Source organism: Mesorhizobium sp. M0761, assembly GCF_040320205.1.
GTDB lineage: Bacteria > Pseudomonadota > Alphaproteobacteria > Rhizobiales > Rhizobiaceae > Mesorhizobium.
Genome location: NZ_JAMYPF010000015.1, coordinates 1 through 57,671, shown reverse-complemented (window position 1 = coordinate 57,671; position 57,671 = coordinate 1). Strand labels below are relative to the sequence as shown.

The window sequence follows — 57,671 nt, the reverse complement described above, 5'->3', positions numbered from 1 at the left end:
GGCAGCCATCCATGGCGTCGGTAAATTTTATTTCATGTAAATTGGCTGGGGCTCCTGGAGCTTTTCGAAATTTCATCCAGCCGAATAGCGCCCGCTCATCAAGTTGCAGGTTAAGTCTGCTAGTCTGGCGCAATCTGGCAGTTCGGGCCGACCCATTTGTTCATCGAGGTGTCGAGTTCATTTCCCATGTCGGCGGCGCTACATACCGGATAACGATCGTCACCCTGGCGGCGCATGCTAAGGGACTTGTATTGGCGCAACAGCGCATCGTGGTCGGGCGGCTGTTGGTCTTTCTGCTTCAGGGAAAGCTGCATCATGCAGTTGGCAAAGGCATCGGTGCCTTCCTGAAAACCAAACCCGGCACATTGGCGCTTGTTTTCTGACCGTTGACCGGCATTCCCCTGGTCTGTTGTGCAGCCCACCAAGGAAGCCACTACGGCCATGAACGGCACAACCGCAACAGCGCGCATTCGTCTTTTCCTCTTAACTTTGATGCTTTTAAAGTTTCCCCAAATGTCGGCCAACCGCAACCATACACGGCGCGGGTAGGACGATTCCCACAGGCCGGATGCCATGTCGATTATCCGCTTGGGTGTAACACTTAGAATTCGTAATTTCTAAGTGCTTGAACACCGACGAACAGGGATGGCTGGGGCGCCAGGATTCGAACCTGGGAATGTCGGTACCAAAAACCGATGCCTTACCACTTGGCGACGCCCCAGCAAACGAGCTTTGCCCGCTGCGCGCGGCCTTATAGGACGAGCGGCACGAAAGCTCAATGCCGAGTTGGCCACTGTGCAAAACTGATCCACCGCTTGGCGGGGGGACGCGCTATTCGCCCCAGACCGCCAACTCGTTGCCAGCGGGATCGGTGAAATGGAACCGCCTGCCGCCCGGGAACGAGAATATCGGCTTGACGATCGTGCCGCCGGCGCTTTCGACAACGTCGAGGGTTGCTTCCAGATCCTGCGAATAGAGCACCGGCAATGGTTTCGCCAGAGCCTCGCCTGCATCGGCCTGGAAGCCGCCATCGAGCCCTTCGCCGAAGGCTGAATAGGTCGGCCCGTAATCGGTGAACGACCACGAGAAGGCGGCGCTGTAGAAAGCCTTGACGCTGTCCAGCGTCGCGCCGGTCGCGGGCAGTTCGAGATAGTCGAGTTTTCCGTTGAGTTTCATCACGCTGCTCCCAACTTGTTCCCTATATGTTCTATATCCTGGGCAGCGATACGGCAAGTCTTTTTGATGCGGCTTTCCTTAATCGATTGTAGTTGGCGCGCCTGGCCGGCCACGCCTTGCCTTTCGCACTGCAGCATAATAACGCTCGGGTCGGAGCGCGGGGGAACCGGGTCTTGGGCCCCGGGGTTCTAATCTTCCGAGAACTTGGAGGGCGAGCATGACCAAATGGGTCTACACCTTCGGCGATGGCGCCGCGGAAGGACGTGCGTACGACCGCAACCTTCTCGGTGGCAAAGGCGCCAATCTGGCCGAGATGTGCAGTCTTGGCCTGCCGGTGCCGCCGGGCTTTACGCTCACCACCGAAGTCTGCAACGCCTATTACGCCAACGGCAACAGCTATCCGGCCGCGTTGCAGGCCGATGTCGTCAAGGCGCTGGACCATATCGGGCAACTGACCGGGCGCCGTTTCGGCGATCCGTCGAAGCTGCTTCTGGTCTCGGTCCGCTCCGGGGCCAGGGCCTCGATGCCGGGCATGATGGACACCGTGCTCAATCTCGGCCTCAATGACGAGACGGTCGAGGCGCTGGCAGCCGATTCCGGCGATGCCCGCTTTGCCTATGACAGCTACCGCCGCTTCATCCAGATGTATTCCGATGTCGTCATGGGTCTTGACCACGAAGTGTTCGAGGAAATCCTCGAGGACCAGAAGGCGAGCCTCGGCCACGAGCTCGACACCGAACTGACAGCGCAGGAATGGCAGAGCGTCATTGCCCTCTACAAGGCCAAGGTCGAGGAGGAGCTCGACAGGCCGTTTCCACAGGACCCGCACGAGCAGCTGTGGGGGGCGATCGGCGCGGTGTTTTCCAGCTGGATGAACAACCGCGCCATCACCTACCGGCGCCTGCACGACATCCCGGAAAGCTGGGGCACGGCGGTCAATGTCCAGGCCATGGTGTTCGGCAATATGGGCGAGACGTCAGCCACTGGCGTCGCCTTCACGCGCAACCCCTCGACCGGCGAAAAGATGCTCTACGGCGAGTTCCTGGTGAACGCGCAGGGCGAGGATGTCGTGGCCGGCATCCGCACGCCGCAGAACATCACCGAGGCGGCGCGCATTGCCGCTGGCTCCGACAAGCCGTCGCTGCAGAAACTGATGCCGGACGCGTTTCGCTCCTTCGTCGACATCTCCGACCGCCTGGAACAGCACTACCGCGATATGCAGGACCTCGAATTCACCATCGAGCGCGGCAAATTGTGGATGCTGCAGACGCGTTCCGGCAAACGCACCGCCAAGGCGGCGCTGAAGATCGCCGTCGAAATGGCGCGCGACAAGCTGATCACGACGGAGGAGGCGGTCGCCCGCATCGATCCGGCCTCGCTCGATCAGCTGTTGCATCCGACCATCGACCCCAAGGCCGCGCGCGATGTCATCGGCGTCGGCCTGCCGGCTTCTCCGGGCGCGGCGACCGGCGAGATTGTTTTCTCCTCGGGCGATGCCGAGGATCTGAAGACGCAAGGTCGCAACGCAATCCTGGTGCGCATCGAAACCAGCCCCGAAGACATTCACGGCATGCATGCTTCGGAAGGCATCCTGACCACGCGCGGCGGCATGACCAGCCACGCCGCCGTGGTCGCGCGCGGCATGGGCAAGCCTTGCGTTTCGGGCGCCGGCTCGCTGCGTGTCGACTACAAGGCCGGCACGCTGATGTCGATGGGCCAGACCTTCCGCAAGGGCGACATCATCACCATCGATGGCAGCAACGGCCAGGTGCTGAAGGGCGCCGTGTCGATGCTGCAGCCGGAACTGTCGGGCGATTTCGCCGCCATCATGGAATGGGCCGATGCGGTGCGCCGCATGAAGGTGCGCACCAATGCCGAGACGCCGCTCGATGCGCGCATGGCGCGCTCCTTCGGCGCCGAAGGCATCGGCCTCTGCCGCACCGAGCACATGTTCTTCGACGGCGAGCGTATCGTCGCTATGCGCGAGATGATCCTGGCCGATACCGAGAAGGACCGCCGCACCGCACTTGCCAAGCTGTTGCCGATGCAGCGCTCGGATTTCCTCGAACTGTTCGAGATTATGGCCGGCCTGCCGGTGACGATCCGGCTGCTCGATCCGCCGCTGCACGAATTCCTGCCCAAGACGGAAGCGGAGGTGGCGGAGGTCGCCGCCGCCATGAACGTCTCGCCCGACAAGCTCAGGCAGCGCACAGAAGCCCTGCACGAGTTCAACCCGATGCTCGGCCATCGCGGCTGCCGTCTCGCCGTCTCCTATCCCGAGATTGCCGAGATGCAGGCGCGTGCCATCTTCGAGGCAGCCGTCGAGGCCGGCAAGAAAGCCGGCGCGCTGGTCGTTCCCGAGATCATGGTGCCGCTGGTCGGCCTGGTGAAGGAGCTCGACTACGTCAAGGCGCGCATCGATGCGGTCGCCAAGGCTGTCATGGACGAGACCGGCGTCAAGATCGACTATCTCACCGGCACGATGATCGAGCTTCCGCGCGCGGCGATCCGCGCCCACGTCATCGCCGCTACGGCCGAGTTCTTCTCCTTCGGCACCAACGATCTCACCCAGACCACTTTCGGCATCTCGCGCGACGACGCAGCATCCTTCCTCGAGACCTATCGGCAGAAAGGTATCATCGAGCAGGACCCGTTCGTCTCGCTCGACATCGAGGGCGTCGGCGAACTGGTGCGCATGGCTGCCGAGAAGGGCAGGGCGACGCGGCCCGACATCAAGCTCGGCATATGCGGCGAACATGGCGGCGATCCGGCCTCGATCCGCTTCTGCGAAGAGGTCGGCCTCGACTATGTCTCGTGCTCTCCCTACCGCGTGCCGATCGCAAGATTGGCCGCAGCCCAAGCCGCGGTGCAGATTGCCAAAACAGCAGTGCCGCGCCCCAAAAAGAGCGCCGCGGCATCCTGATTTCGACATAGTCCTTTCGGTATCGATGAAACGGCCACCCCTGCGTGGCCGTTTGGCGCTAAGCTTACGATTTTGTAAGCAAATTCACGCTGATGTGCGCGCCCCAACACGCAATCCCGACATCGTTTCTTCCCAATTTCACGGCCCCCCAACCCGCCCGGTGCCGAGAAAAAGATGTTACAGATTTCGCCCAGACCCTTCCGCTCGATCCTGATTATCCAGACCAAGTTCATCGGCGATGTTGTTCTGTCCTCCACGCTCGCCAAGAACCTGCAGCTCGAATATCCCGGTGTCAGGATCGTCTTTCTCTGCGAGGCGCGCCTCGCCAGTTTCGTCACCGCGCACGGCATCGCCGCCGAGGTCGTCAGCTTCCGCCGCGCCGCCATGCGCGGCACCCCGCTGGAGCGTGGACGCGAGCTCTATTCGATGATCAGCCAGCTGCGCCAATTCCGTTTCGACCTGACCATCGACCTCACCGATTCAAAGACATCGCGGCTCATCGTCAGGTTCCTCAACGCCAGCACCCGCATCGGCTACAATCCTCCGGAAAGGCCGCTGCGCTGGCATGAGCGCCAGCCCGCCAATGTCTTTGCCGAGCCGTTCGGTTTTGGCGAACGTCACTATCTCTACCGCTACCTTTCGCCGCTCGAGCCGCTCGGCGTCGGTCTGCGCGTGCGGGTGCCGTCGATTCGGCCATTGCCGATGGAGACGGCGAGGGCCCAGGCATTGCTGGACAAACACCATCTGCGGCCAAATGGCTTTATCGCGGTGCATGCCGGCGCCAGTTTTCACGGCCGGCGCTGGCAGCATGAACGCTTTGCCGCCGTGATCGACACGATTTCGCGCGAAACCGGACTGGATTTCGTACTCGTCGGCGGCCCTGACGAGCGCAAGCCGGCCGAGCAGATCCTCGCCAGTGCCGCGTCGATCGTCAACCTCGTCGGCGCGCTGTCGCTGGAAACGCTGCTGGCGGTGTTGCAGCAGGCGCGGCTGTTTGTCGGCAATGAGAGCGGCCCCATGCACATGGCAGCAGCGGCCGGAACGCCGGTTGTCGGCCTGTTCGGCCTGACCAGCCCGGCCGTCTGGGGACCGGTCGGCGTGCCCAGCCTCGCCTTGCAGCCATCCATGCCGTGCAATTGCGTGGCGGGCAGCCTGTGCAATCCGCTCGATCCCAGCAAGGCCTGCTGCGTCTGGCGCCTCGAGGTCGAACCGGTCGTCGCGGCCGTGCGCGAAGTCCTGTCACGCACGCATGTGGAACTGGAACACGCCGTCTGACGGTGCGCGGCGGTCACATTGTCTGGATATCAGCTTTCTCACGGCCACTATCCCGATTTCCGCCTTGTTGCGGGTCCTGGGATGCGGCTATGACAGCGCCGATTCTCAGACAAGACAGGCATCCCTTGCAAAAGCTGTTTTGCGCCTTGGCGCTATCTATCGTGGCCGTGTCCTCGGCCCAGGCCGCGCCGCTTGTCGAGCCGGCGCTGCATCTGAAGGCTGAGGACGGTAGCAGTGTCGGCCGCGTCGCGCTTACGCTCGACGCCTGCGGCGGGCAGACCGATACGAGGATCCTGTCGGCGCTGGTGGAGAACCGGATTCCGGCGACGATCTTCGTCACCGGTATCTGGCTGAAGCGCAACGCCGCCGCCGTCGAGATCATGCGCGCGCATCCGGACCTGTTCGAACTGGAAAACCATGGCGGCCATCACATCCCGGCCGTTGACACGCCGCGCAAGATCTACGGCATCCGCAGCGCCGGCAGCCCGGAAGCGGTGCAGGCCGAAGTCGAATCGGGCGCTGCCGCTCTCGCTGGCACCGGCGAGCCGGCGCCGAAATGGTTTCGCGGCGCGACCGCCGAATACAGCCCGTCGGCTATCGCCATGATCCGCAAGCTTGGCTTCAAGGTCGCCGGCTTTTCGATCAACGGCGATGGCGGCTCGTTGCTCGGCGCAACAGAAACTGCCCGGCGCATCGCCGCCGCCAAGGATGGCGATGTCATCATCGCCCACATCAACCAGCCGACCCACGCCGCCGGCGAGGGCGTCGTGCAAGGTCTGCTCGCGCTGAAGGCCAAGGGGCTGACGTTCGTGCGGCTGGATGACGCCGACGGTGTCGGCAACGACGGGACGACTGATTAGGATCAGGCGGCGGCAGGCAGTTTCATCGCCTTTGGACTGACGTCGCCGACGTTTGAGATTAGCCGAGGCCTCTGAGCTTCGTCATCCCAGGGTGAAACAGGAGCGAAGCTCCGTCGCGAAGACCCTGGGATGACGAAGCGAGCAACGGCGGCTTGAGTCGCTTGCTCAGGCCGGTGCTGCTTCGATCGTCACCCTGTCAGGATAGAAGGCGCCGTGGTCGCGAATCTCAGCCATTTCGTCGAACGGCTGCTCATAGCCCCACATTGCGTCCTTGCCGGTCTCGCCGGCCGGCAGCACGCTCCAGTAGCTGGCGTCGCCCTTGTAGGGGCAGTGGGTCGACAGGGTGGTTTTGCCGAGCTGGGTGAAGTCGATGTCTTCGAAGGGGATGTAGAATGCCTGGCGGTAGGGCGGTTCGGACAGAAGCTTCGCCCGCGTCGATGAGGCGATCACCGTATCGCCGGCACGCACGACCACGGTACCCCGATAGGGTTCGACGGTGATGACCTTGCCGGGATTGCTCTGAAAGCCGGGGGCGGGGTTGGCGATCTGGTCCATGCGGGGTTCTCCTTGTTCGATTGGGAGCACAGTCCGATTGAGAGCGTGCGGGGTTGCTTCCCATGTCCCTAAAATGTGTCTGGAGAACTCGTTGCGCAAGCCTTCGCCAGTAGGCCAGAGCTGGCCTTCCGATCACTAAAAACGATCCCGCATGGAATGCTAGGCTGCGGTCTTGAACACGTCCATTAGGCCGGCATAGGCCGCGGCAATACCGGCTACCGGGTTGGTGCTTCTTGACGTCGTCTCGACCTTCAGCGGGCCGCCGCCGGTCGGCAAGGTGAGCAGCAGGAACTGGCGATTGCCGCCGTCGCCGATCGATGCGGCGGCGACATGCTGGCCTTCGCCTTCGTTCTGGACGCACATTTTGAACAGCAGCGTGCCGCCGACCGCCTCAAGGGCGCCGCCGACCACCTCGACAAATTCGTCTTCGGAAACCTTTTTGGCCTCCGGCACGAGATCGGCCAGACTTGCGGCAAGCGTGTCTTCAAGCTCTTTGTCGTCGAGTTGAATATCGTCCAACTGCACGTCTTCGGCCCCGCTGTCAGCCAGCTGCCTGTCGTCGATCTGCCTGTCGTCGATCTGCCTGTCGTCGATCTGCTTGTCGTCGAGCTGCGTGTCCATGCGAACCTCTTTCAGTCGCCAATCCGCACCCCTACCCCGTTAACGAACCTTAACGTCGACGATGGCCGGATTGTGGCGGTTTTCCCCGCCTTTCGATCACTGCTTGCTTCAGCCGTTAACGGTTGGAGACGTCATGGCTGGACAATCCGTCCGTTCGTCCCACAATGGAACAAAAGACGGGAAAAACGAGGAAGCAATGGGAGGAACCAGATGCTCGGACTGATGCAGGAATGGCCGCTGCTCTGCCACAAGCTGATCGACAATGCCGAGCGGCAGCACGGGACGCGCGAGATCGTCTCGCGCTCGATCGAAGGTCCTGTCGTTCGCACCACCTATGCTGAAGTTCATCGCCGCGCGCTCAAGGTCGCTCAACGGTTGGAGCGCGATGGCTTTGTGCTCGGAGACCGCATCGCGACCCTGGCCTGGAACACGGCGCGCCACATAGAGGCCTGGTACGGCATCATGGGCATCGGCGCCATCTACCATACGCTTAACCCGCGTTTGTTCCCCGAGCAGATCGTCTGGATCATGAACAATGCGCAGGATAGAGGGATCTTCGTCGACCTGACCTTCATGCCGCTGCTGGAAAAGATCGCCGGCGCCGTCAAATCGCTGAAAAAGGTGATCGTCCTGACCGACAAGGCGCATCTGCCTGAAACGACGCTGCCGAATGTGGTTGCCTATGAGGACTGGTTGAACGAGGCCGATGGCGACTTCGCCTGGAAGGTTTTCGGCGAAAACACCGCAGCCGGCATGTGCTACACCTCCGGCACGACGGGCGATCCCAAAGGCGTGCTCTACAGCCACCGCTCGAATGTGCTGCATGCCATGATTGCTGCCATGCCCGACGCCATGGGCCTCTCCGCGCGGGACACGATCCTCCCCGTCGTGCCAATGTTCCATGCCAATGCCTGGGGCCTTGGCCAGAGCGCGCCGATGATCGGCGCCAAGCTGGTCATGCCCGGTTGCAAGATGGACGGCGCCTCGATCTACGAGCTGCTCGACACCGAGAAGGTGACCTTCAGCGCCGCCGTGCCGACCGTCTGGATGATGCTGCTGCAGCATCTGGAAGAGACCGGCAAGAAGCTTCCCTATCTCAGCAAAGTCGTCATCGGCGGCTCTTCCTGCCCGCGCGCCATCACCAGGAAATTCCAGGACAATTACGGTGTCGAAGTCATCCATGCCTGGGGCATGACCGAAATGTCACCGCTCGGCACGCTGTGCACCATGAAGCCGCAGTATCAAGCGCTCGAGGGCGAGGACCGGCTCGATATCCAGGGCAAGCAGGGCTACCCGCCCTTCGGGGTCGAGATGAAGGTGACGGATGACGACGACAAGGAACTGCCTTGGGACGGCAAGACCTTCGGCCGGCTGAAGGTGCGCGGTCCAGCCGTCGCCAGCGCCTATTATGGCGGCGTCGGCGCCGAGCAGTTCGACAAGGACGGCTGGTTCGACACTGGCGATGTCGCCCATATCGAGTCCGGCGGCTACATGCAGATCACCGATCGCGCCAAGGACGTCATTAAGTCGGGCGGCGAGTGGATATCGACCATCGACCTGGAGAACCTCGCCGTCGGCCATCCCGATGTCGCCGAGGCCGCGGCGATCGGCGTCCATCATTCGAAATGGGGCGAGCGGCCCTTGCTGGTCGTGGTCGCCAAGCCCGGCAAGGAACCGAGCAAGGCCGATATACTGGCGTTCATGGACGGCAAGGTGCCGAAATGGTGGATGCCCGACGACGTCGCTTTCGTCAGTGAAATCCCGCACACCGCCACCGGCAAGATCCAGAAGATCACCTTGCGCAAGCAGTTCAGCGACTACCGCCTGCCGACGGATTGACCGGGACCGTGCGTTTCCTTGACCTTCAAGCTACCGGCGGCAAAAACGTTAGGGCAGGGGATGTTCAATTTGAGCATCCTTTGCTCTAAGCGTCTGTGCGGGTTGGGGCGGTGCTGAAGACAATGGAAATTGACGAGCGGCAGACATCGAAGGCGGCCGGCTGGTCGCGGCGCACGGGCGCTTTTGCCCTGGTCCTGCTGCTCACCGTGCTGGCCGGCCATCATTTCGAACTGGTCGAAACGCCGGCCTTCCTGTGGGTGCTGGCGATCGTCGCCTTGCTTGCCGCGTTCGCTTTGCTGTTTGCCGGCCTCGCTTTGTCCCGGCTGTGGCATTTCGGTGACCGTGGCGGCCGCGACCTCTCGGTCGGCGCCCTGCTGGCGCTGCTGGTGCTGACGCCCTACGGCTTTGCCACCTATTTGGCGGCGACCACGCCGCCCCTGAGGGACATCACGACGGACCTCGACAATCCGCCAGTGCTCGACACCAGCGACCGCACCAAGGACATGAACGTGCTCGCGCTGCCAACGCCGGGCGAAGCGCGCCTGCAGGCCGACGCCTATCCGCTGGTCACCGGGCATAGCTACAATCTGCCTTTCGAAACCGTCGTCGACGCCGTTGAAACCGTGCTCGACCGCCGCGATTGGCAACTTACCGCGCCATATCCGGTGACGGACGGTCAGGACGAGGTGACGATATCGGCCGTTGCCCGGAGCTTCGTCGTCGGCCTGCCCGCCGACGTCGCCATCCGGGTCAGCAATGATGGCGACACCATCGTCGTCGACATGCGCTCGGCCTCCCGCTACGGCCGCTACGACCTCGGCGACAATGCCGCGCGTATCGTCGGGTTCCTCGCCGAACTTGATCAGGAAGTTGCGGGCCAGGTGGGTGCCGCGCCGGCCGAGTAGCTCTCTACCCCACCGGCACAAAAACGCCGTCGATGGCCGGGTCACCCTGGGTAGCAACCAGGCCGCGCGCCACCAGGTCCTCGAGATGGGCAAGCACCGACAGGCCGGCGGCGCCATGCAGGCGCGGGTCGGTGTCCCTGTAGATCGCCTTGACCATGTCCGGGATTGTCCGGTCGCCGCCCCGGATCCGTTCGAGGATCGCCCGTTCGCGCATCTTGCGGTGAGTCTTCAGCCCGCGCATGAAGCTGCGCGGCGCATTCACCGGGCCGCCATGGCCGGGCAGCAGCAGGCGGTCGCCGCGCGCGATCAATTTATCCAGCGAGGCCATGTAGTCGGCCATCGCGCCGTCCGGCGGCGCCACGATCGACGTCGCCCACGCCATCACATGGTCGGCCGAAAACAGGATGCCGGTGCCTTCGAGCGCAAATGCCGCGTGATTGGCGGTGTGGCCCGGCGTCAGCACCGTCCGGATCGTCCAGCCATCGCCCTCGACCAGCGTATCGTCGGGCAAAGTGACATCCGGCACGAAACCGGTGTCGGCGCTGGCGTCGAGCGGATTGATCTCGCCGATCCGCAGCGGCCTTGCCGGGCGGTGCGGGCCTTCGGCCAGCACGGCGGCACCGGTGCGCGCTTTCAGCCGGGCGGCCAGCGGAGAATGGTCGCGATGCGTGTGACTGACGAAAATATGGCTCACCGGCCGGTTTGCGATCACCTTCAGCAACGTCTGGAAATGCGCTTCATCATCCGGACCCGGGTCGATCACCGCCAGTGTGTCGCGGCCGACAATGTAGCTGTTTGTGCCGTGAAAGGTGAATGGGCTGGGGTTTTTGGCGGTGACGCGCAAGACCTCGAGCGCGACGGTGACGCCCCGGCCATAGGCGGGATCGAAGCTGGTGTCGAATTTGAGCGCCATGGCGGTGTCGTTGAACCTCTGTTCAGGAGGACGGCAAAACTGATTGCCGCATAACACGGAAGCCAATATAGAAAAACGCAAGGCCGCGATCTGCGGCAATCCGGATTGGGGAAGACCATGGCACTTGCAACGACGATGCGTCCGCTTGTTTCTCTCGCTTTGCCCCAGGAGGGCGCGCAGCGCCTGGCAACCCAGCTTTTGCTCGCGATCGCCGGAACGCTGCTTTTGACCCTGTCGGCCAAGACGAAAGTCGTGCTCGGGCCGGTCGACATCTCGATGCAGACGCTGGCCGTCCTGCTGATCGCCACCGCGTTTGGCCTGCGGCTTGGCGTCGCTACCCTGCTTCTCTACATGGCCGAAGGCGCCATGGGCTTCCCGGTCTTCCAGAGCACGCCTGAAAAGGGCATCGGCATCGCCTACATGATCGGCGGCACCGGCGGTTATCTCGCCGGCTTCGTCGTCATGGCGGCCATTGTCGGCTGGGCCGCCGACCGCGGCTGGGACCGCCACCCGATCAAGCTGTTCAACGCCATGCTGGTCGCCGAAATCGTCATGATGGCCATGGGCTTTGCCTGGCTGGCCACCCTCATCGGCGTGGAAAAGGCGTGGCAGTTCGGCGTTTTGCCGTTCGTCCTCGGGGATTTGATCAAGGTTGCGCTCGCCGCCAGCCTGGTGCCGGCGATATGGTCGCTGCTGCCCAAGCAGCCCTGAAACCGGACAAATGAATGAGCCGGCGGGTCCAAGGCCCGCCGGCTTTTTGTTGTCGCGCGTCCGCCAGCCGATGGCGCAAGCCGGTTGCCAAATCGCCACGCCCATTTGCATCGTCAGCTTGTGGCTGGTAGATCAAATTGCCGCGAGACGGCAGATGCAGAGCAATTCTGGCGCCGATCCACGGCCGAGATTGAATTGACAAGCCATTGCGCGAAACCTAAGCACGAGCAACTTGATTTCAGGGCGGGGGCCGGCAATTCAAGGAGAGCTTGTGAAAGGAATAATCCTTGCGGGAGGCAGCGGGACGCGTCTTTATCCCCTAACATTAGCGATCTCTAAGCAAGTCCTGCCGATATACGACAAGCCGATGATTTTTTATCCGCTGAGCGTCTTGATGCTCGCCGGTATCCGCCAGATTTTGATCATTTCGACACCTCGCGACTTGCCGGTGTTTCGGGAGTTGCTGGGCGACGGTTCGGAATTCGGGGTCGAATTCTCCTATGCCGAGCAGGCGCAGCCCAACGGGCTTGCCGAGGCCTTCATCATCGGCCGCGACTTCATCGGCAAGGATAATGTGTCGATGATTCTCGGCGACAACATCTATTTCGGCGAGGGCCTGTCGCAGCTCTGCCGCACTGCTGCGCAGCGCCAAAGCGGCGCGTCGGTGTTCGCCTACCATGTCGAGGACCCGCAGCGCTACGGCGTGGTGTCGTTCGACAAGCTCAGCGGCACGGCTTTGACGATCGAGGAGAAGCCGCCGGAGCCGAAGTCCAACTGGGCGGTCACCGGCCTCTATTTCTACGACAATGAGGTCGTCGACATCGCGTCGACGATCAAGCCCTCGGCGCGTGGCGAACTCGAGATCACGGCGGTCAACAACGTCTATCTCGAGCGCGGGAAATTGCACGTGCATCAGCTCGGCCGCGGCTATGCCTGGCTCGACACCGGCACGCATGACAGCCTGCATGAAGCCTCTTCCTTCGTGCGCACGATCGAGCACCGCCAGGGGATCAAGGTCGCCTGTCCTGAAGAAATCGCTTTCGAGCAGGGCTGGCTGACCGCCGACAAGGTGCTTGAGCGCGCCACGCGACTGGGCAAGAACGAATACGCCGCCTATCTGCGCCGGCGTGTCACCGAGCTGACGGAGACATAGGGTGCTGGAAGTCAGGCAGCTCGGTTTGGACGGCGTGCTGGAAATCGTGCCGAAGCGGCACGGCGATGCGCGCGGTTATTTCATCGAAACCTGGAATGCCGAGGCCTTTGCCGAGGCCGGCATCGATCTGCGTTTCGTCCAGGACAATCATTCCTATTCGGCTGCCGCAGGTGTCGTGCGGGGGCTTCACTATCAACTGCCTCCACGCGCGCAGGACAAGCTGCTGCGTGTAATCAGAGGCCGCATTCTCGACGTGGCGGTCGACATCCGCCGCAGCTCGAAAACCTTCGGAAAATGGGTCGCGCTCGAAATATCGGCCGAGAGAGGCAACCAGATCCTCGTGCCGAAGGGTTTCGCGCACGGTTTCGTCACGCTCGTGCCGGACACCGAGGTTCTGTATAAGGTCACCGACACCTATTCGCCGGCGCATGATCGATCGATCCGTTTCGACGATCCTGATATCGGCATCGATTGGCCGTCGCCGGTCGGCGCCTTCGAGCTCTCGGCCAAGGACCTCAAGGCGTCGGCGCTTGCTGAGGCCGAGGTGTTCGCATGACGCGCGACGATGTGAGGAGAGCGCCATGAATTTTCTGGTGACAGGCGGTGCCGGCTTCATCGGCTCGGCCGTGTGCCGGCATTTGTGCGCCAATCCGGCCTACCATGTGACCAATCTCGACAAGCTCACCTATGCCGGCAATCTGGCCTCGCTGCGCACCATCGAGAATGCACACAACTACAAATTTGCGCAGGCCGACATCTGTGACGAGCGGGCGGTTCTCGACATCCTCCACCGCGACGAGATCGACGTCGTCATGAACCTCGCCGCCGAAAGCCATGTCGACCGCTCGATCGACGGACCCGGCGCCTTCATCGAGACCAACATCGTCGGTACCTACCGGGTGCTGAATTCGGCGCTCGAATATTGGCGCGGCCTTGACGAGGACAGGAAGGCGCGCTTCCGCTTCCACCATGTCTCGACCGACGAGGTGTTCGGCGATCTGCCCTTCGATGGCGGCATGTTCGTGGAGGAGACGCCTTACGCGCCATCCTCGCCCTATTCCGCCTCCAAGGCCGCATCCGACCATCTGGTGCGGGCCTGGCACGAGACGTACGGCCTGCCGGTCGTGCTCTCCAACTGTTCGAACAATTACGGGCCTTATCACTTCCCCGAAAAGCTGATCCCGCTGGTCATCCTCAACGCGCTCGACGAAAAGCCGCTGCCGGTCTACGGCGCTGGCGCCAATGTGCGCGACTGGCTGTTCGTCGAGGATCACGCCCGTGCTCTGGAACTGGTCGCCACAAAGGGCCAGCCCGGCGAAAGTTACAATGTCGGCGGCAATTCCGAGCGTACCAACCTTGGCGTCGTCGAGACGATCTGCGGCCTGCTCGACATCAGGCGTCCGCGCAGCGGCGGCAGGAGCTACCGCGATTTGATCAGCTTCGTCACCGATCGGCCCGGCCACGACCGCCGCTATGCAATCGATGCCTCCAAGATCGGCCGGGATCTCGGTTGGGCGCCGGCGGAGAGTTTCGACAGCGGCCTTGCAAGGACCGTCGACTGGTTCCTCGACAACAAATGGTGGTGGGGACCGATCCGCGAGCAGCGCTACGCCGGCGAGCGGCTGGGGCAAGTCCGGTCGCGCGGCCAGGTTGAAGGCAGGAAGGGCGCGGCGTGAGGCTGGTTGTCACCGGACGCGAGGGTCAGGTCGCTGCCAGCCTGCTGGAGGCCGGGCAGAGGCGCGATGGCATCGAGGTCGTCACCCTCGGCCGCCCAGTGCTCGATCTGGCGCGGCCCGATACGGTGTTCGACGCACTCGCGGCAGCGCGGCCGGATATTGTGGTGTCGGCTGCCGCCTACACCGCGGTCGACCAGGCCGAGGACGAGCCCGATCTTGCCTTCGCTGTGAACGCCGTCGGCGCCGGCAAGGTCGCCGAGGCGGCCGCGAAGCTCGGCGTGCCCGTAATCCATCTGTCGACCGACTACGTCTTCGATGGCACCAAGGACGGCGCCTATGTCGAGACCGACGCCACCGCACCGCTCGGCGTCTACGGCGCCTCCAAGCTTGCCGGCGAGCTGGCCGTGGCCGCCGTCAATCCGCGCCATCTGATCCTGCGCACGGCCTGGGCTTATAGCCCGTTCGGCAAGAATTTCGTCAGGATCATCCTTGGGCTCGCCGCCAACCGCGACGAGATCGCGGTGGTTGCCGACCAATGGGGAAATCCGACCTCCGCTTTTGATTTAGCTGACGCGATCCTGGTTTCGTCGGCGGTCCTGCATGGCGACAGAAGTTTTGCTCGCTTTGGCGTGTATCATCTCGTGGGAACCGGTGACACTAACCGGAGTGGCTTCGCGCATCATATCCTGGCTACGAGTCGAGCGCTTGACGGGCCCTACGCTGCGGTGAAGGAGATATCCACGAGTGACTACCCGACCAAGGCGCTGCGCCCGCGAAATTCTCGGTTATCGACGGCGGAGTTCGAAGGCACATTCAACTGGACGGCACCGGATTGGCACGGTTCCACCGTAGACGTCGTATCCCGTCTTTTGATCGCGGAGACGAAATGCACGCCAACCCTATGAACCAGCAGGCGCTACCGGAGCACATTTGATGTCAGTTCAGCTATTTGTACCGAATTTCCGTATTGAAGAATGCCTGTCGGAAATCCGTGAGTGCCTTGAAAAAGGATGGACAGGTCTTGGCTTCAAGACTGCGGAGTTTGAAACGGCGTGGAAGAACTATACCGGCATTCCGCATGCCCACTTCCTGAATTCCAACACGGTTGGACTTCACCTGGCTTTTGAGCTTTTCAAATCCAAGCACGGATGGAGCGACGACGACGAGGTTATCACGACGCCGCTGACTTTCGTTTCGACCAATCACGCCATCCTTCAGACAGGCCTCAAGCCGGTGTTCGCAGACGTTGATGAATACCTCTGCCTCGACCCCGAAAGCGTGCTCAAGCGGATCACGGACAAGACAAAAGCGCTGATCTTTGTCGGCATGGGAGGCAATACGGGCCGCTATCAGGAGATACTGGAGATTTGTCGCGCGCATGACATCAAGCTGGTGCTCGATGCGGCTCATATGTCAGGCACACGGGTCAACGGAACGCACATTGGCGGTGATGCCGATGCGACGATATTCAGTTTTCAGGCCGTCAAAAATCTTCCCACAGCCGATTCTGGAATGATCTGCTTCAAGGAGGCAGAGGATGACGAGCGAGTTCGTAAGCTGACTTGGTTGGGGATCAACAAGGATACATATGCTCGCACGGCCGCTCAGGGCGCCTACAAATGGATGTATGACGTCGAGGAGCTTGGCTACAAGTATCACGGCAACTCCATCATGGCCGCGATTGCTATCGTGCAGCTGAAATATCTTGATGTCGACAACGCGTTCCGGCGTCAGCTGGCATTTTGGTACCGTCACCATCTTGAGGGTCACAACCACGTCAATGTAGTGCCGACCGTGGATAGTTGTGAGTCTGCCCAGCATCTTCTCCAGATACGCGTTCAGAACCGCGATAATCTGATGCTTGCCCTTAACGAGCACGGTGTCTATCCCGGCGTTCACTATCGTGACAACACCGACTACCGGATGTACGCCTTCGCGGCAGGTACCTGTCCAAATGCTTCGGCGGCAAGCAAGGAAATCATATCGTTGCCGCTGCATCTTCGCATGAGCAAGACGGATGTGGACTTGGTTTCCGAACTGGTTCTCAAATACGCCCAATGAAACCGCAAATCGCCCCTTTCGGAGACGGCACGGTTATCTTGAGGCTCGTGGAGGAGCGGGATCTCGAGACAATCCTTGCCTGGCGCAATCGTGACGACGCACGCGTCTGGTTCAACACATCCGACAGGATCAACCTTGCCGCGCATATCGCCTGGTACAAAAGCTACCTCAAAAAGAAAAATGATTTTTTCTTTCTGGTGGAAGCGAATGGCCACCCGGTCGGCCAGTGCGCCATTTACGATATCGATGAGAATACCCGGAGCGCGGAAGTTGGCCGATTTCTAGTCGCGCCAGAAATGGCTGGCAAAGGCTATATCGGCCGCTCATGCGCGGAAATCGTCCGCTTCGGCACGCAATTCCTGAACCTCTCCTATCTCTTCCTTGAGGTCATGGAGCAAAATACAAAAGCCATTCGCCTTTACATACGCGAGGGGTTTATTGAGGAAGGCCGTTCCGATGGCTTGATCCGCATGGGCTTGGGTCGAGGTAGAACTCCATGACCGCGAGGCGCAATTTCATGCTAACGCCTCCGCGCCGGGCTATGTGAGCTCGACATGGCCAGGATCCTAATGATCATAGAGGCAAAAATTGCCACTACATATTTGCTTGAGCAAATCATGGAGGCCTGTCGGGCTCATGGCGTCGATCACGAAGTAAAATTCATGACCGAACTTCAGGTAGGTGACTTTTCACCAAATACAATTCCAATGTTTGTAAGGTGCGCCGACTCACAGGCTTCGGCATGGGCAAAACTACTCTCTGATGCGGGCAGGCCATATGTGTACTATATCGATGATAATTTTTGGAGAATTGTTGGAGACAATCCTCTCGCATTGTATTATCGGCATCCAACTGTCAGGAAATCGTTGGAGTTTATGGTTTCTCATGCTGAGACCGTTATCGTAAACTCCCCCGAACTGGCTAGGTTCGTATCAAGTTTTAATGCCCGCGTGACGGTTCTGCCGTCGTTTTTCGATTTTTCACTCATTGACGGCCCGTCTTCGGTTTCTACTGACGAAATCCGAATCGGCTTTGCGGGAAGCCCTTCGCGGGTTGCTGATTTGAGTTTGATATCGCCGCTTATTCAGCCGATCCTGGAGAGATTTCCAAAAACGGTATTCGAGTTCGCCGGTGTCCTTCCATGGGGAGTCAAGGCCGGCGCACGAGTTCGGTTTTTTCCGCACACTGGCGACTACGGCGCCTACATCAAATTCCAGACTTCGAGAAATTGGGCGATTGGCTTGGCACCTCTGATCGACCATGAAGCAAACCGCAGCAAGACAGATAACAAGTATCGTGAGTATGGCGCCCTTCGTATAGCCGGGATATACTCAAACATTACTCCATACAAAGACGTCGTAAGGGATGCACAAACAGGACTTCTCGTTGACAATACCGAGAAAGCGTGGCTGGATGCGATATCAATGCTGGTTAAGTTGCCGGAAAAACGAAATGAATTGATTGGTGTCGCATTTGATGACGCTAAGAAACGATATACTTTAAGTACGGTCTCCCAGAATTGGGCTGACGTATTCATTCAAATGGATGGCCGTCGTCCGAAAAATGTAAAAAAGCTTAATTTGAGAAAAGTTAGGTGGGAGAAATTATGGGGGAGATTCGAAAGGTATAGAGTACACTTTATGGTGAACTATCGAGATGGAGGGTGTTTTCTTATCACCCAGAAAATAATTCGAAAAATACTGGTTCGTGCCTAGTGCTTTATGTCAATCGCATGGGGCGCTCATTTGACAGGTTATCCGGCCACATGATCTTTTGCGAATTGGCAAGGCGCCCATGGGCTTGCCGTCTCCATCTGCAGCATCTCGCCGGTCACGGTCGGGGAGCACTGCAACGCGATGCTGAAATCACCCTCCATGGCGGCGCGACTCAAGCGAAACGGCAAACTCGGTACTGCTCATGAAACACAGCTATTCAAGTGCGGACAAGAACAGGCTGCTCCGTGACGTCTTGCGCTCGCTTCTGCTTCATCGCGTCTGGTTTTTTATCGGCGTGCAAGACATCAAGCGTCGCTATCACCGTTCGTTCATCGGTCCGCTGTGGATTCTGCTCAACCTTGGACTCTATGTGGGGGCTATAGGTTTCGTTTACGGCGTCATGTTCGGGCAGGATCTGGGGGCCTTTCTTCCTTACCTGATGCTGGGTTTCGTTATCTGGGGGTTGATTTCCGCCTCCATCATCGATGCTGGCATGGTTTTCATAAATGCGGAGGGCTATATCAAGCAGTTCTCATACCCAAAGCAAATATACATTATGAGGACTTTAGTAAGTAGCAGTATGAATTTTGTAATTGGCCTGTTCGCTATCGGAATATTGCAGATTGCGCTTGGTATTTTTGAAGTTACCGGATGGCTTACGGCTGTTCCTGGTCTATTTATGTTATATATTGCCCTGATTGGTCATATCACGATATTCTCCTACCTAGGCGTTGCTTTTCGAGATCTTCCGCATGCCTTATCTGGTGTTTTGCAGGTCCTGTTCTATCTGACGCCGATCGTGGTTCCTGCCAGTGTTCTGAAGGATCACGGCCTGGAGCTCGTCTATATGATTAACCCCATCTACCATTTGATCGATATCGTGCGCCATCCAATTCTGTATACAAGCTTCGCTCCGCTTTTTTCATACGAATTTGTGGCTGCCTATATTCTGATCTTGTACGGGATTGCTTGGTGCGTGGCTTCGCGGTTGGACAAAAAAGTGGTGTTCCTCCTTTGACGCAGAACTTCATACGACTGCATAACGCCGGCGTAATTTTCACCGGCGATATGAATACCGATGGGCTGATAGGCTGGTTGACCAGGAGACGCAGCGCGGGAGCGGCTCCCGGCGCCTATGCGGTTGAGGCCCTCAAGAATGTCACTGTTGCTATCGAGCAGGGCGAGAGGGTGGGGCTTATCGGCCTGAATGGGGCGGGGAAGAGCACGCTGTTGAAGGTGATGGCCGGCATCTACGCGCCGACCAGCGGAGTCGTCGAAACCGAAGGGCATGTTTGCCCGATGTTCGAGTTCGCAACCGGTTTCGAGATGAATCAAACCGGCCGGGACAACATCCGCATCCGCGGCTTGCTGCTTGGCATGACGCCCGATGAGATCGAGGCGAAGCTGCCGGAGATTGAGGAGTTTACGGAGCTTGGCGAGTTCCTGGGATATCCCGTTCGGACATATTCCGCGGGTATGTTCATTCGCCTCGCATTTGCTGTTTCAACGAGCATAAACCCGGAAATATTGCTTATAGATGAGGTGATGGGCGCTGGAGATATTCGTTTTGCGAAGAAGGCAAAACGTCGTATGTTTGAATTTATGGAACAGGGTAAGATTCTTGTTTTCTCATCTCATAACTTTGATTTGTTGAAGAGTTTTTGCGCAAGAACTATCTGGATAGATAAGGGAATAATTGTTATGGATGGCGACACATCAGAGGTGATATCTGGATACGAGGCCTCGCAGCGATAAACTGTCTGCCTTGCGGCGGAGTAGAGCGGAGATCGACGTCACGTCGGCTTGTACGCGGAGCTCAATAGATATTTGAATTCGGAGGAAATATGAGATTCGGTGATTGTGGCCACGATCTTTCCATTAGCCACATCGACAGAAGGCGGTCGGTACCAGAAGTGACGGCGATCCTTCCTACTTTTGCGCGTGCTAACGGGTCCTTGCGGCTTTCAATTGAGAGCGTGCTTTCGCAAAGCTATGGCGATTTCGAGCTGATCATTGTGGATGACGGTTCGCGCGATGGAACTGCCGATGTGCTGAGTGAGTACCAGCTTGCCGATCCACGGGTCATCATACATTCGTACAAGCACAACAGTGGTCTTCCAGCCTTGCGCGTCAATCAGGCCGCGCTTCACGGTCGCGGCAAGTACATTGCCTATCAGTTTGATGATGATCTTTGGACGGAGGACAGCTTAAAGGTGCGTATGGCTTGGCTTGGGCGTCAAGCTGTTCCAAGCGTCGCCTATGGTAGCTGCGACGCCTATCGTGCGACGGACAAAGGCGATGTCTTTCTGCGGGTGCTTGGGCAGGAGTTCAATTATGGACTCCTGCTGCATGGCAACTATATCGCAAACAACTCAGTAATTCACCATGCTGCTCTTTTTGAAAGGCATGGCATGTACGACCCTCACGTGGCGGCCAGGCGATACTCGGACTACGATCTCTGGCTTCGTTTCGGAAGAAGTGCTCCCTTTCAATGGGTGGATGCGACGTGTTCGATCGTTCGCGCCGACATGGAGAACTCGCTTGGCCGGGATGTGCGGTCAGATTTTACCCGCACCTTGAAATACCTGCAGCTTGCGCGAGACAATCAGCTGAAGCCTGACAATATTGCTGGCTATGATGTGATTGGCGCCGAACATTGGAGGAACAGATTCTCGAAGTCCGAGATACAGAGGTACTATAGAGAAGAGGCTCTGCCGTTTGTTTCGAGATATAATGACTACTGTAGCCCCTCAGAGCTGGCCGTTGCCGCATCCGGGGCTATGCAGCACAAGCGTATACTGGTGACGAAGCCTGATTACAGCACGTCTGTGGATGTGGCCGTTCGTAATTTTGAGAACCTTGAAAATCAAAGAGGCTTTAGCAGTACCTTCGTAAGGGAGCGAGATGTACGGCACTTCGACACGTCGGACACGGACATGGCCATCCTATACCGTACTGTGGGTCCCGCAGAGCAACTGTTGGCTGGTAAGGGGCGAAGGGGCATTCCGTGTGCCTATTTGATGGACGACAACATGCTTCGCTTCCATGAAGTGGGGGCAGAACATTCCTCTATCGCGCCTGGTACGCCTGGATACCGAAGCATAGTGACGCAGATATCCGCAGCCGATGCTGTTATCGGGTACAGCGATGAAATTATTGACGATTTTGGAGAGTATAATCGCCATAGGATTAGACTTCAATCCAATATACGTCGTCGTTATATTGAAAAACGAGAATACGGGAGGTCTGGAAAATTTCGAATAGCGATTTTTAGCAATAAATTTCGAGGTGTTATTATCGCAAAAATCTGGGCTGGGCTACAACGTGTGGCGTCAGATTATAAGGATGACGTCGAATTTCACTTCTGGGGAATCGATCCGCGTGATTTCCCTGCTCTGGAGTGCGATGTCTATTTCAAGCCGTTCACCCATTCATATGACAGCTATCTTGCTGAACTAAGCAGCACTTATTTCGATATTTCGCTCACGCCTCTTGAGGGTGAGACACGTGCTGAACGGAGTAAGAGCCCTGTCAAATTGTTAGAATCGGTCACGGCAGGTGCGATTAGCGTAATGAGTAATGTGGCGCCGTATAGCCGCTTGCCCGATTCGGTTTGTGTCAAGGTGAGCAATCGACCTGATGACTGGGCAAACGCGATTGAAGGTCTGATCAAGATGAAGGCCGAGCAACGCGACAAAATATTGGAGAAGGTTCGTAGATATGTAGAAACCCATTATACCACGGAAAATCAATACTACGATTTTTATGGTGCGCTCGCCGCGACAGCACTTCATTCGCGTTTGAAGGATAAGGCAATTCTCTATGGCTTTCATGAGGCCGCGCTGGGAGGAGCAACCCTTCATTTGCTGCGGCATGCGGCGCTGGTATCTTCTTTCGGTTTCGACGTTGTGGGTTTGGTTCCGCAGGACGAGAGGTTTGGACCAGAATTTGCTCGTCTTTGGTGCGCGGCAACGAAGGATGCTCCGCTGTTGGAGGAGAACTGGCAGAACGGAATGAATGGTGTCGATGCGTCGAAAATCCGGTCGCTTCATGAGAGAGATCGGGAGGGTGCCCAACGCATTGGCGAAAGATTAGCTGGGCTTAATATAGGACTTCTTCACTTCGCAACCTGGCAGCCAGCTATGACGGCGCTTGGATTCGAACTTGGGGTTCCAGTTGTCGCTAGCGTTCATCAATACTATGAGGGCGCCAATACGACGGGCTTCGCCCATGCAATTCATTGCTCCTCGGCGACACATGGGGAGCGGTGGAAGAAAGAGTCTGGGGTCGCCGTGCGCCGTATCGTCTGCCCCGTCGAAGATATCTATCTCTCGCTATTCCAAGCACAGGAGGTTCGGAACTTTTCCATACGAGATCCGCTGCAGATAGTGGTTTCGGGAACGTTGCAGCCTCGCAAGAATCAACTCGCCGCCATCAACGCGGCCGTGCTTCTGCGAAAGGCTGGGCACAACGTTACTGTCCACGTGATCGGTTACGATGACCTTCATGTTGAGTACGCCAAGGAGTGCCGCGATTATGTGGCGGAACAAGGTCTGGAAAACCACGTCATCTTTCATGGGTTCGTTTCCGATCCGGAACGCTTCTACGCAGGCTGCGACGTGTTGCTCATTTCCGCCCTGGACGAATCTATGCCGCAGACGATGCTTCAGGCTATGGCGTCTGGTGTCGCTGTTATCTCGCCCAGTGTTGGCGGCGTATCCGAATTGATCAAGCATCGTTACAACGGGTTGATTGCCAAGGATACGTCCCCCGAGGAACTGGCGAATGCTGTTATGGAGTTTCTTGGATATCCAGTTGTGCGGCGATCTGAGATGTTAAGAAGTGCTTATCGGACGATAAGCGTCCTGGGACGTTCAAGCTATGTCCGTGCCGAATTGATGGATCTCTATGGGGCAGCCTTCAGCAAGGCGGCGTCCGAGAAGTCGATCGAGGCGGTCGCTGATGTCTCGATGGCTCGACCGGACGTGCTCCCAGAGAGATTTGAGCCCGCTGTGGTTTCCACAATTGCCAGGCTCCATTCGGAGGTTGAAGCTCAACATTTCTCACGTCCACTCAGGCTTGCGAGAGCCGTTAACTGGCGGACGAGCGAAATGTGGGACATGGTTTCTTCCGTTTTCGCTCCGCTTGACCTTTTCAGCCGCCAGCACTTCGGCCGCATGCGACGTGATGAACTGCGTCTGAGCGAGGATCTCTCGAGCATATCTTATAGAGAATATACCGTTCGTTTCGCGCTTACCTCCCTATCGGTTGTCCATCTTGGCATCGTGCCACTTATTCGGACGCAGGCAGGGCTCATAGGCATAGAGATCGTGTCCAGCAATGATAAGATTATGGGTTCCGTGACCCGCTCACTCGCCGATATTGAAGAGGGCCTCCCCGCAAGATTTTCGTTTGACACGCCTGTTCGTGATCTTCAGGCGGGGTGGCGGCTCAGAGTTTTCGTGCGCGAAGCGGACGTACCGGTCACCATCTATGAGGTGGTGCGGCCACCGGTGATCTACGGCGCACTAAAGCGTTTTCCCTTCGCTAGATTCGAGTAGCTACGGTCGCTGCGTCTAAAGCGAGTGACGGAGGTTGCACGATTTGGATGAGCGCGCAGCGTGATGTGCATACAATCCGTGACCAGTGGAGCGCATTAGCCAATTCGCGCTTAGCAATTGTCAAGAATGGCGCGTGACAATGTATGCTTGGCCCCCGGAGCGAAGGCTAACGGTCTCAATTTCGCCTAGGTCCCTTGGCCCTATGGCACGGATAATTTTCCGAATAAAAGCATCTGAATATCGTCGGTGTAAAAACTGAACGCCGCCAATCGTCTCGTAATTTTCCTCTATTTCCTGTTCGTCGCTTGGCCAAGTTGTGAAGATGCAGGTCTTCCGCGTGACACGAAGCAATTCAGCTACGAACTGGTCTATCTCAGGAATGTGGCCGAGCACCTCAAAACACAGAACCACATCGAATTCCTCCTTTCCGAAAGCAAGATCATAACCATCACCTAAAATAAATTCGCCTTCTGGGAAATTGCCTATCGCTTTCTCCAGCATTTTTATAGATGAGTCGATACCAATATATCTGGAATCGCTAAGTATACTATTGGTGAGTTTTTCGTAAATGAGGCCGGTCCCGCAGCCAACTTCGAGAATGGAAGGTGCATGGGAATCAACATGATGCGATACTATGTGGACTAGCTCTTCGCGATGAGCATCTTCGGTTGGGCAATTCTGCCAGATCGACTGAATTTCATCTGCAATTCCATCAACATCCCAATTGTCCCAAGCTCGAACCATGGGTCACTTCCTCTGATTTGAGTGTCTGGTCGACGATACCAGCAGCCTCCGCTAGCCAGTAATCTAGGATTTATCAGGGCACGGCTTCCCACATGGACGCCGGTCGCATGGAATGCGGATTGTCTCCGGCCGGCTTGGCATATAGTATCTGGCTGTTGGCTCGCCTCCAGCCTTTGGTTGCGCCTCCTGTCGCGCGATATGCGCCACAGGCGGGTTGGGCATGACATCTCGAAATCTCGACCGTTCCATCGCCGGTATTATAGCGATCGAGGGCTGACGTATCCACGGGCTGGCTTGAGATCACTCCTCAAAAGGGTGGCTGTTTGAGCGCCCGATTCATCAACCGGACGTGCCATCCAAAAAATATCTGGCGGTAACCGCAACTCCGCGCTATGCGATATTGGGCAGCGGGGGCTGGGGATTGGCACTCTAATCAAGTGGTGGATGGCGGGTTTCCGTCGCTTTTGCACCAACGTTAGTGTCCATGTCCTTGCGCCTGGAGTTCAGTACTACCCAATGACATCCTATGTAGAGGTCGTGTCCGGACTTCGGCCGAAGATGCGGCGCGCCATTATAATGATCCAGGACCTGGTCATGGTCCTGGTCGCGGTGGCGCTGAGTCTGGGGCTTTCGCAGTCGAGACTTTCATTCGACGCGCTCTCCACGGCCGGCCTGGCGTGCTGGGCAAGTATTGTTTTTCTCAGCCACATGCTGTTTCGCTATTGCGGCCTCTACAACACCGTGTGGCGTTTCGCCTCCACGCCGGACTTCTTCAACATCCTGAAGAGCTGCGCCATCCTGACCGTCACGCTCTATGTCGTCTCGCTGGCGGTTCGATCGTTTCAGCCGGTGACCGGCCTCAACGAGCGCCAGTTCATCGTCTTTTTTCTCGTCTCCTTCACCATCATATCGGCGCCTCGGCTCTATTACCGGTTCCTGCGCGACGGGGCGAGCTGGCGAATCCTGAGCCGCAACGCAAACAATGCGGCGATCAAACAAGCGCTGTTCGTCGGCAGGCTTGGCGAAGCAGACGTCATCATCCGCTTCACCCGCACGGCCGAGCCGGCCGAATATTCCATCGCCGGCATCATGGCCATCGAGAACGGCGCGCCGTTGGGCACGCAGATTCAGGGCGTTCCGGTGGTGGCCGTGCGGCCCCGCCTGGTCGAGGTCCTCGAAGAATATGCAAGAGGCACCAAAAGCCTCGACATGCTGATTTTCGGCAATGGCACTGAACGCGAGATCGAGGAATATTCGGAACTGGTCCGTGTCGCCCGTCACAGCGGCATCGCCGTCGTCCAGTTCTCCGGCGTTTCGGAGCTCGGCCAGGGCGGAAAGCTGGTACTCGACGCTGTCGAGATGGAAACCATCCTGCGCCGCTCCACAGTTGCTTCCGATATGGAGCGGATCGGCGGCTTTATCGGTGGCAAGCGCGTCCTGGTCACCGGCGGCGCCGGTTCAATCGGTCGCATCCTGGTCAAGCGGTCGCTGGAACTTGGCGCCGAGGCGGTTCTGGTCGCCGATATCTCGGAGTTCGGTATTTTCCAGCTCGACCAGCAGGTTGACGAAAAGGACCATGTCCGGCTCAAGAGCCGCATCGTCGATGTCACAGACCGGCGCCAGATCACCCGCGTCGTCAGCGATTTCAAGCCCGACATCATCTTCCATGCCGCCGCGCTCAAACATGTGCCGCTGCTCGAGGAAAATTGGGAATCGGCGATCCAGACCAACATTTTGGGCACCCTCGTCTGCGCCGAGGTTGCCGCCAAATGCGGGGTGCCGCAGTTCCTGCTGATTTCCAGCGACAAGGCGGTCGATCCGACCTCGGTGCTCGGCATGACGAAACGCGCCGCCGAGCAGATCGTCTCTTCGCTGCACGAAACGCACGCCACCGGGCCTAGCGGCCGTCGCTCCGGCACCAAGTTCATCGCCGTGCGGTTCGGCAATGTCTTCGGCTCCAATGGCTCGGTCGCCACCATCTTCCAGGCGCAGATCGAGGCCGGCGGTCCGGTCACCATCACCGATCGCCGCATGACCCGCTACTTCATGACGGTGGCCGAAGCCGTCGACCTCGTCATCATGTCGGCGGCCGACGCCGAGCGGCGCCAGGGCAAGGACGACTACGCCATCTACATGCTCGACATGGGCAAGCCGGTGCCGATCCTCGAAGTCGCTGAAACCATGATCCGCATGGCCGGCAAAAGCCCCTACACCGACATTCCGATCCGTTTCACCGGGATCAGGCCGGGCGAGAAGCTTCACGAGGTGCTGCATGGCGGCAATGAGGAGATCGTCGCGCTGGATATCCCCAAGATCTTCGGCCTCAGGACCGATGTCGTGGGATGGCCCAAGGTCCAGGCGGCGCTGACATCGCTGCAGGCGGCCATGCGCGATCAGGACAAGGCCTCGGCGCTCGCCGTCATGGCCGCCCTCTATCAGGCGGAAGAGCCTCCAAGTGACGCACGCCGGGAAACCGTTGCGAAAACAGTCGGGCAAGCTGGTTAGAGCAATTCCAGGAAAAGTGTGGAGCGGTTTTCCCGTCCGGGATTGCGTCAAAACAAAGAGCCTGTCCTGATCGACCGGGATTGGCTATTGAAACCGATCCGATGGCCGTTCCCAGGCGTTTGCAGATGATTTTGAACCAGTGAGCAGACAAGATCAGCGCGTGGCCGTGCTGCTGGGCACGAAAGATGGCGCGGCTTTCCTTGACGAGCAGCTCGCGTCGCTGGCTGCGCAATCGCATCCTGTTGTCGACCTATGGGTTTCCGACGACGGTTCGACAGACGGCACTTCGGCCATTATCGGCGCCTGGCAGAGCCGCTGGTCCAAGGGCCGGTTGACCCTGTCGAATGGTCCTCGCCAAGGCTTTGCCGCCAATTTCCGCGGGATGATCATCGATCCGCGCATCGAGGCCGACTACTACGCCTTCTGCGACCAGGACGACATCTGGGAGCCGGACAGGTTGGAGAGCGCCATTGCCTGGATGCAAGGGCACGATGCCGGAACGCCGCTGCTGTTTTGCTCCAGGACCGCGACCATGTCCGAAGCCGGAGCAGCGCAAGGGTATTCGCCGCTGTTCCAGCATCCACCCGCATTTCGCAATGCGCTTGTGCAAAGCATTGCCGGCGGCAACACGATGATGATCAACCGCGCCGCGCGAAAGTTGCTGGCAAAGGCATCGGCAAGGACCGAGTTCGTCAGCCATGACTGGTGGACCTATCTGATCGTCACGGCTGCCGGCGGCATTGTTCGCTATGACCCGCGACCGCTGGTGCGCTACCGCCAGCATGAGGCAAACCTGGTCGGCGCCAACGTGTCGTGGAAGGCGAGGCTGTCGCGGCTGGGGCGCCTCTTCAGGGGCGAGTTCGCCGTCTGGACCGATCACAATCTGAGCGGCCTGGCGGTCAATCGCGACATCCTCACGAGGGATGCCGCCGCCTGTCTCGGCCTGTTCATCAGGGCGCGAAAGGGCGGTATCTTGCGACGCCTGCGCCTTCTCCGGAAAAGCGGCGTCTACCGGCAGACGCTGGCTGGTACACTTGGGCTCTATCTGGCCTTCATCTGGCGGCGGATCTAGAGCATGCTGAGATGGCCATGAGGGGACCCAAGCGAGCTTTCGATCTCGTCGCGGCGGCGGTTCTGTTGCCGCTAACCTCGCCCGTCACCCTGCTTGCCATACTGGCAATCAGGCTGTCGTCGCCCGGACCGGCACTCCTCTCCCAAACTCGCGTCGGCCAGCACGGGGTGCTGTTTCGCTGCCACAAGTTGAGGACGATGGTTGTGGGAACGCCGTCTCTGCCCTCGCATCAGGCGCCGGCAAACTCCGTCACCGCCGCCGGTAAGGTGCTGCGAAAATTCAAGATCGACGAGCTGCCGCAGCTCTGGAACGTGCTCAAGGGCGAGATGAGCCTGGTCGGACCGCGGCCGTGCTTGCCCACGCAAACGGAATTGATCGAACGCCGCAGGCAATTGGGTGTGCTTGCCGCACTTCCGGGCATTACCGGGCTGGCACAGATGAAAGGCATCGACATGTCGGATCCGAAACTCTGCGCCGAAACGGATGCCGAATATCTCAGGGGGGCCTCGATCGGACTCGACGTCAAAATCCTGCTTGGCACAATCTACCGGACCTGACGGGCCTGTCGTGCAAGTTCCTCAATCCGGCCGAGCGTGTCGGTTTCCGGCATCCAGCCTTCCGAGATCAGCAGTGACGGGTCGCAAATCTGTGTCGCCATGGAAGCGTCGTACGCTGCTTTTCCGCCAAGCAGTGTGGCGAACAGCCTGAATGGCCAGGCCGGCACAGGAACGAGCCGGGTCGGAACGTCGTATCCGTGCCTGAATGCAGTCAAGATTTCGAACATCGCAACGGGGGAAGCATCGCCCAGGACATAGGTCGGGCGCGGTGGCGTGGGATGAGTCAAAAGATGCGCCACGGCGCCAGCCACCGCGTCGCGCGATATCAGCGAACGAACTGCGGTGAAAGCGCCTAAGGGCAATGGTAAGGCAATGGCGGCAGCCCGCATCATTCCACGCAGGTTTCCCTTCATGCCTTCGCCATAGACCGGCGGCAGGCGCAGCGCCGTGGCATCGGAGGGCCTGGACGCATAGGCTTCCAGTGTCTTGATCTCGCCTTCGCGTTTCGAGCGCCCGTAGGCGCATTGCGGGGCAGGGAGCGTCGCCTCGCTGATCGTTCCGCTGAAACCGGGACCGGCTACTGCCCGGATCGACGACAGATAGATGAAGCGCCCGCTTGTCCGCGAGGCGGCCGCGCGCGCCAGCTGCGCGGTCAGTGTCGCGTTGGCTGCCATGAAGTCGGCTTCGCTCGCCTTGCGGTCATTGTTGAGCGCCGCACAGTGGACGACATGGGTGATATCTCGCATCAGCGCCTGGTATGCCTGAGCCGGTGCGTCGAAGTCCGGCAACAAAACCGCATCGCTCACGGGATCGAGCCGTTCCGGGTGGCGCGATGCCATGCGCACCCCGAACCCGGCTTCGCGCAGCTGGTTGACGACCTGCCTGCCGATGAAACCCGTCGCGCCTGTGACCAGCACTTTCACGGCCGGCTTGCCTGGGGCGCCGGGGCCTGTTGTTCCGGCAGCATTTGTTGCCGGCCCGATGCAAGATATGTCCCGGACACCAGAAACACCATCAGTGTGGCATCGAGGATGTCGTGGCCGACCAGGATGCCGGTCAGGCCGCCGATGAGATAGGTGATCACGGTGACGACAATCATCGTGGCGCCGAACCGCTCGATCGCGTCCGCGCTGGTGCGCAGCACGATGGCCGCGTTTCTCGCGGCAACGACGAACACAGCCGCGAGCGTTACGGCTCCAAGCAGGCCGGCCTCCACCAATGCGGTCAGGAAGCCGTTGTGAAAATGGCTGAAGCCCGTCGACGGCATGTTGAACTGATTGTGGAACCCATCCTTTATCAGCTCGCGGCTTGCGGCAATGCCGTGGCCGAAAATCGGCATGTCGTGGAAGGCGCTCAGCCCAATCTGCCAAAGTGCGGCGCGCAAGCCGAGCGCGGTCGTGTGGTCGCCCTTCGTGGCGAGCGCATCCCAGTCGCTGAACAGGAAGGCCGCGCGCTCGGAAATGATGGGGAGACCGATGACAGCGATGACGATGCCGGTCGCCCCCGCAATCAGCAAAAGCCGAATGGCGTTTCTGTTGTTGAGCTTGCGACGGTTGATCAGCAGGACCGCGATGCCGGCCACCAGCATCGCCAGCCAGATGATCCGCGACCCCGAATAGACAATGGCGACCGCGCCGGCCAGTGTCGCGCAGGCCAGCAACGCCCTGTTCTTTTCGACACCCGATAAGGCGCCTGCCAGGCACATCATCATGCTGAGGCAGCAGACGGTCGCGAACACGATCGGATTGCCGGCGCCGCCTTCGGCCCGTATGCCCAGCCCGTGAAATTGCACGACCGCCAGCAGCACGGCGCCAAAACAGGCGGCGGCGCTCGCCAGCACGACGATGCGCGTCAGCGTGGTTTTCTCGGTGATGCTCCAGGTCGCGTATGAGACTGGGAAAAACAGGAAGGTGATCAGCCCTGCCAGATGCGGCGCATCCCTGGCGATCGAATTGTTGACGATGGAGGCGAGCACGCTGGCTGCGCAATAGGCATAGATGGCCACCGTCATCGCGGTCATCGGCCGGTCAATGTTGAAACGCCGTCTTTTCAACGCAAGCAGAAGCACCGACCACAGGCCGCCACCATTGAACAAAAAGCTGACCGCCGATCCCAGCACCGGCGGGAAAAAGAAGCACAGAATGGAGAAGGTGATGTTGATCCGTGACGGCGAAACGTGCTGCTTGATGGCGGAGATCGGGGTCAATGCTCTGGTTCACAATGCGCTGGGTCGCGTGGCGACGGACAATGTTTGGCGCGGCATTTGCGGCATGCCGCCCGGCGCAGGTTCAGGAGCCGGTATAGCGGCTGGGTGCGGTTTTCGAAAGTGCGACGAGGTCGGGCCGGCGTTTCTTTCGGTCCAGGCAAGATTTTTCCCGGCCTTTGAAGGCTATCGCTCCGTCGGGCAGGAATTTCCGGATTCTGGGCTTTTCATGGAAAATTCGTTCCCGATCGGTGTGGCCGCCGGCCTTTCCAGCGTTGTTATATCAGGTGGCGATCTGCTAGAACGCCGGCACGAACCGATAGTGTCCAGCAGTGAAGCTTGAACCGGGCGCCTGACAAGGAACGCCCGATCCATCTGATGCAAGGTCTGGATTGCACGAGAGAACGCTCACAGTCCATGAACATCGCGCTTACGCATCTGCAGCGGCTCGAGGCCGAATCCATCCACATCTTCCGTGAGGTTGCAGCCTCCTTCTCCAAGCCGGTGATGCTCTATTCCGTCGGCAAGGATTCCTCCGTGCTGATGCATCTGGCGATGAAGGCCTTCTATCCGGCCAAGCCGCCTTTCCCCTTCCTGCATGTCGACACCACCTGGAAGTTCCGCGAGATGATCGCCTTTCGCGACCAGATGGCGCAGAAACTCGGCTTCGACCTGCTGGTCCACGTCAATGAAGACGGCGTGCGCGACGGCATCAACCCCTTTGACCATGGCTCGAACACCCACACCCATGTGATGAAGACGGTGGCGCTGCGCCAGGCGCTCGACAAATACGCCTTTGACGCTGCCTTCGGCGGGGCTCGGCGCGACGAGGAGAAGTCGCGCGCCAAGGAGCGCATCTTTTCCTTCCGCAACGCCCAGCATGTCTGGGACCCGAAGAACCAGCGGCCGGAAATGTGGAAGATCTTCAACACCCGCATCGCGCCGGGCGAATCGATCCGCGTGTTTCCGCTGTCGAACTGGACCGAGCTCGATATCTGGCAGTACATTCTGCAGGAAAACATCCCGATCGTGCCGCTCTATTTCGCCAAGGAGCGGCCGGTGGTCGAACGCGACGGCATGCTGATCATGAAGGATGACGATCGCATGCAATTGCGCCCCGGTGAGACGGTGGAGAACCGTCTGGTGCGTTTCCGCACGCTCGGCTGTTATCCGCTGACCGGCGCCATCGAATCCGACGCCGACACGCTCGAAGCCATCGTCGGCGAGATGCTGACGGCGCGCACCTCCGAGCGCCAGGGCCGCCTCATCGACCGCGATGAAGCCGGCTCGATGGAAAAGAAGAAGCGCGAGGGGTATTTCTGAGCATGCGCCATATCCTGGCCAAGAGCCTCGCTCCCACCGACGGCGTGCGCGAATACATGGCGGCGCAGGAGAAGAAGTCGCTGCTCCGCTTTCTCACCTGCGGCTCGGTCGATGACGGCAAGTCGACGCTGATCGGCCGTCTTCTGTCCGACACAAAGCAGATCTTCGAGGACCAGCTCGCCGCACTCGAGCGCGATTCCCGCAAGCACGGCACCACTGGCGACGACATCGACTTCGCGCTTTTGGTCGACGGCCTCGAGGCCGAGCGCGAGCAAGGCATCACCATCGACGTCGCCTACCGCTTCTTCGCCACGCCGAAGCGCAAGTTCATCGTCGCCGACACGCCCGGCCACGAACAGTATACCCGTAACATGGCGACCGGCGCCTCTACCGCCGATCTCGCCATCGTGCTCATCGATGCGCGCCAGGGCGTGCTGCGCCAGACCCGGCGCCACTCGATCATCGCTTCGCTGCTCGGCATCCGCCATATTGTGCTTGCCGTCAACAAGATCGACCTCGTCGATTTCGACCAGGCGGTGTTCGACCGTATCGTCGAGGATTACCGGCAGTTCTCGCACGAGCTCGGCTTCCAGACGATCGTGCCGATCCCGATGTCGGCCCGCTATGGCGACAATGTCACCAGCCGCTCCGGCAAGACGGCGTGGTATTCCGGCCCGTCGCTGATCGAGCATCTCGAAACCATATCGGTCGACGAGGCCGCGGTCGAACTGCCGTTCCGGTTTCCGGTGCAGTATGTCAACCGGCCCAATCTCGACTTCCGCGGCTTTGCCGGCACCATCGCGTCCGGCTCCGTCGCGCAGGGCGACGAGGTGGTGGTCGCCAAATCCGGCAAGGCCTCGCGGGTCAAGCGCATCGTCGCGCAAGGCGGCGATCTTGCCCAGGCGGTGGCCGGCCAGGCCATCACCCTTGTGCTCGATGACGAGGTCGAGGTCTCCAGAGGCAACATGCTGGTGTCGCCGGCGGCACGGCCGCAGGTCGCCGACCAGTTCGCCGCCAACATCGTCTGGTTCGACGAGGCAGCGCTGCTGCCGGGACGCTCCTATATACTGCGCACCGAGACCGACCAGACCAGCGCCACCGTCACCGACCTGAAATACCGCGTCAACGTCAACGACTTCGCTCGCGAGGCGGCGAAGTCGCTCGAGATGAACGAAGTCGGCATCTGCAATATCTCGACCCGGGCGCCGATCGCCTTCGACACCTTCGCCGACAACCGCGATACCGGCGCCTTCATCCTGATCGACCGCATCACCAATGCCACGGTCGGCGCCGGCATGATCCTGCATTCCTTGCGCCGCGCCGAAAACATCCATTGGCAGTCGCTCGATGTCGGCAAGCGCGGCCGCTCCGACCTCAAGAGCCAGCGCCCCGCCGTATTCTGGTTCACCGGTCTTTCCGGCTCGGGCAAGTCGACCATCGCCAATCTGCTTGAGAAGAAGCTGTTCGCTTCGGGGCGTCACACCTACATTCTCGACGGCGACAATGTCCGCCACGGCCTCAACCGCGATCTCGGCTTCACCGACGCCGATCGGGTCGAAAACATCCGCCGTGTCGCCGAAGTGGCAAAGCTGATGGCCGATGCCGGGCTGATCGTCATCGTCTCCTTCATTTCCCCCTTCAGCGCCGAGCGGCGCATGGCCAGGGAGTTGATGGCCGACGGCGAGTTCGTCGAAGTGTTCGTCGATACGCCGTTCGAGGAATGCGCCCGACGCGACCCGAAAGGCCTTTACGCACGGGCGCTGAATGGCGAGATCAAGAACTTCACCGGCGTCGATTCCCCGTATGAAGCTCCCGAAAATCCCGAAATCCATCTCAAGACACTCGGCAAGACGGCCGAGGAGATGGTAGAGGCTCTGGAACACTGGCTGAATGAGCGCGACATTGCCGAAGACCAATATGACAGCGGCGGCGGCATCTGACGACGAAGTGATGCTCGACGTGTTCGAGCGCCTGGCGCTCGAAGCCGGACGCGAGGTGATGCGGGTCTTCAAGGCCGGCTGCGCGGTCGACAGCAAGTCGGACTCCTCGCCGGTCACGGAAGCCGACCGCGAGAGCGAGACGATCATCCTCGCCGGCCTGCGTGCGGCCTATCCCGATATTCCCTGCGTGGCCGAGGAAGAGGTCGCCGAAGGCATTGTGCCGCCCGATCTGGATGGCGCCTTCTTCCTGATCGATCCGCTCGATGGAACGAAGGAATTCGTCAACCGCCGGACCGATTTCACCGTCAACATCGCGCTTGTCCGGCACGGCGTGCCGGAGATCGGCGTCGTCTTCGCACCGTGCAGCGGGCGGTTCTTCTCTGGACGGCCGGGCTGGGCCGAAGCAATCGAGGTCGATGGCGACTTCCGTATCGTCGGCCGCCGGCGGATTTCGGTTAGGAGGGCGGTCACGCCGCTGGCGGTCGTTGCCAGCCGCTCGCACAACACCCCGGAGACCGAAGCCTTCATCAAGGATCTCGGCGCCGCCGAGATCGTCTCGGTCGGCTCATCGCTGAAATTCTGCCTGCTCGCCGCAGCCGAAGCCGACATCTATCCGCGCTTCGGCCGCACCATGGAATGGGACACGGCGGCCGGCGACGCCGTACTGCGCGCCGCCGGCGGCATGACGCGCACGCTGGACGGCGAGCCGCTCACCTATGGCAAGCGCAAACAGAGCGACGACGAGGATTTCGCCAACCCGCATTTTATTGCGAGCGGGAAGGCGGCGGACGCGGCGTAACTTACGCCGCCGCTACATGCGCCGAGTTCGAGCCAATGTAGTTGCGGATCGTCTCGATGATGCGGTCCTGGTCGGCTTCGCTGAGATAGGGATGCATCGGCAGGCACAGGATGCGCTTCGGCAGTTCCTCCGAAACCGCAAGCCCGGTCGGCGTGCGCGGATAGTCGCGATAGGCGACCTGCTCGTGCAGCGGCTTCACATAATAGATCACCGAAGGGATGCCCTTTTCGCCGAGATGCGCCCTCAACCCGTCGCGCTTCGGCGTCTCGATGGCGTATTGCGCCCAGGCCGAGCGGCCACCGCCCAGATTGCGTGACGCCTTGACGATGTCGCCGAGACCTTCGGCGTAGCGCTTGGCCACCACCTGGCGGGCGACCATCTCGTCTTCGAGGATGGCGAGTTTCTCGATCAGGATCGCCGCCTGGATCGTGTCGAGGCGTGAATTGATGCCGACGCGGACATTGTCATACTGCGTCTCGCCCTTACCGTGGAACGCAAACGAGCGCAGCTGGTCGGCCAGCGCGTCGTCATTGGTGAACATCGCGCCGCCATCGCCGTAGCAGCCCAGCGGCTTGGCCGGATAAAAGCTGGTCGAGCCGACATGGCCGAAGGCGCCGCACATTGTGCCGTCGGCCGAACCGCCGATCGACTGCGCCGCATCCTCGATCACCAGCAGCCCTTCGCGCTTGGCAATCGCCATGATCGCCTCGTAGTCGGCGGCAAGCCCGAACAGGTCGACGGGAATAATCGCCTTCGGCTTCAGCCGGCCTTCCTTCTTGATCATGGCGATCGCCGCCTCGAGGCTGGCGATGTCGATGTTGTAGGTCTCGGCGTCGACATCGACGAACACCGGTTCGGCCTTGGCAAGCGCCACCACTTCCGCCGTCGCGGCAAAGGTGAAGCTCGGCACGAACACCGCGTCGCCGGGGCCGATACCGGCGGCAAACAGCGGCAACAGCAGCGCGTCGGTGCCGTTGGCGCAGGCCACGACATGCTTGGTGCCGATATAGGCTGCGAGCTTGTTTTCGAATTCGGTGACTTGCGGTCCGAGGATATAGCGGCCTTCCTCGACGACATTGTCGATCGCGGCCTTCAGCCGGTCGCGGATACGTTCGCGCTGCGCGCCAAGATCGATGAACTGCATGTCGGCCTCAAAACGGTGTGGTGCGGGCTGCCCCGGGGACAATGACACGCACAGAAACAACAACTTAACCGGGCCGCTGGTACCAGAGTTGGGCCGGTCTAGAAAGCCGGACCGGCCGCGGGACGGGTTGTCTAGGTGTCGCAGCCTGTTACTTCAGGCTTTCCCTGCATTGCCGCAAGATGCCGGAAATCCGGGCTTCGCCGCCCTATTAATCCGGCTAATTCAGTGCGTCTTTCCGGCTCGCGGAAACATAAAGTGATCGGCTGCTTGCAGCGGCTGGCGGCGGACCAAGCGTGGATCAGGCGATTTCGTGCCGCCAGGGCGGGTTGGCGCCGGCCCGCGACACGGTCACCGCCGCCGCTTTGGCGCCGAGCGCCAGCGCCTGACGGATGGCGTCCTCCGAAAGGCCGCCGATCCCGGCCTTGGTGAGCAGGCCTTGCTCGTGCAGCGAGGCCAGAATGCCGGCATTGAAAGTGTCGCCGGCGCCGACCGTGTCGACCACCTCCACCTTATGCGGCATCACCGTGACCTTGTGATCCCTGCTGTAGCCGACGGCGCCTTCGCTGCCATGGGTGACGGCGATCAGCTTGGGGCCCCGATCGAGCCAATTGCGGATGACGTCCTCATGCGAGCCGGCCTCGCCGAACCAGTGCAGATCCTCATCCGATAGCTTCACGATGTCGGCCATCGCCATCATCGAGCGGATGCGCCGGAGGTGCTTGGCTTTGTCGGGGATGAAGTTCGGCCGGATGTTGGGGTCGAGCATCATGACGCGGCGTTCGTGCTCGCGTTTCATGAATTCTTCGTAGGCAGCACCCGCCGGATCCGAAATCAGGCTGATGGCGCCAAACAGCATGGCTTCGATCTCGGCGCCCAGTTTCGGCAGATCCTCTGTCGTCAGCATGCGCCCGGCGGTGTTTTCGTCGTAGAAAGTGTAGGTCGCCTGGCCGTTGGTGAGCCGCACGAAGGCGAGCGTGGTCGGGCGAGGGGAGGTGTGCGCATAGGTGGAGCTGACCTTGCTTGCGCCGAGCGCCTCGCGGAACTGGCCGCCGAACAGATCCGACGACAGGCCGGAAAAGAAGCCGGCGGGCGCGCCGAGGCGGCCAAGCGCGATCGCCGTGTTGAACACCGCGCCGCCGACATAGGGCGCAAAGGCCGGCTCTCCCTGTGTCGTGGTGCGCGGCAGCATGTCGATCAGGGCTTCGCCGCAGCAGAGGATCATGATTTCTTGTTCTCCGGCGGATAGATCACGCCCTTGCGGATGATGATGTTGGCATAGAGCCGGGGTTCGCTGGTGGCGACGATCGCATATGCCGACCGGACGCGTGCATAGAAGTCGGCGCCCGCCAGCGCAACCACCTTGCGGCCCGGCGCGCGCCTGGTGCAGATCGCCTCGATCTCGAGGTGGACGGGATCGGCGACCGAGGGATCGCCTTTTACCGAGGCACGAAACAGCGCTTCCGGCACGAAGTCGTCCACCGGCAGCACGCTCAAAATGGCGTCAAGCACCGGTATGAGGTGAAGACCGTCGGCGCGGATCAGCCGGTTTGCCTGTTCTTCCGCCGGATAGTTGCCGTCGACAAGCGCGATCTCGTCGCCATGGCCCATGGCGCGCAATGTCGCCAGAAGCTCCGGACCGAGCAGCGACGGAATACCGATCAGCATTCAGGTGCTCCGGGAAATGGTGGTCGAACCGATGAGGAAGCGTTCGGACAGCGGCAGGCTGGCGCCGCCCAGCGCGCGGGCATGGATGCCGACGGTGCCTTCGCGCACCACCGGAAGCTTCAGCCCTTCGCCATCGATCGTACCGATCGCCTGCCTGATCGCATCGACGAGCCGGCGCCGGACAGCGAGCGGCATCCAGCCGTCGATCACCGCGGCCTCGAAATCGATCACCGATGACGCCGATACGATGGCATAGGCCAGCGCCTGAGCGGCATTGGCGATCCAGTCGTCGAGCTCGTGACCGATCTCGCCCCAATCCTCAGGCGACGTCCACAGATGCGAAGCCTCGACGCCGCGTGTGTTAAGCGCCTTTTCCAGCATGGCGATCGAGGCGACGTCGATGAGCTGCGTCGGCTTGCCGTCTGGTCCCGGCACCGGCATCGAACCCAGCGCCCCGGCATTTCCGGTTGGCCCGCCGAACAGCCGGCCGTTGAGCACGATGCCGCCGCCGGCAAAGGCGCCGATATAGAAATAGACGAAGTCGCGCGCCCCGCCGGTCTGGCCGAACACCAGTTCGGCGCCGCAGGCCGACGTCGCGTCATTCTGCAGATAGACCGGGAATTCGCACTGCGCCTGGATGTCGGCACGGATGTCGCGATGGCGCCATTCGTCCATGATGTCGCGCGGCGCGCCGGCGGTGTCGGCCCAGTTCCACAGTTCGAACGGCATGGCGATGCCGAGCCCGGCAATGCGCTTGTCCTGCGCAGGTGTCAGTTCGGCGCGCATCGTCTTCATGCCTTCGGTGACGAACTCAACCGTCTCGCGCGGCGCCGGATAGCGGTAGGAGTGCTGCAGCATGGAACGCACAGTTCCGAGGAAATCGATCAGCACCAGTTCGGCGCTGCGGCGGCCGATCTTGAGGCCGATGAAGAAGGCGCCTTCGGGGTTCAGCGCCATCGGGATGGAGGGCTGGCCTATCTTGCCGCGCAACGGCGCCTGGCGCAGCAGCAGGCTGTCTTCCTCCAGTTCGCGCATGATGACCGAGACGGTCTGCGCTGAAAGCCCGGTCATGCGCGCAATGTCTGATTTGGCCAAGCTGCCGTGCTGGCGAACCAACGACAGCACCAGCCGCTCATTGTGGTCGCGCATGCCGCTCTGGTTGGTGCCACGGTGGAGACGGCTGGCGGCCGCCTCGGGCGAACCGTGCCTCGCAATGCCGGTCTCCACCCTTGTTCCTTCCCTTGGTTTATTCTTACTGCTTTTGCGGCAGAATGAGTGAACCGCGCAAAGCTGTCAATAATAAATAAGAGTGATTTAATTATTGACAGGCGGCTCCCGCTGGTGTCATTTGAGGGCGCGTCCACACTGGGAGAACTTCAGTGGATGCGCTCGAGATGCCGGTTGGCGGCATCCGCATGGTTCCATGGGAGGAAGATCGTGACCAAAGCTTTATTGAAGTCCACCGTGTTCGCCGCGGCGGGCCTCGGCCTGATGGCGTTTGCTTCGACAGCATCGGCCGCCGGCGTCGGCGCCTGCCTGATCACCAAGACCGACACCAACCCCTTCTTCGTCAAGATGAAGGAGGGCGCGACCGCCAAGGCCAAGGAACTTGGCGTCGACCTCAAGACCTATGCCGGCAAGATCGACGGCGATAGCGAGAGCCAGGTGGCGGCGATCGAAAGCTGCATCGCCGACGGCGCCAAGGGCATCCTGATCACCGCGTCCGACACCAAGGGCATCGTGCCGACGGTGAAGAAGGCGCGTGACGCCGGCCTGCTGGTGATCGCGCTCGATACCCCGCTGGACCCGATCGATGCCGCCGACGCGACCTTCGCGACGGACAATCTGGAAGCCGGCAAGCTGATCGGCGCCTGGGCAGCCGCGACCCTCGGCGACAAGGCCAAGGACGCCAAGATCGGCTTCCTCGACCTGACCCCCTCACAGCCGACCGTGGATGTGCTGCGCGACCAGGGCTTCATGATGGGCTTCGGCATCGACGTGAAGGATCCCAACAAGATCGGCGATGAGGACGATGCCCGCATCGTCGGCCACGACGTCACCAACGGCAATGAAGAAGGCGGCCGCAAGGCGATGGAAAACCTTCTGCAGAAGGACAACTCCATCACCGTCATCCACACCATCAACGAGCCCGCCGCTGTCGGCGCCTACCAGGCGCTCAAGGCGGTCGGTCTCGAAAGCCAGGTGCTGATCGTCTCGGTCGATGGCGGCTGCCCCGGCGTGAAGTCGGTGACCGAAGGCGTCATTGGCGCCACCTCGCAGCAATACCCGCTGCAGATGGCGGCACTCGGCATCGAGGCGATCGCCGCCTTCGCCAAGGACGGCGCCAAGCCTAAGCCGACCGAAGGCAAGAACTTCTTCGACACCGGCGTCAACCTCGTCACCGACAAGCCGGCCAATGGCGTGAAGTCGATCGACACCAAGGAAGGCCTCGCCAAGTGCTGGGGCTGATGGCTGTCTGACAGCCAGCGACAAGCTGACGGCCGGGGGCTTGATCCCCGGCCGCTTCGGGTGGACGATGCGTCACGCGAATAATCCCGGCAGCAGACCGGACAGGCGCGAGCGGGTATCGGCATGGAGCTGAAGCCCAGGGGAGGAAACATGGCTCAAGCACAGGAATTCGAGAAGGTTCTCTCGAGCAGCGACACAAGCGTTGCCGCCTTTGACGAGCACAAATCGGCCGTCAAGCGGATCCAGCATTTCCTGCACTCCACGCCGGCGGCGGTGCCGCTGATTGTGCTGGTCTTGTCGATCGTCATTTTCGGCATCGCCATTGGCGGGCGTTTCTTCTCATCCTATACGCTGACGCTGATCCTGCAGCAGATCGCCATCGTCGGCATCCTCGGTGCCGCGCAGACACTGGTCATCCTGACCGCCGGCATCGACCTGTCGATCGGCGTGATCATGGTGATTTCGGCCGTGATCATGGGCAATTGCGCGGTCAGCTACGGCATGCCGGCCGTGCTCGCAGTGCCCATCGGGCTTGCCGCCGGCGCAGCCTGCGGCCTGCTCAACGGCTTGCTGGTCGCCTACATGAAGCTGCCGCCGTTCATCGTCACGCTCGGCACCTGGAACATCGTCATGGCGACCAACTTCATCTATTCGGCCAACGAGACGATCCGCGATACCGACGTCGACGCCCAGGCGCCGCTGCTGCATCTCTTTGCCCTGAGTTTCAAGATCGGCACGGCGGTGCTGACACTGGGCGTCATCGCCACGGTCGTGCTCGTTTTGATCCTCTGGTACGTGCTCAATCACACCGCCTGGGGCCGCCACGTCTACGCCGTTGGTGATGATCAGGAGGCGGCGAAGCTGTCTGGCATCCAGACCAAGAAGGTGTTGATGACGGTCTACACCCTTGCCGGGTTGATCGCAGCTTTCGCTGCCTGGGTTTCCATCGGCCGCAACGGCTCGATCTCACCGTCAGCCGCCGTCACCGACTACAACCTGCAGGCGATAACTGCGACGGTGATCGGCGGCATTTCACTGTTCGGCGGGCGCGGCTCAATTCTGGGCACGCTTTTCGGCGCGATGATCGTCGGTGTCGTCTCGATGGGCCTCAACATGCTGGGCGCCGATCCGCAATGGAAGGTGCTGCTCACCGGTGTGCTGATCATCGGCGCCGTGGCGATCGACCAATGGATCAGAAAGGTTTCGGCATGACCGTGGAACCCATCCTCACCGCGCGCGGCCTGATCAAGCGCTATGGCCGTGTCACCGCCCTCGACAATGCCGACTTCGACCTCTACCCCGGCGAAATCCTGGCCGTCATCGGAGACAATGGCGCCGGCAAATCATCGCTGATCAAGGCGATTTCCGGCGCCGCCGTGCCCGACGAAGGCGAGATCCGTCTCGAAGGCAAAGCTGTCGCTTTCAAATCGCCCATGGAGGCGCGCGAGGCGGGCATCGAGACGGTCTACCAAAACCTGGCTTTGTCGCCGGCCCTGTCGATCGCCGACAACATGTTCCTCGGCCGCGAGATCCGCAAACCCGGCTTCCTCGGCGACTGGCTTCGCATGCTGGACCGGCCGGCAATGGAAAAGCGCGCCCGCGACAAGCTGACCGAGCTTGGCCTGATGACCATCCAGAACATCAGCCAGGCGGTGGAAACGCTGTCGGGCGGCCAGCGTCAGGGCGTGGCGGTGGCGCGCGCCGCCGCTTTCGGCAGCCGCGTGGTGATCATGGACGAGCCGACCGCGGCACTCGGCGTCAAGGAGAGCCGCCGCGTGCTGGAACTGATCCTCGATGTCAAGAAAAGAGGCCTGCCGATCGTGCTGATCTCGCACAATATGCCGCATGTCTTCGAAGTGGCCGACCGTATCCATATCCATCGGCTGGGACGTCGCCTCTGCGTCATCGATCCCAAGCAATATACCATGTCCGACGCCGTCGCCTTCATGACGGGAGCGAAGGTTCCGCCGGAGGCTGCACTCGCTGCCTGATCCGCTCGACGGATAAATTGCCGCAGGGGAACTGGCGGCATGCTGGTCTAAATCGATTGAACGTATGTTGCGATGCACTAGGATAGGCTGGGACTGAGAGCGAAAGCCGGTATGATCGCAGCACGATCACGAGAGGCAGTATGACGCGAACAATGACAGCCAAAGCCCCCGATCTCGAAATACCCGATCCCAAGACGCTGGCCGACGAAGTCTTGCTGGCTCTCAAATACCGGGTCGGCAAAGGCACGTCCGTTGCTACGCAATATGATTGGCTGACCGCCTCGATCAAGGTCGTGCGCGACCGCATCGTCGATCACTGGATGCAGGCGACGCAGGAGGCCTACGCCCAGCAGGAAAAGCGCGTCTATTACCTGTCGCTCGAATTCCTCATCGGCCGGCTTATGCGCGATGCCTTCTCCAATCTCGGCCTGATGGACAATATGCGAGAAGCGCTCAAGTCGCTGGGCGTCGACCTCGACCTCATCGCCGGGCTCGAACCGGATGCAGCGCTCGGCAATGGCGGTCTCGGCCGGCTCGCCGCCTGCTTCATGGAAAGCATGGCGACCGTCGACATTCCCGCGCATGGCTACGGCATTCGCTACGCCAACGGTATGTTCCGCCAGGAGATCCATGACGGCTGGCAGGTCGAACTGCCCGAAACCTGGCTCGACCACGGCAACCCCTGGGAGTTCGAGCGCCGCGAACGCGCCTTCGAAGTCGGCTTCGGCGGCTCGGTGGAATCGATCACCTCCAAGGATGGCCGGCTCGAACGTCACGTCTGGAAGCCGACCGAGCATGTCCAGGCCGTCGCCTACGACACCCCGGTGGTTGGCTGGCGGGCCAACCGCGTCAACACGCTGCGGCTTTGGTCCGGCATGCCGGTCGATCCGATCCTGCTCGACAAGTTCAACGCCGGCGACCACATCGGCGCGCTGGCCGAAAGCAACAAGGCCGATGCCTTGTCGCGCGTGCTTTACCCCGCCGATTCCCACAAGGCCGGCCAGGAACTGCGGCTGCGGCAGGAATATTTCTTCTCCACCGCGTCGCTGCAGGACATCGTCCAGCGCCATCTCAGCCAGTATGGCGATCTCGCCTCGCTGCCCGACAAGGCGGCGATCCATCTCAACGACACCCATCCGGCGATCGCCGTGCCGGAGCTGATGCGCCTGCTGATGGACGTCCACGGCATGGATTTCGACCAGGCCTGGGACATTACCAAGCGCACCTTCGGCTACACCAACCACACGCTGCTGCCAGAGGCGCTGGAAAGCTGGCCGGTGCCGCTGTTCGAGCGGCTTTTGCCGCGCCACATGCAGATCGTCTACGCCATCAATGCGCAGGTGCTGCTTGAGGCGCGCGCCACCAACCAGTTCTCAAACGAGCAGATCAGCCGCATCTCGCTGATCCAGGAAAATGGCGACCGCCGCGTGCGCATGGGTAACCTGGCCTTTGTCGGCTCGCACTCGATCAATGGCGTGTCGGCGTTGCACACCGAGCTGATGAAGGAGACGGTGTTTGCCGATCTCCACAAGCTCTATCCCGATCGCATCAACAACAAGACCAACGGCATCACGCCACGGCGCTGGCTGATCCAGTGCAATCCGGGCCTCACCGCGCTCACCCGCGCGGCGATCGGGGACCGTTTCCTCGACGACATCGACGCCATCAAGGGGCTCGAAGCCTTTGCCGGCGACGCCGCCTTCCGCGACAAGTTCGCCGCCGTCAAGCGCTCCAACAAGGTCAAGCTCGCCAATCTGGTCGCAGACCGGCTCGGCATCAAGCTCGACCCGTCGGCGCTGTTCGACATCCAGGTCAAGCGCATCCACGAATACAAGCGCCAGCTGCTCAACATCCTGGAAGCGATCGCGCTCTACGACCAGATCCGCTCGCATCCCGAGCAGGACTGGATGCCGCGCGTCAAATTCTTCGGCGGCAAAGCGGCGCCCAGCTACCACAATGCCAAGCTGATCATCAAACTGGCCAACGACGTCGCCAAGGTCATCAACAGCGACCCGTCGGTGCGCGGGCTGCTGAAAGTGGTGTTCGTGCCGAACTACAATGTCAGCCTGGCCGAGGTGATGATGCCGGCCGCCGACCTGTCCGAGCAGATTTCGACTGCCGGCATGGAGGCGTCGGGCACCGGCAACATGAAGTTCGCGCTGAACGGCGCCTTGACCATCGGCACGCTCGACGGCGCCAATGTCGAGATCAAGGAATGCGTCGGCGACGACAACATCTTCATCTTCGGCCTGAGCACGGCGGAAGTCGCCGAGCGGCGCAGCAATGGCTACAACCCGCGCGCCGTGATCGAGGGCTCCCCTGAATTGGCGCAGGCTGTTGCCGCAGTATCGTCGGGCGTGTTCTCGCCCGACCAGCCGGATCGCTACCGCGAGCTGGTCGACGGTCTCTACAACAGCGACTGGTTCATGGTGGCGGCGGATTTCGACGCCTATGCCGCCGCCCAGCGCGATGTCGACGCCGTCTGGCGCAACAGCCCCGATTGGTACGCGCGCGCTATCCGCAACGTTGCCCGCGTCGGCTGGTTCTCTTCCGATCGCACGATCCGCCAATATGCGAAAGAAATCTGGAACGTGCCCGCCTGATATGATTGCATGAGGCCACGACAATGGGTCTTGTGCACAAGAACTGGTTCCCAGGGAGGGACACCACCTGATGAAGAAACCGCGCGCGACCGCGACGACGAGCGGGTCGGACGGGCTGGCGTCAGCCGGCGATGTCGCCGCAATTGTTGCAGGCACGCATGGCGATCCTTTTGCAATCCTGGGCGTGCATGATGCCGGCAAGAGCCTGGTTGCCCGCTGCTTCGTCCCCAATGCCGAGTTCGTCACCGCATACACGCTGGCCGGCAAGAACGCCGGCGAACTCACGCGGCGCGACGACGCCGGTTTCTTCGAAGGCAGACTGTCGATCAAGAAGCGTCAGCCGCTGCGCTATCACGCCAAAAATGCCGGCGGCGACTGGTGGCTGACCGATCCCTATTCCTTCGGCCCGGTGCTCGGCCCGATGGACGATTACTATATCGCGCAAGGGTCGCACCTCAGGCTGTTCGACAAGCTCGGCGCCCATCTCCTCGACCATGAAGGCGCGTCGGGCGTCCATTTCGCCGTCTGGGCGCCCAATGCAAGGCGCGTCTCCGTAGTCGGCGACTTCAACGAATGGGACGGCCGCCGCCATACGATGCGCGACCGCCGCGACACCGGCATCTGGGAACTGTTCATTCCCGATATCGGCGCCGGCCACCCCTATAAATACGAGATCATTGCCCCGGACGGCGTGCGCCTGCCGCTCAAGGCCGATCCGTTCGCCTTCAAGTCGGAATTGCGCCCGGCCACAGCCTCAGTGACGGCGGTGCCGCCGGCGCATGAATGGGGCGACGAGGCGCATCGCAATTACTGGCGAAAGGCCGATCCCCGGCGCGAAGCCATATCGATCTACGAGGTCCATGCCGGTTCGTGGCAGCAGCACGATGATGGCAGCTTCCTGTCATGGGACGAACTCGCCAACCAGCTGATCCCCTATGCTGTCGAGACCGGCTTCACCCACATCGAGTTCCTGCCGATCTCCGAACATCCCTATGACCCGTCATGGGGTTATCAGACAACCGGACTTTATGCCCCCTCGGCGCGCTTCGGCGACCCCGACGGCTTCGCCCGTTTCGTCGACGGTGCGCACCGCGCCGGCGTCGGCGTCATCCTCGACTGGGTGCCGGCGCATTTCCCGGTCGACGCGCATGGCCTGGCCAATTTCGACGGCACAGCACTTTATGAGCATGCCGACCCGCGCAAGGGTTTTCATCCCGACTGGAACACCGCGATCTACAATTTCGGCCGCCGCGAGGTGGTGTCGTTCCTAGTCAACAATGCGCTGTTCTGGGCCGAGAAATACCATGTCGACGGTTTGCGCGTGGATGCAGTGGCCTCGATGCTCTACCTCGATTATTCGCGCAAGGCTGGCGAATGGATCCCCAACGAGAAAGGCGGCCGCGAAAACCTCGAAGCGGTGTCCTTCCTGCAGAAGATGAACAAGGAGGTCTACGGCCACCATCCCGGCGTGATGACCATCGCCGAGGAATCGACCTCATGGCCGAAGGTCTCGGCGCCGGTGCATGAAGGCGGGCTGGGCTTCGGCTTCAAATGGAACATGGGCTTCATGCACGACACGCTGGAGTATTTCGCCAGGGAGCCGATCTTCCGCAAGCACCACCACAACGACCTGACGTTCGGATTGACCTACGCTTTCTCCGAGAATTTCGTGCTGCCGCTGTCCCATGACGAGGTCGTGCACGGCAAGGGCACGCTGCTCGGCAAGATGGCCGGCGACGACTGGCAGAAGTTCGCGACTTTGCGCGCCTTTTACGCCTTCATGTGGGGGTATCCCGGCAAGAAGCTGTTGTTCATGGGCCAGGAATTCGCCCAGCGCCGCGAGTGGAGCGAGGCGCGCGCGCTCGACTGGAACCTGCTCGACTTCCACCCGCATCGCGGCGTCTGGCAGACGGTGCGCGACCTCAACTATCTCTATCGCTCGCGCCCGGCGCTGCATGCACGCGACTGCGAGCCGGACGGCTTCTCCTGGCTGATCGTCGACGACAAGGAAAACTCGGTCTTCGCCTGGCTGCGCAGCGCGCCCGGCGGCAACCCGATCGCCGTCATTTCCAACTTCACGCCAGTGCCGCGCGACAATTATCGCGTGCCATTGCCCAAGGTCGGCAAATGGCGCGAAATCATCAACACCGACGCTTCGGACTACGGTGGTTCGGGCAAGGGCAATGGCGGTGTGGTCGAAGCCGGGGCGGAAGGAGGAGGCATTTCGGCAACGATGCTTTTGCCGCCGCTGTCGACGATCATGCTTGAACTCGTTGCGGACTAGGTCCGTCAACTCGTTACGGATTAGGTCCGTCGACTCGTTGCGGACCGGGCGATGCTCCAGATTGGTAATTTGGGAGGGTAAAAATGGCAGACTTGAAGAGAACCCAGCCGCTGGCGCGCGATGCCATGGCCTATGTGCTGGCCGGCGGCCGCGGCAGCCGGCTCAAGGAATTGACCGACCGCCGCGCCAAGCCGGCTGTCTATTTCGGCGGCAAGACGCGCATCATCGATTTCGCGCTGTCCAATGCGCTGAATTCCGGCATCCGCCGCCTCGGTGTCGCCACCCAGTATAAGGCGCATTCGCTGATCCGCCACCTGCAGCGCGGCTGGAACTTCCTGCGCCCGGAGCGGAACGAAAGCTTCGACATCCTGCCGGCCTCCCAGCGTGTCTCGGAAACCCAGTGGTATGAAGGCACGGCCGACGCCGTCTACCAGAACATCGACATCATCGAGGCCTATGGCCCCGAATACATGGTCATCCTGGCCGGCGACCACATCTACAAGATGGACTACGAGCTGATGCTGCGCCAGCACGTCGATGCCAATGCCGATGTCACTGTCGGTTGCCTTGAAGTGCCGCGCTTGGAAGCGACCGGCTTCGGTGTCATGCATGTCGACGGCAAGGACAACATCATCGCCTTTGTCGAAAAGCCCGCCGACCCGCCCGGCATTCCCGACAAGCCGGAATTCGCGCTGGCCTCGATGGGCATCTATGTCTTCAAGACCAAGTTCCTGATGGAACAGCTGCGCCGCGATGCGGCCGAGCCGGGTTCGAGCCGCGACTTCGGCAAGGACATCATCCCCTACATCGTCCAGCACGGTAAGGCGATCGCGCACCGTTTCGCCAAGTCCTGCGTGCGCTCGACGGCCGAGAACGAAGCCTATTGGCGCGATGTCGGCACGGTCGACGCCTACTGGGAAGCCAATATCGACCTGACCGACATCACTCCCGAACTCGACCTCTACGACCGCGACTGGCCGATCTGGACCTATGCCGAATTGAAGCCGCCGGCAAAGTTCGTGCATGACGAGGATGGCCGGCGCGGTTCGGCCGTCTCCTCGCTGGTCTCAGGCGACTGCATCGTCTCGGGTGCTTCGCTGAAGCGCAGTCTGATCTTCACCGGCGCGCGCATCAACTCCTATTCGACGCTGGAAGAGGTCGTCATGCTGCCCGACGTTCATGTCGGCCGGAACGCAAAGTTGAAGCGCGTCGTCATCGACCACGGTGTAAGGATACCGGAAGGGCTGGTGGTTGGCGAAGACCCTGTTCTCGACGCCAAGCGTTTCCGGGTTTCGGAAAAGGGCATCTGCCTGGTCACGCAGGACATGATCGACAAGCTGAAGCTGTAAGACGGGGTACCATAAACGCATGCAGGTTCTGTCGGTCACGCCCGAGATATTCCCGCTGATCAAGACCGGCGGACTTGCCGACGTGACCGGCGCATTGCCGATCGCGCTGGCCGCCAGGGGCGTGACCATGCGCACGCTCATCCCCGGCTTTCCCCAGGTGATGGACGCCTTCAAGAAAAAGAAGGCTGTCTACCAATACCCGCTGCTGCAGGGCGGCAAGGCTTCGGTCCATGCCGTCAAGATCGCCGGGCTCGACCTGTTCGTGCTCGACGCGCCGCATCTCTACGATCGTCCCGGCGGCCCTTACGGCAATGCGGCCGGCGCCGATTGGCCCGACAATTGGCGGCGTTTTGCTGCGCTGAGCCAGGTCGGTGGCGATATCGCCGGCGGCGCCATTTCCGGCTACCAGCCGGATCTCGTCCACGCCCATGACTGGCAGTCGGCGATGACGCTGGCCTATATGCGCTACGGCAAGGCGGTCGGCGTGCCGTCGCTGATCACGGTTCACAACCTTGCCTTCCAGGGTCAGTTCGGCGCCGGCATTTTTGGCGAGCTCGGCTTGCCGGCCGCGGCGATGGTGCTCGACGGCGTAGAATACTATGGCGGCGTCGGCTTCCTCAAGGCCGGCCTGCAGGCGGCCTGGGCGATCACCACGGTGAGCCCCACCTATGCCCAGGAAATCCGCTCGCCGGAATTCGGCATGGGCCTCGACGGCCTGATCAACATGCGCTCTTCCGACCTCTACGGCATCGTCAACGGCATCGACACCGACATCTGGAACCCGGAGACCGACAAGCATCTGGTGTCGGCCTACTCCGCCGCGACGCTCAAGGCTCGGCTTCCCAACCGGGCGGTTGTCGAGGACCGCTTCAGCCTCGAGCGCGACGACAGTCCGATCGTCTGCGTCGTCAGCCGGCTGACCTGGCAGAAGGGCATGGACATACTGGCGGCTGTGGTCGACGGCGTCGTCGCCACCGGCGCGCGGCTGGCGATCCTCGGCTCAGGCGACGCCGGCCTGGAAGGCGCGCTGCTGGCTGCCACCGCCCGCCATCGCGGCCGTGTCGGCGTCGTCGTCGGCTATGACGAGGGGCTTTCCCACACCATGCAGGGCGGCTGCGACGCCATCGTCATCCCGTCGCGCTTCGAGCCTTGCGGGCTGACCCAGCTTTACGGCCTACGCTATGGCTGCGTGCCGGTCGTCGCCCGCACCGGCGGCCTTGCCGACACCATCATCGACGCCAATGAAGCAGCGATCTCGGCCGGTGTCGCCACCGGCTTCCAGTTCGCGCCCAATAGTGGCGGCGCCATGCTGCACGCCATCCGCCGGCTGGTCGATGCGCATTCGAGCCCGGCCGTCTGGGAACAGATCCAGCGCCAGGGCATGAAGGCCGATGTCTCCTGGGACAAGAGCGCCGACAAATACGTTGAACTCTACCGCCTGCTGCTTTCGAAAAGGGTTGCCTGAAGCATGATCCGGACCGTCGCCACCAAACCCTATCTCGACCAGAAACCCGGCACGTCCGGCCTGCGCAAGAAGGTGCCTGTCTTTCAGCAGGAGCACTATGCCGAGAACTTCATCCAGTCGATCTTCGACGCGCTGGAGGGCTTTGAGGGCAAGACGCTGGTGATCGGCGGCGACGGCCGCTTCTACAACCGCGAGGTCATCCAGAACGCCATCGCCATGGCGGCGGCCAACGGCTTCGGCAAGGTGATGGTCGGGCAGGGCGGCATATTGTCGACGCCGGCGGCGTCGCATGTCATCCGCAAATACAAGACCTTCGGCGGCATCATCCTGTCGGCCAGTCACAATCCTGGCGGCCCGCACGAGGATTTCGGCATCAAGTACAATGCCGGCAATGGCGGCCCGGCGCCGGAAAAGCTGACCGACGCGATCTTCGAAAAGACCAAGACGATTTCGAGCTTCAAGACCGCCGACATCGACCAGATCGACATCGACAAGATCGGCACGGTGACCGCCGGCGGCATGGCGGTCGAGATTATCGACCCGGTCACCGACTATGCCGAATTGATGGAGAGCCTGTTCGACTTCGACGCCATCCGCGCCAATTTCAAATACGGCTTCCGCATGCGCTTCGACGCCATGCATGCGGTCACCGGGCCGTATGCCAAGGAAATCCTCGAGCGCCGGCTCGGCGCGGAGAATGGCACCTGCCGCAACTACAAGCCGCTGCCGGATTTTGGCGGCCATCACCCGGATCCGAACCTGGTCCACGCCAAGCATCTCTATGACGAGATGATGGGACCGGATGCGCCCGATTTCGGCGCCGCTTCCGACGGCGACGGCGACCGCAACTTGATCATCGGCAAGGGCATTTTCGTCACCCCGTCGGATTCGGTGGCCATGCTTGCCGCCAATGCGCAGTTGGCGCCGGGCTACAAGGACGGCCTCAAAGGCATCGCCCGCTCGATGCCGACCAGCGGCGCGGCAGACCGCGTCGCCGAAAAGCTCGGCATCGGCATCTACGAAACGCCGACCGGTTGGAAGTTCTTCGGCAATCTGCTCGATGCCGGCATGGCAACGATCTGCGGCGAGGAAAGCGCCGGCACCGGCTCGAACCATGTCCGTGAAAAGGACGGGCTGTGGGCGGTGCTGTTGTGGCTGAACATCCTGGCCGTGCGCGGCGAAAGCTGCAAGGACGTCGTCACCGAACATTGGGCGACCTACGGCCGCAATTACTATTCACGTCATGACTATGAGGAGGTCGAAACCGAGCGCGCCAACGCCCTGGTCGACGAGTTGCGCGCCAAGCTGACCTCGCTGCCCGGCACCAGCGTGCGCGGCCTGAAGATCGCCAATGCCGACGACTTCGCCTATCACGATCCGGTCGACGGTTCGGTGAGCAAGAACCAGGGCATCCGCATCCTGTTCGAAGGCGGCTCGCGTGTCGTGTTTCGTTTGTCCGGCACCGGCACGTCGGGTGCTACGCTGCGCGTCTACATCGAGCGCTACGAGCCGGACAGAGCGCGGCATGATCTCGACACGCAAGAGGCGCTCGCCGACCTGATCGCGGCTGCCGATGATATCGCCGGGATCAAGAGCCACACCGGGCGCAACAAGCCGAGCGTGATTACTTGAGGGTGGTGACGTCTTTACCCTCGCCCTTGTGGGGAGGGTCGATCCGCGCAGCGGATCGGGTTGGGGGTGCTCGTAAAGCGCTTTCCCCGCGCCGACCCCCACCCCGCTCACTTCGTTCGCGACCCTCCCCACAAGGGGGAGGGTGGAGGATGCGCCGATGACCCAGCTCGGCGCAACGGTCACTCCCGAAGGCATCCGCTTCGCCGCCTGGTCGTCGTCCGCGCGGCGCCTGTGGGTGTCGATCTTCGACGACACCGGCGCCCGTGAAATCGACCGGCTCGAACTTCAGCCGGAAGGCGAGAGCGTCCATGCGCTGTTCGTCGCCGGCCTTGCCGCGGGTACGCGCTACGGCTTTCGCGCCGACGGCGAATATGCGCCGGAGCGCGGGCTGTGGTTCGATCCCGACAAGCTGCTCACCGATCCCTACGCCGTCGAGATCGACCGGCCCTACCAGCATCATTGGCGGCTTGCCGCCCGGCGCAACGAAGGCGCCGACACCGCGCCACTGATGCCGAAGACCATCGCGCGGGCTCAACCGAAGCCGCTGCCGGCCAAGCCGCCTTTGTTCCAGCCAGGCGGCCTGATCTACGAACTCAACGTCCGCTCCTTCACCAGGCTGCATCCGGACGTGCCCGAAGCGCAGCGCGGCACCATTGCAGCCCTTGCCCATCCGGCTATCGTCGAACATCTCAAGAAGATCGGCGTCTCCGCCGTTGAGCTGATGCCCGTAACGGCATGGGTCGATGAGCGCCATTTGCCGCCGCTGGGCCTCAGCAATGCCTGGGGCTACAACCCAGTCACCTTCATGGCGCTCGACCCGCGCCTGGCGCCCGGCGGCCTCGCCGAGTTGCGCGATACTGTGGGGGTGCTGCGCAGGGTTGGCATTGGCACCATCCTCGATCTCGTCTTCAATCATACCGGCGAAAGTGACCGGCTCGGGCCGACGCTGTCGCTGCGCGGCCTCGACAATCAAGCCTACTACCGTAGCGAGCCGGACGGCAGGTTGGCCAACGATACCGGCACCGGCAATACCATTGCCTGCGACCATCCGGTCGTTCGCGACATGGTACTCGACACGCTGCGCCATTTCATCCGCCATGCCGGCGTCGACGGTTTCCGCTTCGACCTGACGCCGGTCCTCGGCCGCGTCGCTGGCGTATTCGATCCGGCGGCCCCGTTGCTCGAGACCATCGCTGGCGATCCTCTGCTTGCCGATAGGGTGCTGATCGCCGAGCCGTGGGACATCGGCCCGAATGGCTATCAGCTCGGCAATTTCCGGCCGCCTTACCTCGAATGGAACGACCGCTACCGCGACGACGTCAGGCGCTTCTGGCGCGGCGATGCCGGCGCGGTCGGTGCGCTGGCGACAAGGCTCGCCGGCTCCTCCGATGTGTTCGGCAGGGAGGGCCAATCCGCCAGCCGCACGGTCAACTTCATCGCCGCACACGATGGCATGACGCTGGCCGATATCGTCGCCTATGAAGCCAAACACAACCAGGCCAATGGCGAGAAGAACCGCGACGGCCACAATGAGAACCTGTCCTGGAACAACGGCGTCGAGGGCGAAACCTCGGACAAGGCGATTGCCGAGGCCCGTTCCCATGATCGCTTCGCGCTGCTCGCCACTCTGTTTGCCTCGCGCGGCACCATTATGCTGACGGCGGGCGATGAATTCGGCCGCACGCAAGGGGGCAACAACAACGCCTATGCGCAGGACAACGCCATCACCTGGCTCGACTGGGCCGGGCGCGACGTCGGGCTGGAAGCCCATGTGTCCGCGCTCGCAGCTCTGCGCGGCGCGGTGCCGGCGCTTTCCGATACGCGCTTCCTGACCGGAGAGCCGCCGGCCGGTTCTGAAACGCCCGACGTCGCCTGGCTGACCGAGACCGGCGCGCCGCTCAGCGAAGCCGACTGGAACGATGGCTCGCGCCATCGCCTCGTCATGCTGCTCGGCGATGGCGGGGAAGGCCGCCTGGCTGTGATCGTCAATGGCGATCGCCGCCAATGCGTCTTCACGCTGCCCGCGCGGCAAGGGTTTGAATGGCAGCCGGCTGTTGAAGCGCAAGCGGTCGACCTCGCGTGGCCGCTGCCCGGCCGCAGTGTCAGTTTCATGATCGAGCGCCGGACCGCAAAGGCCCGCGCCAGGAAGGGTCCGTGATGGCCGACGACAATGCCCAGCCGGGACCCGAACAGAGCGCCGACTGGTGGCGCGGCTGCGTCATCTACCAGATCTATCCTCGCTCCTTCCAGGACACCACCGGCGACGGCAGCGGCGACCTCTCAGGCATCACCTCACGGCTGGCGCACGTCGCCTCGCTCGGCGTCGACGCCGTCTGGCTGTCGCCCTTCTTCAAATCGCCAATGGCCGATATGGGCTACGACGTCTCCGACTATCAGGCGGTCGATCCGATGTTCGGCACGCTCGACGACTTTGACGCGCTGGTTGCCGAGGCGCACAGGCTCGGCCTGAAGGTGATCATCGATCAGGTGTTGTCGCACTCCTCCGACAAGCACGAATGGTTTGTAGAGAGCCGTGCCAGCAAGGATAATCCCAAGGCTGACTGGTATGTCTGGGCCGACACCAGGCCGGACGGCAACGCGCCCAACAACTGGCTGTCGGTCTTCGGCGGCCCGGCCTGGGAGTGGGACGCGACCCGCCGGCAATACTACATGCACAATTTCCTCGCCTCGCAGCCGGACCTCAACTTCCACAATCCTGAGGTTAAAGACGCGTTGTTGCAGACGGTGCGGTTCTGGCTCGAGCGCGGCGTCGACGGCTTCCGCCTGGATACGGTCAACTACTATGTCCATGACCGCTGGCTGCGCAGCAACCCGCCGCTGGCGTCGAGCGTCGCCGGCACCAACGGCGAAACCAACACCTATCTCTTCCAGGAGCACCTGTTCGACAAGACGCAACCGGAAAACCTCGATTTCCTCAGGCGCTTCCGCGCTTTGCTCGACGAATATGACGGCCGCGCCAGTGTCGGCGAGGTCGGCGACGAAGGCCGCTCGCTGCAGACGCTGGCCGCCTACACATCCGGCGGCGACAAGCTCAACATGTGCTACACTTTCGACCTGCTCGGCCCGCAATTCTCAGCCGCCCATGTGCGCGGCTGCGTCGAGGCCTTCGAGGCAGCTGTCGCCGACGGCTGGGTCTGCTGGGCGTTCTCCAACCACGATGTCGTGCGCCATGTCAGCCGCTGGACGCGGCCGGGCGGCGATCCAGATGCGGTGGCGACATTCGCTATCGCTTTGCTCTCCTGCCTGCGGGGCTCGATCTGTCTCTACCAAGGCGAAGAGCTTGGGCTGGAGGAGGCGGAACTGACCTTCGAGGATCTGCGCGATCCCGTCGGCATCCGTTTCTGGCCGGGGGTCAAAGGCAGGGACGGCTGCCGCACACCGATGGTCTGGGAGGCGGGCGCCGACAATGCCGGTTTTTCCTCGGGAAAACCCTGGCTGCCGGTGCCGGAAAGCCACCGCGCTCGGGCGGCCGATATCCAGAACGCCGACGACAAGTCCGTGCTCGCCGGCTACCGGACGATGCTCGCCTTGCGCAAGGCGCATCTGGCGCTGGTCAAGGGCCCGATCCGCTTTCTCGATACCGACGGCGATGTCCTTGCCTTCATCCGGCAGGGCGAGGACGAGATATTGCTCTGCGTCTTCAATTTCGCCGACAAGCCGGCCGACTGGCGGCTGCCGCCGGATCTCCAGCTTGTCGAGGCGATCGCTCTGGGTGGCGGTGCCGTCCTGCAGGAGGAGGGGCTGTTGCTGCCGGCCCTGGGCTGGTTTGTCGGCAAGGTAGGCTGATCTTTCAGGGACGCCGTCCGGCTTCAAAAAAGATCGTGTCCGCATGCAACCGTGCCGAGTGATCCGCGCAACGTCACCGGCGCCACGTTTTCCATTTTCGGGCTTCTTAGGTACTTTCGTTGAGCTTGGCCACGAACTGCATTCCTGGAATGTTTCCAGATGGTTGCGCTAATGACAACTGCTGAGGGCAAAACCCAAAGTTACAGGACAACCACAAGCTGCACCCAACTGGATCTTGTAATATAGATTAGCTATGGCTGGTTTAAGGTGAGGATGCTCACTTAGCGTCAAGCAAGACTCGGTTGAAATAATATTTCCGTCTGTCTAGTCTCCTGCCACCAGCTGCCGGAACGGGAACCGGCGGCGCGCTCGAAGGGGCCAGAAATCGGTTCCGGGGCGTCAACACTCGTAAGGCGCAGCCGATGGGCAGCGCCACAGGGAGAGACTTCATGCTGAAAAATATGCTGAAGGCGACGCTTGTCGCCGCGACCATGACCTTTGCCGCAGGCACGTTCCTGACGCCGGCCCTTGCCGAGACCGTCTATAACAGAGGCAGCGCCGCCGAAGCGGAGACGGTCGATCCGCACAAGACCTCGACCGTCTACGAAGCCGATATCATACGCGACCTGTTCCAGGGACTGGTCATGCACGATCAGAAGACGAACCTCATCCCGGGCGCCGCCGAAAGCTGGACGGTATCGGATGACGGCACCGTCTACACCTTCAAGCTGCGCAAGGACGGCTTGTGGTCGGATGGCAGCCCGGTGACGGCGGACGACTTCGTCTATTCCTTCCGTAGGCTGGAGGATCCGGCGACCGCCGCTGAATACGCTTCCATGCTCTATCCCGTGAAGAACGCCGAGGAAGTCAACACCAAGAAAGGCAAGCCCGAGGACATGGGCGTCAAGGCGATCGACGCCAACACCCTGGAAGTGACGCTGAAGGCGCCGACGCCATACTTCCTGGAGATGCTGACGCACCAAGCTACCTATCCGGTCAACAAGGCGTCGATCGACAAGCTCGGCGCCGACTGGATCAAGGCGGGCAATCTCGTTTCGAACGGCGCCTATACATTGGCCGAGTGGATTCCCAACGACCACATGAAGCTGGTCAAGAATCCGAAATTCTGGGATGCCGCGACCGTCAAGATGGACGTCGTCAACTACATCCCGACCGAAGACCGCTCTTCGGCGATGAAGCGCTTCGAGGCAGGCGAACTCGACAGCTACGGCGACCTGCCGACCGAACAGCTCGCTGACCTCAAGACCAAGTTCGGCGATCAGGTCCGCGTCGGACCGTATCTCGGCACCTATTATTACGCGATCAAGACCGACAAGGCGCCCTGGGACAATGTCGAGCTGCGCAACGCCATCTCGATGGCGATCGACCGCGACTTCCTGGCCGAAAAGGTCTGGCAGAATTCCATGCTGCCCGGCTATTCGATGGTGCCTCCGGGCATCGCCGGCTACACGCCGGCAATGGCCAAATACGCCGACATGCCGCAGATCGACCGCGAGGACGCCGCCAAGAAGATCCTTGAGAAACTCGGCTATACGCCCGAGCATCCGCTGAAGATGGAGATCCGCTACAACACCTCGGAAAACCACAAGAACACCGCGGTTGCCATCCAGGAACAGTTGAAGCCGCTTGGCGTCGAGATCACGCTGCTCAACACCGATACCAAGACCCACTATTCCTTCCTCGAGCAAAAGGGCAACTACGACGTGGCGCGTGCCGCCTGGATCGCCGACTACAAGGATCCCGAGACCTTCCTCGGCATCACCCGCAAGGCCAGCGGCAACAACTATTCGAGCTACGTCAGCCCGGCATATGAGGCGGCCATGGACAAGGCCGCGGCTGCCGGCGGCAAGCCGGAAGAGCGCATGAAGGACCTCACCGAGGCCGAGCGCATCCTTGTCGATGACGTTGGCAACATTCCGCTTCTCTACTACAGCTTCCACGATATCGTTTCCTCGAAGCTGCATGGCTTCGATGACAATGTGATGGACATCCATCCGTCCCGCTTCGTCTCCAAGGACTGATAATCATCCTTGACTGGACCGCGCCCCCCCCCACCGGGGGGGGGGGGGGGGGGCGGGGGTGTGGCGGAGGGGGGGGTGTGGGGGGAGGCGGCCAGAGGAGCGGGCAGCCCCACCGAGGGGCGGACGAAGAAGT

The 57,671-nt window shown here is 61.1% G+C and carries 46 protein-coding genes and 1 tRNA gene; 34 read left to right on the top strand and 13 right to left on the bottom strand.

What is annotated here, in order from left to right; all coding sequences use genetic code 11:
• Positions 1-119: 119 nt before the first annotated feature.
• The 3 genes from NKI32_RS22415 to NKI32_RS22405 form a co-directional block, all read right to left on the bottom strand.
• Positions 120-575 carry a hypothetical protein gene (locus tag NKI32_RS22415; protein WP_023752798.1) on the bottom strand — a complete coding sequence of 152 codons (456 nt, stop codon included), beginning with the start codon at positions 573-575 and terminating at the stop codon, positions 120-122.
• Between the two features lie 71 nt (positions 576-646).
• A tRNA-Gln gene (locus NKI32_RS22410) sits at positions 647-721 on the bottom strand.
• 110 nt (positions 722-831) lie between these two features.
• Positions 832-1,176, bottom strand: coding sequence for a VOC family protein (locus tag NKI32_RS22405; RefSeq protein WP_023752797.1), 345 nt, complete (start codon positions 1,174-1,176; stop codon positions 832-834).
• A 217-nt stretch (positions 1,177-1,393) separates the two neighbouring features.
• Here NKI32_RS22405 and ppdK point away from each other — a divergent pair, with 217 nt between their 5' ends.
• The 3 genes from ppdK to NKI32_RS22390 all read left to right on the top strand — a co-directional run bounded on the left by ppdK (position 1,394) and on the right by NKI32_RS22390 (position 6,234).
• A complete protein-coding gene (ppdK, locus tag NKI32_RS22400) occupies positions 1,394-4,099 on the top strand; it encodes a pyruvate, phosphate dikinase (RefSeq protein WP_353003640.1) in 2,706 nt (901 codons plus the stop codon).
• Between the two features lie 174 nt (positions 4,100-4,273).
• Positions 4,274-5,374, top strand: coding sequence for a glycosyltransferase family 9 protein (locus NKI32_RS22395; protein WP_023747534.1), 1,101 nt, complete (start codon positions 4,274-4,276; stop codon positions 5,372-5,374).
• A gap of 89 nt (positions 5,375-5,463) precedes the next feature.
• On the top strand, positions 5,464-6,234 hold the full coding sequence (locus NKI32_RS22390; protein WP_050588131.1) for a polysaccharide deacetylase family protein: 771 nt from the start codon (positions 5,464-5,466) through the stop codon (positions 6,232-6,234).
• 165 nt (positions 6,235-6,399) lie between these two features.
• Here NKI32_RS22390 and NKI32_RS22385 read toward each other — a convergent pair whose 3' ends face one another.
• Together NKI32_RS22385 and NKI32_RS22380 are read right to left on the bottom strand one after the other, a co-directional pair.
• Positions 6,400-6,789 carry a DUF427 domain-containing protein gene (locus NKI32_RS22385; RefSeq protein WP_023731365.1) on the bottom strand — a complete coding sequence of 130 codons (390 nt, stop codon included), beginning with the start codon at positions 6,787-6,789 and terminating at the stop codon, positions 6,400-6,402.
• A gap of 159 nt (positions 6,790-6,948) precedes the next feature.
• Positions 6,949-7,308 (bottom strand): hypothetical protein, encoded by a 360-nt coding sequence (locus NKI32_RS22380; RefSeq protein ID WP_023670697.1) that lies wholly within the window; start codon positions 7,306-7,308, stop codon positions 6,949-6,951.
• A gap of 312 nt (positions 7,309-7,620) precedes the next feature.
• Between NKI32_RS22380 and NKI32_RS22375 the strand changes: the two genes are divergently transcribed.
• Positions 7,621-9,249, top strand: coding sequence for a fatty-acid--CoA ligase (locus tag NKI32_RS22375; RefSeq protein WP_352514498.1), 1,629 nt, complete (start codon positions 7,621-7,623; stop codon positions 9,247-9,249).
• A 122-nt stretch (positions 9,250-9,371) separates the two neighbouring features.
• A complete protein-coding gene (locus NKI32_RS22370) occupies positions 9,372-10,154 on the top strand; it encodes a DUF1499 domain-containing protein (protein ID WP_023684603.1) in 783 nt (260 codons plus the stop codon).
• Positions 10,155-10,158: 4 nt separating this feature from the next.
• Here NKI32_RS22370 and NKI32_RS22365 read toward each other — a convergent pair whose 3' ends face one another.
• The gene (locus tag NKI32_RS22365; protein WP_352667471.1) at positions 10,159-11,067 is read right to left on the bottom strand and encodes an MBL fold metallo-hydrolase; all 909 of its coding nucleotides are present in this window, start codon (positions 11,065-11,067) and stop codon (positions 10,159-10,161) included.
• A 117-nt stretch (positions 11,068-11,184) separates the two neighbouring features.
• Here NKI32_RS22365 and NKI32_RS22360 point away from each other — a divergent pair, with 117 nt between their 5' ends.
• The 11 genes from NKI32_RS22360 (at position 11,185) to NKI32_RS22310 (ending at position 23,944) form a co-directional block, all read left to right on the top strand.
• Entirely contained in the window at positions 11,185-11,778 is a 594-nt protein-coding gene (locus NKI32_RS22360; RefSeq protein WP_023670701.1) for a biotin transporter BioY, read from the top strand.
• A 271-nt stretch (positions 11,779-12,049) separates the two neighbouring features.
• Complete coding sequence (gene rfbA / locus NKI32_RS22355) at positions 12,050-12,931, top strand: glucose-1-phosphate thymidylyltransferase RfbA (RefSeq protein ID WP_023731361.1); 882 nt, start codon at positions 12,050-12,052, stop codon at positions 12,929-12,931.
• 1 nt (position 12,932) lies between these two features.
• A complete protein-coding gene (gene rfbC / locus NKI32_RS22350) occupies positions 12,933-13,487 on the top strand; it encodes a dTDP-4-dehydrorhamnose 3,5-epimerase (protein WP_352512870.1) in 555 nt (184 codons plus the stop codon).
• Between the two features lie 25 nt (positions 13,488-13,512).
• Complete coding sequence (gene rfbB, locus NKI32_RS22345) at positions 13,513-14,607, top strand: dTDP-glucose 4,6-dehydratase (RefSeq protein WP_023670704.1); 1,095 nt, start codon at positions 13,513-13,515, stop codon at positions 14,605-14,607.
• Entirely contained in the window at positions 14,604-15,512 is a 909-nt protein-coding gene (rfbD, locus tag NKI32_RS22340; protein ID WP_352904691.1) for a dTDP-4-dehydrorhamnose reductase, read from the top strand. Before rfbB ends, rfbD begins: the two co-directional genes overlap by 4 nt.
• 28 nt (positions 15,513-15,540) lie before the next feature.
• Positions 15,541-16,668: a DegT/DnrJ/EryC1/StrS family aminotransferase gene (locus NKI32_RS22335; protein WP_352512866.1), complete on the top strand. Its 1,128-nt coding sequence runs from the start codon at positions 15,541-15,543 to the stop codon at positions 16,666-16,668.
• Positions 16,665-17,168, top strand: coding sequence for a GNAT family N-acetyltransferase (locus tag NKI32_RS22330; RefSeq protein WP_023731357.1), 504 nt, complete (start codon positions 16,665-16,667; stop codon positions 17,166-17,168). The genes NKI32_RS22335 and NKI32_RS22330 overlap by 4 nt, the downstream gene beginning before the upstream one ends.
• Positions 17,169-17,222: 54 nt before the next feature.
• On the top strand, positions 17,223-18,383 hold the full coding sequence (locus NKI32_RS22325) for a glycosyltransferase family protein (protein ID WP_353003636.1): 1,161 nt from the start codon (positions 17,223-17,225) through the stop codon (positions 18,381-18,383).
• Between the two features lie 202 nt (positions 18,384-18,585).
• A complete protein-coding gene (locus NKI32_RS22320; protein WP_352512863.1) occupies positions 18,586-19,401 on the top strand; it encodes an ABC transporter permease in 816 nt (271 codons plus the stop codon).
• Positions 19,356-20,138 carry an ABC transporter ATP-binding protein gene (locus NKI32_RS22315; protein WP_352512861.1) on the top strand — a complete coding sequence of 261 codons (783 nt, stop codon included), beginning with the start codon at positions 19,356-19,358 and terminating at the stop codon, positions 20,136-20,138. Before NKI32_RS22320 ends, NKI32_RS22315 begins: the two co-directional genes overlap by 46 nt.
• Before the next feature lie 89 nt (positions 20,139-20,227).
• Positions 20,228-23,944, top strand: a complete 3,717-nt coding sequence (locus tag NKI32_RS22310) for a glycosyltransferase (RefSeq protein WP_353003633.1) — start codon at positions 20,228-20,230, stop codon at positions 23,942-23,944.
• Between the two features lie 120 nt (positions 23,945-24,064).
• Here the strand turns inward: NKI32_RS22310 and NKI32_RS22305 are convergent, their stop codons facing one another.
• Entirely contained in the window at positions 24,065-24,688 is a 624-nt protein-coding gene (locus NKI32_RS22305) for a class I SAM-dependent methyltransferase (RefSeq protein WP_352512858.1), read from the bottom strand.
• Positions 24,689-25,204: 516 nt separating this feature from the next.
• On the opposite strand from NKI32_RS22305, the gene NKI32_RS22300 reads away from it, so the two are divergent.
• The 3 genes from NKI32_RS22300 (at position 25,205) to NKI32_RS22290 (ending at position 28,822) form a co-directional block, all read left to right on the top strand.
• Positions 25,205-27,193: an SDR family NAD(P)-dependent oxidoreductase gene (locus tag NKI32_RS22300; protein WP_352512856.1), complete on the top strand. Its 1,989-nt coding sequence runs from the start codon at positions 25,205-25,207 to the stop codon at positions 27,191-27,193.
• 139 nt (positions 27,194-27,332) lie between these two features.
• Entirely contained in the window at positions 27,333-28,265 is a 933-nt protein-coding gene (locus tag NKI32_RS22295; RefSeq protein ID WP_352512854.1) for a glycosyltransferase family 2 protein, read from the top strand.
• Between the two features lie 17 nt (positions 28,266-28,282).
• Entirely contained in the window at positions 28,283-28,822 is a 540-nt protein-coding gene (locus NKI32_RS22290; RefSeq protein ID WP_352498444.1) for a sugar transferase, read from the top strand.
• On the opposite strand, the gene NKI32_RS22285 is transcribed toward NKI32_RS22290, so the two are convergent.
• Complete coding sequence (locus NKI32_RS22285; protein WP_352512852.1) at positions 28,810-29,745, bottom strand: NAD-dependent epimerase/dehydratase family protein; 936 nt, start codon at positions 29,743-29,745, stop codon at positions 28,810-28,812. The genes NKI32_RS22290 and NKI32_RS22285 overlap by 13 nt on opposite strands.
• Positions 29,742-30,842: an O-antigen ligase family protein gene (locus tag NKI32_RS22280; RefSeq protein ID WP_353003629.1), complete on the bottom strand. Its 1,101-nt coding sequence runs from the start codon at positions 30,840-30,842 to the stop codon at positions 29,742-29,744. The genes NKI32_RS22285 and NKI32_RS22280 overlap by 4 nt, the downstream gene beginning before the upstream one ends.
• On the opposite strand from NKI32_RS22280, the gene NKI32_RS22275 reads away from it, so the two are divergent.
• The 4 genes from NKI32_RS22275 to cysQ all read left to right on the top strand — a co-directional run bounded on the left by NKI32_RS22275 (position 30,820) and on the right by cysQ (position 35,087).
• A complete protein-coding gene (locus NKI32_RS22275) occupies positions 30,820-31,368 on the top strand; it encodes a hypothetical protein (RefSeq protein WP_353003627.1) in 549 nt (182 codons plus the stop codon). The genes NKI32_RS22280 and NKI32_RS22275 overlap by 23 nt on opposite strands.
• A 74-nt stretch (positions 31,369-31,442) precedes the next feature.
• Positions 31,443-32,348 carry a sulfate adenylyltransferase subunit CysD gene (gene cysD / locus NKI32_RS22270; RefSeq protein WP_353003624.1) on the top strand — a complete coding sequence of 302 codons (906 nt, stop codon included), beginning with the start codon at positions 31,443-31,445 and terminating at the stop codon, positions 32,346-32,348.
• 2 nt (positions 32,349-32,350) lie between these two features.
• Positions 32,351-34,288, top strand: a complete 1,938-nt coding sequence (cysN, locus tag NKI32_RS22265; protein ID WP_023670718.1) for a sulfate adenylyltransferase subunit CysN — start codon at positions 32,351-32,353, stop codon at positions 34,286-34,288.
• Positions 34,289-34,298: 10 nt separating this feature from the next.
• Positions 34,299-35,087 carry a 3'(2'),5'-bisphosphate nucleotidase CysQ gene (gene cysQ / locus NKI32_RS22260; RefSeq protein ID WP_031196090.1) on the top strand — a complete coding sequence of 263 codons (789 nt, stop codon included), beginning with the start codon at positions 34,299-34,301 and terminating at the stop codon, positions 35,085-35,087.
• A 1-nt stretch (position 35,088) separates the two neighbouring features.
• Here cysQ and NKI32_RS22255 read toward each other — a convergent pair whose 3' ends face one another.
• From NKI32_RS22255 to NKI32_RS22240, 4 genes are all read right to left on the bottom strand, one after another.
• Positions 35,089-36,231 (bottom strand): DegT/DnrJ/EryC1/StrS family aminotransferase, encoded by a 1,143-nt coding sequence (locus NKI32_RS22255; protein ID WP_023698144.1) that lies wholly within the window; start codon positions 36,229-36,231, stop codon positions 35,089-35,091.
• A 298-nt stretch (positions 36,232-36,529) separates the two neighbouring features.
• The gene (locus NKI32_RS22250) at positions 36,530-37,453 is read right to left on the bottom strand and encodes a carbohydrate kinase family protein (RefSeq protein ID WP_353003621.1); all 924 of its coding nucleotides are present in this window, start codon (positions 37,451-37,453) and stop codon (positions 36,530-36,532) included.
• Positions 37,450-37,896, bottom strand: a complete 447-nt coding sequence (locus NKI32_RS22245) for an RbsD/FucU family protein (protein ID WP_023698145.1) — start codon at positions 37,894-37,896, stop codon at positions 37,450-37,452. Before NKI32_RS22245 ends, NKI32_RS22250 begins: the two co-directional genes overlap by 4 nt.
• Positions 37,897-39,123 (bottom strand): ROK family transcriptional regulator, encoded by a 1,227-nt coding sequence (locus NKI32_RS22240; protein WP_023698146.1) that lies wholly within the window; start codon positions 39,121-39,123, stop codon positions 37,897-37,899.
• A gap of 264 nt (positions 39,124-39,387) precedes the next feature.
• On the opposite strand from NKI32_RS22240, the gene NKI32_RS22235 reads away from it, so the two are divergent.
• The 11 genes from NKI32_RS22235 (at position 39,388) to NKI32_RS22185 (ending at position 57,538) form a co-directional block, all read left to right on the top strand.
• Positions 39,388-40,365, top strand: a complete 978-nt coding sequence (locus NKI32_RS22235; protein ID WP_081725578.1) for a sugar ABC transporter substrate-binding protein — start codon at positions 39,388-39,390, stop codon at positions 40,363-40,365.
• Positions 40,366-40,515: 150 nt separating this feature from the next.
• Positions 40,516-41,577 (top strand): ABC transporter permease, encoded by a 1,062-nt coding sequence (locus tag NKI32_RS22230; protein ID WP_023670725.1) that lies wholly within the window; start codon positions 40,516-40,518, stop codon positions 41,575-41,577.
• Positions 41,574-42,356: an ATP-binding cassette domain-containing protein gene (locus tag NKI32_RS22225; RefSeq protein WP_023670726.1), complete on the top strand. Its 783-nt coding sequence runs from the start codon at positions 41,574-41,576 to the stop codon at positions 42,354-42,356. Before NKI32_RS22230 ends, NKI32_RS22225 begins: the two co-directional genes overlap by 4 nt.
• 140 nt (positions 42,357-42,496) lie before the next feature.
• A complete protein-coding gene (locus NKI32_RS22220; protein WP_023687197.1) occupies positions 42,497-44,959 on the top strand; it encodes a glycogen/starch/alpha-glucan phosphorylase in 2,463 nt (820 codons plus the stop codon).
• A 70-nt stretch (positions 44,960-45,029) separates the two neighbouring features.
• Positions 45,030-47,243: a 1,4-alpha-glucan branching protein GlgB gene (gene glgB, locus NKI32_RS22215; RefSeq protein WP_353003618.1), complete on the top strand. Its 2,214-nt coding sequence runs from the start codon at positions 45,030-45,032 to the stop codon at positions 47,241-47,243.
• Positions 47,244-47,326: 83 nt separating this feature from the next.
• The gene (gene glgC, locus NKI32_RS22210) at positions 47,327-48,592 is read left to right on the top strand and encodes a glucose-1-phosphate adenylyltransferase (RefSeq protein ID WP_023715696.1); all 1,266 of its coding nucleotides are present in this window, start codon (positions 47,327-47,329) and stop codon (positions 48,590-48,592) included.
• Between the two features lie 19 nt (positions 48,593-48,611).
• On the top strand, positions 48,612-50,057 hold the full coding sequence (gene glgA, locus NKI32_RS22205) for a glycogen synthase GlgA (RefSeq protein WP_023824220.1): 1,446 nt from the start codon (positions 48,612-48,614) through the stop codon (positions 50,055-50,057).
• Between the two features lie 3 nt (positions 50,058-50,060).
• Positions 50,061-51,689 (top strand): alpha-D-glucose phosphate-specific phosphoglucomutase, encoded by a 1,629-nt coding sequence (locus NKI32_RS22200; RefSeq protein WP_023754827.1) that lies wholly within the window; start codon positions 50,061-50,063, stop codon positions 51,687-51,689.
• Positions 51,690-51,846: 157 nt separating this feature from the next.
• Positions 51,847-53,847 carry a glycogen debranching protein GlgX gene (glgX, locus tag NKI32_RS22195; protein WP_352626084.1) on the top strand — a complete coding sequence of 667 codons (2,001 nt, stop codon included), beginning with the start codon at positions 51,847-51,849 and terminating at the stop codon, positions 53,845-53,847.
• Positions 53,847-55,496, top strand: coding sequence for a beta-galactosidase BglA (gene bglA / locus NKI32_RS22190; protein ID WP_352512839.1), 1,650 nt, complete (start codon positions 53,847-53,849; stop codon positions 55,494-55,496). The genes glgX and bglA overlap by 1 nt, the downstream gene beginning before the upstream one ends.
• Before the next feature lie 449 nt (positions 55,497-55,945).
• Entirely contained in the window at positions 55,946-57,538 is a 1,593-nt protein-coding gene (locus NKI32_RS22185) for a peptide ABC transporter substrate-binding protein (RefSeq protein WP_023715691.1), read from the top strand.
• Positions 57,539-57,671 lie beyond the last annotated feature (133 nt).

Excerpts from the sequence above, each read along its gene's own strand:
- NKI32_RS22415 (WP_023752798.1), bottom strand. The coding sequence starts at position 575 with ATGGCATCCGGCCTGTGGGAATCGTCCTACCCGCGCCGTGTATGGTTG.
- NKI32_RS22405 (WP_023752797.1), bottom strand. The coding sequence starts at position 1,176 with ATGAAACTCAACGGAAAACTCGACTATCTCGAACTGCCCGCGACCGGC.
- ppdK (WP_353003640.1), top strand. The coding sequence starts at position 1,394 with ATGACCAAATGGGTCTACACCTTCGGCGATGGCGCCGCGGAAGGACGT.
- NKI32_RS22395 (WP_023747534.1), top strand. The coding sequence starts at position 4,274 with ATGTTACAGATTTCGCCCAGACCCTTCCGCTCGATCCTGATTATCCAG.
- NKI32_RS22390 (WP_050588131.1), top strand. The coding sequence starts at position 5,464 with ATGACAGCGCCGATTCTCAGACAAGACAGGCATCCCTTGCAAAAGCTG.
- NKI32_RS22385 (WP_023731365.1), bottom strand. The coding sequence starts at position 6,789 with ATGGACCAGATCGCCAACCCCGCCCCCGGCTTTCAGAGCAATCCCGGC.
- NKI32_RS22375 (WP_352514498.1), top strand. The coding sequence starts at position 7,621 with ATGCTCGGACTGATGCAGGAATGGCCGCTGCTCTGCCACAAGCTGATC.
- NKI32_RS22370 (WP_023684603.1), top strand. The coding sequence starts at position 9,372 with ATGGAAATTGACGAGCGGCAGACATCGAAGGCGGCCGGCTGGTCGCGG.
- NKI32_RS22365 (WP_352667471.1), bottom strand. The coding sequence starts at position 11,067 with ATGGCGCTCAAATTCGACACCAGCTTCGATCCCGCCTATGGCCGGGGC.
- NKI32_RS22360 (WP_023670701.1), top strand. The coding sequence starts at position 11,185 with ATGGCACTTGCAACGACGATGCGTCCGCTTGTTTCTCTCGCTTTGCCC.
- rfbB (WP_023670704.1), top strand. The coding sequence starts at position 13,513 with ATGAATTTTCTGGTGACAGGCGGTGCCGGCTTCATCGGCTCGGCCGTG.
- NKI32_RS22335 (WP_352512866.1), top strand. The coding sequence starts at position 15,541 with ATGTCAGTTCAGCTATTTGTACCGAATTTCCGTATTGAAGAATGCCTG.
- NKI32_RS22330 (WP_023731357.1), top strand. The coding sequence starts at position 16,665 with ATGAAACCGCAAATCGCCCCTTTCGGAGACGGCACGGTTATCTTGAGG.
- NKI32_RS22325 (WP_353003636.1), top strand. The coding sequence starts at position 17,223 with ATGGCCAGGATCCTAATGATCATAGAGGCAAAAATTGCCACTACATAT.
- NKI32_RS22320 (WP_352512863.1), top strand. The coding sequence starts at position 18,586 with ATGAAACACAGCTATTCAAGTGCGGACAAGAACAGGCTGCTCCGTGAC.
- NKI32_RS22310 (WP_353003633.1), top strand. The coding sequence starts at position 20,228 with ATGAGATTCGGTGATTGTGGCCACGATCTTTCCATTAGCCACATCGAC.
- NKI32_RS22305 (WP_352512858.1), bottom strand. The coding sequence starts at position 24,688 with ATGGTTCGAGCTTGGGACAATTGGGATGTTGATGGAATTGCAGATGAA.
- NKI32_RS22300 (WP_352512856.1), top strand. The coding sequence starts at position 25,205 with ATGACATCCTATGTAGAGGTCGTGTCCGGACTTCGGCCGAAGATGCGG.
- NKI32_RS22290 (WP_352498444.1), top strand. The coding sequence starts at position 28,283 with ATGAGGGGACCCAAGCGAGCTTTCGATCTCGTCGCGGCGGCGGTTCTG.
- NKI32_RS22275 (WP_353003627.1), top strand. The coding sequence starts at position 30,820 with ATGGCCACCGTCATCGCGGTCATCGGCCGGTCAATGTTGAAACGCCGT.
- NKI32_RS22280 (WP_353003629.1), bottom strand. The coding sequence starts at position 30,842 with ATGACCGCGATGACGGTGGCCATCTATGCCTATTGCGCAGCCAGCGTG.
- cysD (WP_353003624.1), top strand. The coding sequence starts at position 31,443 with ATGAACATCGCGCTTACGCATCTGCAGCGGCTCGAGGCCGAATCCATC.
- cysN (WP_023670718.1), top strand. The coding sequence starts at position 32,351 with ATGCGCCATATCCTGGCCAAGAGCCTCGCTCCCACCGACGGCGTGCGC.
- cysQ (WP_031196090.1), top strand. The coding sequence starts at position 34,299 with ATGCTCGACGTGTTCGAGCGCCTGGCGCTCGAAGCCGGACGCGAGGTG.
- NKI32_RS22255 (WP_023698144.1), bottom strand. The coding sequence starts at position 36,231 with ATGCAGTTCATCGATCTTGGCGCGCAGCGCGAACGTATCCGCGACCGG.
- NKI32_RS22250 (WP_353003621.1), bottom strand. The coding sequence starts at position 37,453 with ATGATCCTCTGCTGCGGCGAAGCCCTGATCGACATGCTGCCGCGCACC.
- NKI32_RS22245 (WP_023698145.1), bottom strand. The coding sequence starts at position 37,896 with ATGCTGATCGGTATTCCGTCGCTGCTCGGTCCGGAGCTTCTGGCGACA.
- NKI32_RS22235 (WP_081725578.1), top strand. The coding sequence starts at position 39,388 with ATGGCGTTTGCTTCGACAGCATCGGCCGCCGGCGTCGGCGCCTGCCTG.
- NKI32_RS22230 (WP_023670725.1), top strand. The coding sequence starts at position 40,516 with ATGGCTCAAGCACAGGAATTCGAGAAGGTTCTCTCGAGCAGCGACACA.
- NKI32_RS22225 (WP_023670726.1), top strand. The coding sequence starts at position 41,574 with ATGACCGTGGAACCCATCCTCACCGCGCGCGGCCTGATCAAGCGCTAT.
- NKI32_RS22220 (WP_023687197.1), top strand. The coding sequence starts at position 42,497 with ATGACGCGAACAATGACAGCCAAAGCCCCCGATCTCGAAATACCCGAT.
- glgB (WP_353003618.1), top strand. The coding sequence starts at position 45,030 with ATGAAGAAACCGCGCGCGACCGCGACGACGAGCGGGTCGGACGGGCTG.
- glgC (WP_023715696.1), top strand. The coding sequence starts at position 47,327 with ATGGCAGACTTGAAGAGAACCCAGCCGCTGGCGCGCGATGCCATGGCC.
- glgA (WP_023824220.1), top strand. The coding sequence starts at position 48,612 with ATGCAGGTTCTGTCGGTCACGCCCGAGATATTCCCGCTGATCAAGACC.
- NKI32_RS22200 (WP_023754827.1), top strand. The coding sequence starts at position 50,061 with ATGATCCGGACCGTCGCCACCAAACCCTATCTCGACCAGAAACCCGGC.
- glgX (WP_352626084.1), top strand. The coding sequence starts at position 51,847 with ATGACCCAGCTCGGCGCAACGGTCACTCCCGAAGGCATCCGCTTCGCC.
- bglA (WP_352512839.1), top strand. The coding sequence starts at position 53,847 with ATGGCCGACGACAATGCCCAGCCGGGACCCGAACAGAGCGCCGACTGG.
- NKI32_RS22185 (WP_023715691.1), top strand. The coding sequence starts at position 55,946 with ATGCTGAAAAATATGCTGAAGGCGACGCTTGTCGCCGCGACCATGACC.